The following is a 42,738-nucleotide window of genomic DNA, read 5'->3' as shown; positions in this document are numbered from 1 at the left end:
CGCCGCCGGGCCGCCTCCTCCGGGTGCTTGGGCGGTGAGCGGTGAGCGGTGAGCGGGCGAAGTGCTGCTGGATCCTGGTGTGCCGGAACTGGTAGACCGCGCCGACCTTCCGCAGCACGCCCCCCTCCAGGAAGGTCATCGCCGCCCTCGGCAGCCGCCCGGTCAACGGCAGCCACAGGCGCGCGAAGACCGCCCACTGCCCCCACGCGGTCAGGCTGAGCCCGGCGCCGATCCCGGCCCCGAAGGCGGCGAGGAGACCGAACCGGAGGGCGTCCGGGACGGTCCAGCCGAGCCGGACGCCCCACCGGTACCCGTCCAGCAACTCGACGGCGGGCCAGCCGGCCGCCCCGGTCGCGACCCCGAACAGCGGGGCGAACATGAACCACTGCAGGAACGCCGTCCGGCGGTTGCGGCCCAGCAGCTCCCGGGGGGGGCGGGGGCCGACACGATGTCGACCGAGGCCTCGCACCAGGCCATCAGGGCACCGCTGATGCCGCCCGCGAACGCGAACATCGCCCCGTAGATCACGCCGTCCACCAGCCCGACCCTGAGCGCGAGCGGATCTCCGGTGAGGAGCTTGCGGACGAGCCCCTGCACGAGGCCGATTCCGAACCCGCCCGCCAGCCCTCCGGCGATCCCCAGCCCGGCCCGCGCGAGGATCTCGGGCCCCGACCTGGCCCGTGACCGCCCGGCCCGGCCACCGAGGCGGATCCGCACCCGGGACGGCTCCGGGGCGCCGCCCCTCAACAGCACTCCCGCCCCGTGCACCAGGGCGAAGGCCACGGCCGCCGGGACACCGTTGATCAGGACGTCGGCGGCCCCGAGCAGGACGCCCTGCACGAGTCCGGGCCAGAGCCCCGGGTCCGGCCCGGTGTGGCCGAGGACGGCCGCCACCCCGTCCAGCGGGCCGACGACGACGCCGAGGCAGAGCGCGCACACCAGCCCGGTCACGATCATGCGCGGCACGAGCCGCACGGCGGTGCCCAGCTCCCACCAGGCGAGGTCGGCCGTCCCGCGTTGTTGCAGGTGCCGCGCGAGGAAGCCCAGCCAGCGGGCCACCCGCTCCGGGTCCCGCTGCCGGCCCTGCCACGGCGCCTCCCGGGAGGCCCTCCGCCCGGGCTGGGCAGGTGGCAGGGGCCCCGCGGGACAGACCGCCGGGACCAGCGAGTCCAGCAGGTGGTCCTCGATCGCCACGGCGCTGGGAAAGAGCGACCGGTCGGCGAGGTCCCCCGGGAGCCGGCCCGCGATCGGACGCCGGTAGGCGGTGCGGCAGAGCCAGAGCATCAGCGGCACCCTCAGCACCTCGGCCGCGGGGCAGGACGGGTCCTCGCCGAGCGCGTCCGTGAGCGGACGCCAGCGCTCCCGGTGCTGCGGCGTGGCACTCGCGAGCAGGTACCGCACGGCCTCCTCGACGGTCAGCGGCTCGGCCCGGACGACGGCGGCCTCCTGGAGCACGGAGGCCGAGCCGGCCGCCGCCTCGTAGTCCTCGGTCCGGCTGGTCAGGATCAGCGGGCCGCCCTCCGCGAGGGCGGTGTTGAGCGCCTCCAGGGCCTCCGGTCGCTCCGGCGCGGGCAGTTCGTCCAGTCCGTCGAGCACCGGCAGGACGCGCTGATCGCGCAGGAGCACCCGGACGGTGTCCAGGTCCAGATAGGGGTACTCGCGCAGGAGCTGCCGCTCCAGCCAACGGGCGAAGTGCTCCTCGCCCGGCCGCCAGGAGGCGAGCGACAGGAGGACCGGGACCGGATCGCCCTCGTCCATCCGCTGCAGCAGTTCGATCACCAGCAGGACGGCCAGGCTGGTCTTGCCGCTGCCGGCCCCGCCCAGCACCACCAGCCGGCGCCGCTCCGAGTCCGAGAACGCGTCGGCGAAGGCGGCCAGGTCCGCCGCGCTCTCCTCGCCCTGGCCCTCGCCCTGGTCCCCGCCCTGGCCCTCGCCCTGGCCCTCGCCCTGGCCCTCGCCCTGGTCCCCGCCCGGTCCGGGGTGGTCACCGGCCTCCCCGCCGCTCGTCACGCGCCAGCGCACCGGGATCGGCCGCGACCCCAACAGGCCGCGCAGGGCGGCCTCCTGCCGCCACTGCCCCAGCACCACGCGCCCCAGCCGCTGCGCCCCCACCTCGACCGGATCGGGGAAGACCAGGGTGAAGTAGTTGTTCTGGACACTGTGGTCGCCGTACTGCAGCGCGACCGATCCGCGGAGGGCGGTGCGGCGGCCGCCCCGCTCCGCGCCGGTCACGGGGATCCGAGGTGATCGCCCCGGCGGCGGTGCCCGGTCACGCCCGTGCCCGGCCCGTGCAGCAGGGCCGGCCCGTTCGCCGGGCACCCGCCGCGGCCCGCACCGGCCACCCGCCCGGCCGCCCGGGCCGGTCCGGGCGCCCCTCCCGGGCCGGCTCCCCACCCACCATGCTCGCTCCCCCGCAGGACGCGCTCGTCAGTACCGCGACCCTAGCCCCGCAGGGCCTGGCCCGTGACGCGAACCCCGAAGACCGGACCGGGGGCTCAGCGAGGAAAACCCCTCACCAGTAACAGGTATGACGATGCCTCAGAACGCGACGTGCGGGCTTCGACCGGGCACCCCGCCCCGGCCGCGTCGTCAGGCCCGGCCGCCCGGCCGCAGTTCCCGTTCGAGGGCGGACAGGGCGAACGAGTGCGCGGAGGCGTGCTGCCAGCGCGACCGTCCGAACATCACGTCGCCGGAGAGCCCGTTGAGCATGGCGACGGCCCTGATGACGAACTCGGAAGGGTCCACGGCGGCGAACCGCCCCAGGGCCTGACCCTCCCGGAGGATGGCCTCCAGCCGCTCCTCCCAGGCGTCGGACAGTGCGGTGAGGAGGTGCCGGCCGGCGTCGTCGTGACGCTGGGCCAGCACCTGCGTCCACAGGGCGTAGCGTTCGTCGCCCTGGTGGCGGGGCAGGTAGTAGCGGACGAACAGCGCCAGCTTCTCGGCGGGGGACGCGGCCTCGTCCGCGGCCTGCTGGAACCGGGCGCCGAGGTCCGCCTCGCTCCAGGCGAGGACTTCGAGCAGGAGGCGGTCCTTCTTGCCGAAGTGGTACAGGATGTGCCCGGTGCTCATGCCGGCCCGCGCGGCGATGTCCGACATCCGCACGGCCGCGGTGCCCTTCTCCGCGATGGCGCTGATGGCGGCCCGCATCGCCCGCCCCCGTGCCTCGTCGCCGCTGGGCTGACGCTTCCGGTCGGCCAGGGCCCGGACGGGCTGCGCGGCACCGCCGGGACCGGTGCCCGGCACAGGCCCGGTGACGCCCTCCGCCGCGGGGAGGCGGTGCGGCCGTGCGGGCTCGGACTCTGGCGTCGGCATGGCTCGTCTCGATTCTGGTGACCTAGATCTGTAGTCTAGACTGAAAATCTAGTCAGTGCAGTGGAAGCACGGCGGCCGCGGGCGATCGGTTCGACGCCCGGCGGCTCGGCCGGCCCGACCCGACCTCCCAGGAGACACCCCTATGACGCGCCGATTCGACGTTGTGGAGACCGGTATCGCCGACCTGCGCGCGGCGCTGGAGAAAGGCGAGACCACCGCGGTCGGCCTGCTCGACGCCTACCTCGCGCGGATCGACGCGTACGACCGGCCCGGCACCGGCACCGCCCTCAACGCGCTGGTGGTGCTGAACCCGGAGGCCCGCGCCGAGGCGGAGGCCTCCGACGCCCGACGCGCGCGCGGCGAGACGCTCGGCCCGCTGGACGGCATCCCGTACACCGCGAAGGACAGCTACCTCGCGAAGGGACTGACGGCCGCGGCCGGCTCGCCCGCCTTCGAGCACCTCGTCGCCCAGCGCGACGCCTTCGCCGTCGAGCGGCTGCGCGCCGGCGGGGCGGTCCTGATCGGGCTGACCAACATGCCGCCGATGGCGAACGGCGGCATGCAGCGCGGCGTGTACGGCCGCGCGGAGAGCCCGTACAGCGCCGACTGGCTCACCAGCGCCTACGGCTCCGGCTCCTCCAACGGCTCCGGCACCGCGACGGCGGCGTCGTTCGGCGCCTTCGGCCTCGGCGAGGAGACCTGGTCCTCCGGCCGGGCGCCCGCCTCGAACAACGCGCTGTGCGCCTATACGCCCAGCCGCGGGGTGATCTCGGTGCGCGGCAACTGGCCGCTGGTGCCGACCATGGACGTCGTGGTCCCGCACACCCGGACCATGGCCGACCTGCTCGAACTGCTCGACGTCATCGTGGCCGACGACCCGGAGACGCGCGGCGACCTGTGGCGCGCGCAGCCGTGGGTGCCGCTGCCCGCACCGTCGCAGGTGCGCCCCGCCTCGTACCCGGCCCTCGCGCCGGCCGACGCCCCGACGGCGCACGCCGCACTCGCCGGCAGGCGCGTCGGCGTCCCCAGGATGTACATCAACGCCGACCCCGGCGCCGGCACCAACCCCGACGGCGGCATCGGCGGCCCGACCGGCCGGCGGATCGACACCCGCGCCTCGGTGATCGCCCTGTGGGAGGCGGCCCGCCGCGACCTGGAGGCCGCCGGCGCCGAGGTGGTCGAGGTCGACTTCCCCGTCGTGTCGAACTACGAGTCCGACCGCCCCGGGGCGCCCTCGCTGCACACCCGCGGCCTGGTCGGCCGCGACTTCCTCACCGTCGAGATCGAGGACCTGTCCGCCTGGGCGTGGGACGACTTCCTCCGGGCCAACGGCGACCCGGCGCTCGCCACCCTGGCCGAGGTCGACCCCGACCGTATCTGGCCCAAGCAGCAGGGCGAACTCCCCGACCGCTACACCGGCTTCGACGACACGATCGGCGACTACCCGCGCCTGGTGCGCGAGCGCCCGTACGCGTCCTTCACCGACATGCCGCACCTCGAGGCGGGGCTGCGCGGGCTTGAGGAGACCCGCCGGGTCGACCTGGAGCTGTGGATGGACGACCTGCGGCTGGACGCGGTGGTGTTCCCCGCCGTCGCCGACGTGGGGCCCGCCGACATGGACGTCTCCGAGGCGTCCGCCGAACTCGGCTGGCGCAACGGCGTCTGGGTCGCGAACGGCAACCTGGTGCCCCGTCACCTGGGCATACCGACGGTCACCGTGCCCATGGGCACCATGGCGGACACCGGCATGCCCGTCGGGCTGACCTTCGCCGGCCGCGCCTACGACGACAACGCCCTGCTGGCCCTCGGTGCGGCCTTCGAGGCGACCGGCAGCCGGCGCACCGTGCCGCCGCGCACGCCGCGCCTGCCGGCGGAGTGACCTGACGGCGGAATGACCTGACGGAGGCGACCTGACGGGTCGCGGCGCGGGGGGCACGGCCGGACGGGTTGACGTCCGGCGGCCCGCCGCGCGGTCAGGGGGTGGGTGGCGGCGGGCGGAGCACGGCCCGCCGCCCCCACCCGGACGGTGCCGGGCAAGCGCGCCCCTGCCCCCACCCGGAGGTTCCGGCGGGCCCCGGCGACCGGCCGACGGCTCAGGAGACGTCGTGCCGGGTGCCGCCGGTGACGGCGTGCAGCTTGTCCGGGTTGGCCACGTTGTGGATGGCCGCGATGCGCCCCTCCGGGTCGAAGTCGAAGGTCATCGTGGCGACCACGCGGTCCGGGCCGCGGAAGACCACACCCGGGCCGCCGTTGATCCCGGTCAGCTCCGCCCGCATCTCCCCCGGCCCGATGCCCTGGTAGGTCGCGCTGCCGAGCGCGGCGAACCAGCCGGCCACCGTCTCCAGGCCGATCACCGGCTTGAGGGCCTGGCGGACCTTGCCGCCGCCGTCGGTCCACAGCGTGACGTCCGGCGAGAGCAGCTCCATCAGGGTGTTGATGTCGCCGCCCGTGGCCGCCGCGAGGAACCGCTCGGTGACGTCGCGTCGGTGGGCGCGGTCCGCGGTGAAGCGGGGCCGGCGGGCCTGGACGTGCTCGCGGGCGCGGTGCGCGGCCTGCCGGACCGCCGCCTCGGAGCGTTCCACCGCCTCCGCGATCTCCGCGTGACTGAAGGCGAAGACCTCCTTCAGGACGAACACCGCCCGCTCCAGGGGGCTCAGCGTCTCCAGCACGACGAGCAGGGCCATCGAGACCGAGTCCGCCGTGGCGACGCCGTCGGCGGTGTCCGGGCCGGTGAGGATCGGCTCGGGGAGCCACGGCCCCACGTAGGTCTCGCGCTGGTGGCGGGTCGACCGGAGCCGCTCCATCGCCAGGTTGGAGATGATCCTGGTCAGATAGGACTTGGGGTCGGCGACCCGGGACCGCTCGGCCGCCGACCACTTGAGCCAGGCGTCCTGCACCACGTCCTCGGCGTCGGCGGCGGTGCCCAGGATGCGGTAGGCGACGGAGAAGAGCAGGGTGCGGTACTGCTGGAAGGCGAGCTGGTCGGCGTCGGTCTGCTGGGGCTGGGTCACTTGGCGCTCCTGATCCGGGTGTAACGGCCGCCGTGCGGCCAGAGGGCGCCCGAGGCGGGCATCCGCTTCATGCGGGCGAAGGTCGGCCACGGCGCCGCGCTGACCGTCTCCTTGTACTTCGCGGCCCGCCCGCCGGTCAGCACGATCCGGCGCGGGCTGTCGTCGGGGTGGGTGAACTGCACGACGGCGTCCTTCCGGCCTAGGCTGACCGGTGTGTGGTAGTAGCCGAAGCGGAAGGGCTTGGGCTCCTTGCCGGCCAGCACCCGCAGGATCGACAGGGCCGCGTGCACTCCGCTGGGCATGCCGCCCTGGCAGGTCCCGTGCATCACGCCGTAGCCCTGCCGGATCGCCGCCGCGTCGCCCACGGCGTAGACCTCCGGGTGGGAGACCGAGCGCAGCGCGCCGTCGGTGACCACCCGGCCGCGCTCGTCGACGGTCAGGCCCGCGGCGGCGGCCAGCGGCGGGACGCGGGTGCCGCTGGTCCACAGCACCGCGTCGGCCCGGATGCCGGAGCCGTCCGCGAGTTCGACGCCGTCCGGCAGCACCTCGGCCACCTCGACGCCGCTGCGCACCTGCACGCCGAGGCGGGCGAGCGCCGCGTCCAGGTAGGCCTTGGCCTTCGGGTGCATGCTCGCGCCCGGCTCCTGCCGGCCCACCAGCACCACCCGGAGTCCCGGGTGCCGCTCGGCGATCTCCGCGGCGGCCTCGATGCCGGTCAGGCCGTTGCCGCCGACCACGACGGTCCCGCCGTCGAGCCGGGCCAGCCGATCGGCGAGGAGGGCTGCGTCCTCCGGGCCGTTGAGGGTGTAGGCGTGGTCGTCCGCGCCGGGGACGGCGTCGGTGTCGGCGATGCTGCCCAGGCCGTAGACCAGGGTGTCGTAGCGCAGGACCTGGTCGTCGTCGATCCGGACGGTCCTCGCCGCGGTGTCGACGGCGGTGACCCAGCCCCGGACGAAGGCGGCCCCGGTGCCGTCCAGCAGGTCCGGGATGTTCAGCACGGGCGTCCGCCGGCCGGTGGCGGTCATGTGCAGCCGGAGCCGCTCGGTGAAGGTGTCGTAGGGGTTGACCAGCGTCACCCGCAGGTTCCCGCGCCTCCTGGTGCGGGCCGCGAGCTGGATCGCGGTGGCGAGCCCGGCGTAGCCGGCTCCCAGGACCAGGACCTCGTGCCGCTGCTCCGCTGTCGCCTTCATCACTGTGCTCTCGCTCTCGTGCCGGTCGTTCCCGCCGTGCGGACGACCACCAGACGCAAGCTGCCGCTCCGTTCGTGACATCGGGCCCCTGTGACCCGCGTCACGCCTCTCGGCGGGGGTCCGGGGCGTGGCACCGGCCCCCGGGAGGCGCCGCGACGCGCAGCATTCAACCATGATCGACTCTGCGCCCGCACGGGAACTGACGGAACAGAGGAATGCGCAGGCCGGCGACCGGCCCGGCGCCTCCACGCCGGGCCGGAACCACGCCGTCGAGGTCAGCCGGTGCGGCGGGTGCGGCGCATCAGACCGGTCACCACGTCCAGGACGACGAAGGCGGCGAGGGTGACGCCGAGGACGGGCAACGCCCAGCCGAGCGCCACCAGCACGGGGAGGCCGGCGGCCAGCAGCGGCCGGGGGACGGTGCGCCAGGCACCGCGGGCGGGCGGGGTGCCGAACCTGGAGCTGCGGTCGGCCCGGGTGGGGCGGCGCTGCCACCACATGCGGTAGCCCCAGGCGGTGACGAGGATCAGGCCCACCGCGATCACGGCGAGCAGGATCTGGTTGACGAGGCCGAAGAGCACGCCCATGTGGCCCTGGACGCCGAGCTTGCTGAGCTTGGACAGCAGCGGGTAATCGGCCCAGCGGGTACGGGCGGTGACCTCCCCGGCGCCGGCGTCGACGGCGACCTGGTCGTAGTGGACGGGCCAGGTGTTGTCCTTCTGGGCCACCGTCCAGGCGGCGGCCGGGCCCTGGGGCGGGGTGATCTGCACGGTGCCGCCGAGGCCGGCGCCGCGGGCGACGGCGAGGGCCTTCTCGAAGTCGGCCGGGCCCGGGCCGGCCGTCGCGGCCCCGCCCTGGTGGCCGGCGTGTTCCGCGTGCTCCCCGCCGTCGGCGGCCGCGCCCTGCCCGGCGCCGGGCAGCGCCGTGTCCAGCTCGGGCGCGTGGCCGCGGGTGGCGTCCAGCAGCCGGCCGAAGCGGTCACCGGCGTAGTGGGACCAGGTCATGCCGGTGGCGCTGAGGAAGAGCAGGCCGAGCGCCAGCCACACGCCGGTCGCCGCGTGCCAGGAGCGGGTGCGGCGCACGCCGCGGGCGGTGCGGTCGGGCAGCAGGACACCGCGGACGGACGCGGCGCGACGGCCTCGGGCGCGGCCGAGCCACAGCACCAGCCCGCCCGCGACGATCACCCACAGCCAGGACGCGGCGACCTCCGAGTAGAGGCGGCCGCCCTCCCCGAGATGCAGGTTGCGGTGCAGGTCGTCCAGCCAGGTGGCCAGCGGCGTCGACCCCCACCAGGTGGTCAGGTGCCCCTTCACCTGGGCGGTGTACGGGTCGACGAAGACGGTGCGCTGCTTCTCGCCGAGCTCGGGCAGCGACAGCACCACCCGGGTGGTGTCCTCCGGGCCGGGCGGGGTGACGACCGCGGCGAGCGTGCCCTCCGGGTACGCCTGACGGGCGGCGGCGATCTGCTCGGCCAGCGGGCGCACCGGGCCGCCGGGGTGCCCGACCGTCAGCCACTTCTCGTAGACGAGCCGGTCGAGTTGCGGGGTGAACGTGTAGGCGAGGCCGGTCACGGCCACGACCAGCAGGAACGGGGCGACGAACACCCCGGCGTAGAAGTGCAGGCGCACCAGCAGCGCCCGGGCACCCGCCCAGGACCTTTCGGGGCCGGGCGGTGCCTGGTCGGGCGGCAGGACGGGGGTTACGGGTTCCGTGGTGGAGGACATGTCTGCTCCAGGGGATTCCGCGCACACGGACATGGCCCGGCGGCGCGGCAAGGGGGGCCGATGGGGACGCCTCACCCGGTCGGGGCGAGGACGGCAGGCCGAAGCGCACCCGCAGGCAGGGGTGTCGCTGTCAGGCCCGGGCCACCGCCGGCGGTCCTCTCCTGGGCTCGCACCGGGCCAGCAGCACGGCGTGCGGACGGACGGACGGCGCGTCACGGACCGGGACGCTCGGCCGCCGCGGGGCGGGGCTCCGCAGCAGCGGCAGGATGAGCCGGCGCACCACCAGGGCGGCGAGCCGCCGCAGCACCCGGTCGCCGTGCAGCAGGAACACCGCGGTGCCGAAGGTGGCCAGCGCGTGCGCGGCCGTCATCGCCCACCCCATGCCGTGCGGCATCGGTCCGGCCATGGCGGCCGCGTCCACCGCCCCGCCGGCCGGGTCCGGCAGCACGCCGGGGCCCAGGCCCATGTCCATGTCCGCCGGCATCTGCAGGCTGTCGGGGACGACGGACAGGCCGTCGCTCGTACAGAGGAACGTCACGGTCCCGGCGGCGTGGCCGGGCCCGGAGGCACCGGCAGGGGCGGCCGGGGCGGCCGGCATCGACAGCCGGTCGAGGGCGAGGTGGAGCGCGAACTGGGCGGCGGCCAGCGCGGTGACGGTGCTCCGGAACGACCGGCCGTCCCGTGCTCCGGGCAGCAGCACGCCGACGGCCAGCAGGGCGGCGAACAGGCCGCACAGCACGCCCGGGCCGGGCAGGTCGCCGCCCGCCGTCACGTGCGCCACCATGCCGAGCAGCAGGGACGCCGAAGCGCCGAGCAGCCCCGTACGGGCCCGCTCCCGACGGCTCTCCGGTGTGCGCACCGGCCCAACCTACCGGCACCCGGGCCCGCCGTCACCGCCCTGACCAGTAACGACGTGCACGAACGGCAGGAGCCGCGCGCTCCCGGAGCACCTTCTTTCCCGGGTCTGCGACCGGGTACGTCAGCCTTCCGGGTCGGCGCGGACGGCGTACGGGACGAAGGTGCTGCTGTGCTCGTCGACGGCCAGCGTCCGGCCGATCGCCGGGGCGGAGCGCTGGGGGCAGGCGGGACGCTCGCAGACCTTGCAGCCGAGGCCGATCGGTGTGGCGGCGGCTTCGTCGCCGAGGTCCAGGCCGGCCGCGTACACCAGCCGGCCGGCGTGCCGGATCTCGCAGCCCAGGCCGATCGCGAAGGTCTTGCCGGGGCGGCCCCAGCCGCCGGGCGAGCGGGTGACGTCGCGGGCGGTCCACAAGTAGCGGCGGCCGTCCGGCATGCCAGCGACCTGGACGTGGACCCGGCCGGGTGCGGCGAAGGCGTCGTAGACGTTCCAGAGCGGGCAGGTGCCGCCGGTGCGGGAGAAGTGGAAGGCGGTGGCGGACTGCCGCTTCGAGACGTTGCCCGCGCGGTCGACCCGTACGAAGGAGAACGGCACTCCTCGCCGCCCGGGGCGCTGAAGGGTACTGAGCCGGTGGCAGACGGTCTCGTAGCCGACCCCGAAGTGGTCGGCGAGGTGCTCGATGTCGTAGCGGGCGGCCTCCGCCGCGTCGTGGAAGACCCGGTAGGGCAGGACGAGGGCGGCGGCGAAGTGGTTCGCCAGGCCGATCCGGGTGAGCGAGAAGGCGGCGGAGCCCTCGGGGCCTTCCTGGGCGGCGAGTTCGGACAGCAGCGAGTCGTGTTCCAGGTAGGCCAGCTGGGTGGCCATCCGGAAGGCCTGCTGGCCGGGCCGCAGCCGGTCGGACAGGTGCAGGACCCGGGTCCGGTCGTCGTACCGGTGCAGGTTCCCGCCGCCGGCGACGATCCGGACCTGGTGACCGGTGGCCAGCCGCCCGGCCAGGGCCTCCCGTACCCCGCCGCGCCTCAGCTTGACGGCTCCGGCCAACTCCTCCGCCGCGACGTCGAGTTCGTGGACGTAGTTCTGGCGGCGGTAGAAGAACTCGCGGACCTGCTCGTGCGGGGTGCGGGCGCCGGCCCCGGGGCCGCGGTCCCCGGCGAGGACGGCCAGTTGCTCGGCCGCGTCCCGGCGGCCGCGGGCCAGGTCGGTGAGCAGCCGGGCCACGGCGGGAGTGCGGGTGGCGACCTCGTCCAGGTCGCCCGGGGTGATCCGGCCCGCCGCGAGCTCCTCGCCGAGGGAGTCGCGCAGCTCGGCCGTGAGCCGGGCGCTGCCGGAGGGCGCGAAGTAGCCGGCCTCGACGCCGAACGCCTCGGTGAGCCGGAGCAGCACCGGCACGGTGAGCGGGCGGGCGTCGTGCTCCAGCTGGTTGAGGTAGCTGGGCGAGAGTTCGAGCAGTCGTGCCAGGGCGGCCTGGCTGAGACCGCGGTCCTCACGGAGGCGGCGCAGCCGGGCGCCCGCGAAGGTCTTGGCCATGCTGTCGCTCCCCGGTCCGTTCCAGCCCGTCCGGTGGGGCAGCTTAGCCGGACGACCGCCGGCCCGGTCTTCGCAGTCTTCGCAGGACCGGTGACGGCGCTTCACAGAACTTGGCACGGATCCATCGGTGACGGCGGGCATCGCCGCCTGGCAGAGTCGGCGATGCGGCCGGAAGGCACCCCAGGAAGCCGGGAAGTGCCAGGTCGGTCACCCTGGTTCGGCTTCCCGGGCGACGGCCTCCGGCGGTCTCGTTGCGCCGCCCGGCGCCGGCCGGCCGCCCACGCACCCGCCCGGTGAGGTGCGTCACATCCTTGGCAACAAGCACTCTCAGGAGCAGACCCATGACGCAGTCGGTCCGGCAGCAGCAGGAGCAGCAGGCGGCGGAGCTGGCCGCCCGGTGGGCGTCCGACCCCCGCTGGGCGGGCATCGAGCGGAGCTACGGCGCCGCGGACGTGGTGCGGTTGTCCGGCACGGTGCGCGAGGAGCACACGCTGGCCCGGCGCGGCGCCGAGCGGCTCTGGTCGCAGCTGCACGAGCGGGACCACATCCACGCGCTGGGCGCGCTGACGGGCGGCCAGGCGGTGCAGATGGTGAGGGCCGGCCTGCAGGCGATCTACCTCTCGGGCTGGCAGGTCGCGGCCGACGCCAACCAGGCCGGCCAGACCTACCCCGACCAGAGCCTCTACCCCGCCAACTCCGTTCCGCAGGTGGTGCGCAGGATCAACAACGCGCTGCTGCGGGCGGACGGGATCGACGCGGCCGAGGGGACCGCGGGGCCGGACTGGCTGGTGCCGATCGTCGCCGACGCGGAGGCCGGCTTCGGCGGGCCGCTGAACGCCTTCGAGCTGACCAAGGGCATGATCGCGGCCGGCGCGGCGGGCATCCACTACGAGGACCAGCTGGCCTCCGAGAAGAAGTGCGGCCACCTGGGCGGCAAGGTGCTGGTGCCCACCGCGCAGCACGTCCGCACCCTCAACGCGGCCCGGCTGGCGGCGGACATCGCGGACGTGCCGACCCTGATCGTCGCCCGCACCGACGCCCTGGCCGCCAACCTGCTGACCACGGACGTGGACGAGCGCGACGCCCGGTTCTGCACCGGCGAGCGCACCGCCGAGGGCTTCCACCGGGTCGAGCCGGGCATGGCGCCGGTGATCTCCCGCGGCCTGGCCTTCGCCCCGTACGCCGACCTGCTCTGGATGGAGACCGGCACCCCGGACCTCGCGCAGGCCCGGGAGTTCGCCGAGGCCGTCAAGGCCGAGCACCCGGACAAGATGCTGGCCTACAACTGCTCGCCCTCGTTCAACTGGAAGGCGTCGCTGGACGACGACCAGATCGCCAAGTTCCAGCGGGAGTTGGCCGCCATGGGCTACCGCTTCCAGTTCATCACGCTGGCCGGCTTCCACGCGTTGAACCACTCGATGTTCCAGCTCGCCAAGGGCTACGCCGAGAGCGGCATGACGGCCTACGTGGACCTCCAGGAGGCCGAGTTCGCGGCCGTCCCGGACGGCTACACGGCCGTCAGGCACCAACGCGAGGTCGGCACCGGCTACTTCGACCAGGTCTCCGCCGCGCTGAACCCCAACGCCGAGACCCTGGCGCTGACCGGCTCCACCGAGGCCGAGCAGTTCCACTGACCGGGCCCGGCCGGCTGCCCCGTGGCCGGCCGGCCGACTCCGATCCACGCCGCGGGGCCCGTTGAGGGACGGGCTCCGCCGGCCGCCCGCGCCCGGGGCCGCGCCGACAACGCGGCCTCGGGCCCACCTTCCTGGAGAGCCGGATGACCCTGACCAGCCGTACCGAGATCCTCGGCGAGCCCGAGGAGCGATTCGAGGAGATCCTCACCGCCGAGGCCCTGCGCTTCGTGGCGGACCTGCACGACGCCTTCGCCGGCCGCCGCACCGAGTTGCTCGCCGAACGCGGCCGCCGGGCCGCCGTCCTGGCCCGTACCGGCACCCTCGGCTTCCTCCCGGAGACCCGCGCCGTCCGGGAGGACCGCAGCTGGCGGGTGGCCGGGGCCGGTCCCGGACTCGCCGACCGCCGGGTGGAGATCACCGGCCCGCCGGAGCGGCGGATGGCCGTCAACGCCCTCAACTCCGGGGCCAGGGTGTGGCTCGCCGACTTCGAGGACGCCACCGCCCCCACCTGGCACAACCTGATCTCCGGTCAGCTCAACCTGCTGGACGCGATCGGGCGCCGGATCGACGACACCACGCCCGACGGGAAGCGCTACCGGATCGGCGACTCCCCCGCCACCGTCGTGGTCCGCCCGCGCGGCTGGCACCTGGAGGAGGCCCACCTGCTGATCGGCGGCCGCCCGGCCGTCGGCGCCCTGGTCGACTTCGGCCTCTACCTCTTCCACTGCGGGCAGCGGCAGATCGAGAACGGCAGCGGTCCGTACTTCTACCTGCCGAAGCTGGAGAACCACCTAGAGGCCCGCCTGTGGAACGACGTCTTCACCTTCGCGCAGCGCCGGTTGGGCATCCCGCACGGCACGATCCGGGCCACCGTGCTGATCGAGACGATCACCGCCGCGTTCGAGATGGACGAGATCCTGTACGAGCTGCGCGAGCACGCGGCCGGCCTGAACGCCGGGCGCTGGGACTACCTCTTCAGCCTGATCAAGAACTTCGCCGGCCACGGCCCCCGCTTCGTGCTGCCCGACCGATCCTCGCTGACGATGACGCAGCCGTTCCTGCGGGCCTACACCGACCTGCTGGTGCGCACCTGCCACCGGCGCGGCGCCCACGCCATCGGCGGGATGGCCGCCGCCGTCCCCAGCCGGGACCCGGCCGCCAACGAGGCCGCCCTCGCCAAGGTCGGGCTCGACAAGGAGCGCGAGGCCGGCGACGGCTTCGACGGCTCCTGGGTGGCCCACCCCGGCCTCGTGGACACCTGCCGCACGGCCTTCGACGCTGTGCTCGGCGAGCGGCCGAACCAGCTCGACCAGGCCCGCGAGGACGTCGAGGTCACCGCCGCCGACCTGCTCGCCGTGCACCGGCTCACCGTCGGCCTGCCGACCGAGCAGGGCCTGCGCTCCAACGTCGCCGTCGCGCTGCGCTACCTCACCGCCTGGCTCGGCGGCGCCGGAGCCGTCGCCGTGTTCGGACTGATGGAGGACCTCGCCACCGCGGAGATCGCCCGCTGCCAGCTCTGGCAGTGGCAGCACCACTGCTCCCGGCTCGGCGGGGGCACGCTGGCCACGCCGGGCACCGTACGCCGGCTGATCGACGGCGAACGGGCCGCCCTGCTCGCCGAAGGCGCCGAACCGGCCCTGGTCGACGACGCGGTGCGGGTCCTGGAGGAGACCGCGCTCGGCGCGGACCTGCCCGCCTTCCTCACCACCGAGGCGTACGCCCGCCACCTGGTCCGTGTCCGCACCTCGGCCTGAACCGAACCCGCAAGGAGACAGCCCCATGAACGAGATCCGCCGGGTCGCCGTCGTCGGCGCCGGACAGATGGGATCCGGCATCGCCGAGGTCTTCGCCCGCGCCGGACTGGACACCGTCGTCTGCGAGCGGAGTCCGGACGCGCTGCGCGCGGCTCGCGCCCGGATCGACCGTTCGCTGCACCGCGCGGTCGACCGCGGCCGGCTGGACCCGAACGCGCGGGGGGAGGCCTGGGCGCGACTGCTGTTCGCCGACGACCTGGAGGCGCTCGCCGACCGCCAGCTGGTGGTCGAGGCCGTGGTCGAGGACGAGCGCGTGAAGACGGACCTGCTCGCCGGTCTGGACAAGGTGCTCGCCGACCAGCAGGCCGTCCTCGCCACCAACACCTCGGCCATCCCCGTCACCCGGCTCGGCATCGCCACCACCCGTGCCTCGCACGTGATCGGCCTGCACTTCTTCAACCCCGCGCCGGTCATGCCGCTGGTCGAGCTGGTCGCCTCGCTGCACACCGGGCCGGCCGTGCTCGACCGGGTCGAGGGCTTCGCCCGGGACACCCTCGGCAAGCACGTCGTCCGCTCCCGCGACCGGGCCGGATTCGTGGTCAACGCCCTGCTGGTCCCCTACCTGCTCGGCGCGATCCGGATGGCCGAGGCCGGCCACGCGACCCCCGCCGACATCGACGCCGGCATGGTGCACGGCTGCGCCCACCCCATGGGTCCGCTCCAACTCGCCGACCTGATCGGCCTGGACACCGTGCAGGCGATCGCCGAGTCGCTGTACGACGAGTACAAGGAGCCGCTCTACGCTCCCCCGCCGCTGCTGGCCCGGATGGTCGAGGCCGGACTGCTCGGCCGCAAGAGCGGGAGGGGGTTCCACCCCCACCGGCCGGTGTGACCACGGACGCGCACGGCGCGCAGCACCGCTCCTCCGGCCCTGCGTCCCGAGCGGGGCCACCGCCCGGCCGGGTGCCCCGGCCCGGCCCTCCACTATCCTTATTGCTTCAGTCATGCATTTGCACCTGATGAGCAATAAGGAGTCGAGGGATGGCGGGACCGCCGGTGGTGCTCGGGATCGAGTCGTCGTGCGACGAGACCGGGGCCGGTCTGGTGCGCGACGGCGTACTGCTCGGGCACGCCGTCGCCTCGTCCATGGAGGAGCACGCCCGCTACGGCGGTGTGGTCCCCGAGATCGCCGCCCGCGCCCACGTCCAGGCCATGGCCCCCGTCGTCCAGGAGGCCCTGGGACGGGCCGGACTCACCCTGGCCGACGTCGGCGCCGTCGCGGTGACGGCCGGTCCGGGGCTCTCCGGCGCGCTGCAGGTCGGCGTGGCCGCCGCCAAGGGCTACGCCTACTCGCTCGGCGTGCCGCTGTACGGCGTGCACCACCTCGCCGGGCACGTCGCCGCCGCGACCCTGGACGGCGGGCCGCTGCCGAACCCGTCCGTGGTGCTGATCGTCTCGGGCGGGCACACCTCCCTGCTGCTGGTGCGCGACCTGGCCCGCGATCCGATCGTCCACCTCGGCGACACCCTGGACGACGCGGCCGGGGAGTGCTTCGACAAGGTCGCCCGCATCCTCCACCTGCCCTACCCCGGCGGGCCCGCCGTCGACCGCGCCGCCCGCGACGGCGATCCGGCCGCCGTCCGCCTGCCCCGCCCGCTCAGCGGCCCGAACGACCCGCCGTACGCCTTCTCCTTCTCCGGCCTCAAGACCGCCGCCGCCCGCTGGGTCGAGGGCCGGCGTGCCGCCGGCACCGAACCGCACGTCCCGGACGCCGCCGCCGCGCTCCAGGAGGCCATCGCCGACACTCTCACCCGCAAGGCCGTCCGGGCCTGCACCGACCACGGCATCGACACCCTCGTCGTGGTCGGCGGCGTCGCCGCCAACTCCCGGGTCCGCGCCCTCACCGAGCAGCGCTGCGCCGCCGCCGGCATCACCCTGCGCGTGCCGGCCCTCGGCCTGTGCACCGACAACGGGGCCATGGTCGCCGCCATCGGCGACCTGCTGGTGCGCTCCGGCGCCGGCCCCGCGCCGATGGACCTCTCCGTCGACCCCTCGGCCCCGCTGGAGTACGCCGCCCTCACACCGCGCGCCACCGCCCGCGCCGCCTGACCACGGCGGCCGCTCCGGAACGCGGGCGGGCGTCCCGTCGGTCCGTCCTCCCGCCCCCGAGGTGGCACGCCGTCACCCGCGCCGCGCACGGGGCCTGCCGGGCCCGGACGGGCCGCGCCGGGCCGGGCCGGGGTCAGGGTGCGGGTCCGGAGGCAGGTCCGGGTGCGGGCCCGGACCGTTCGGCGGTCCGGACCCGCGCCCGGCGGCCGGGCTACTCCGGGCGTCGGCCGGGCGGCCGGGGTCGGCCGGGTCAGCCGGGTCAGCCGGCAGAACCCTTCGCCCGCCGGACGCGCCGCTCACGGGCGAGCCGCTCACGGCGCTGTTCGACGGCGCTCTGCGGGACCAGGGCCGGTACCCGGTGCGGCTGCCCGTCCGCGTCGACCGCGACGAAGACCAGCTGCGCCGTGGCCACCCGCGTCACCGGCCCGGTGAGGTTCCACCGTTCCGCCGTCACCAACACCGAGACGTCCATCGAACTGCGCCCGGCGTGATCGACACGGGCACGGACCGTCAGGAGGTCACCCGCCCGCACCGGCGCGAGGAAGGACATCTCCTCCACCGACACGGTGACCGCGGGCACGCCGGCGTGCCGGCCGGCCGCAGCGGCCGCGGCGTCGTCGATCAGTTTCATCACGACACCGCCGTGCACGGTCCCGTAGAGGTTGGTGTCGTGCTCGCTCATGATGTGGGCCAGGGTGACCGCCGAGTCCGTCGGGGTCCTGGAGACGGCAGGGGGCGTCGTCACCGGGCCGTCACCCCGCAGGCCGTCGCGGCCTCCGGCCGGATCCCGGCCGGGCCGGGGCCGACGGACCGCCTTGCCGTCGCCCTGCTGTCCACATATCGGCGGGTCACGGCCCTGGGGGCACCCGGCCGGTCGGTCTGCTGCACGGAACTCTCCTTCGCGAGTTCAGGAGACCCCGGGCGCGCGCAGGAGCGTGAGGTGCGCGTGCGCGTCCCTCGCCGCCGCCGACCCGCCCGCGAGGTCCGGTGGGACCACGGACCGTAGCGGTCCGCGGGCAGCGGCAGGTCTTCGGACTCGCGGGCGCGCCCACCCCTGTGAAGGGCGGACCCCTACTGGCCGTCGCTTCCCGGACCCGGCGGGCCCAGTGCGTATGACGGCGGTCGTTCCCGCTCACCGCTGCGGGGCAGTCCCGGATTCCCACCGGGTTCCCTCTTACGACGCGCCTGCCTGGCGGACAGGGCGAACCAGCTGCGCGGCCCACTCTACGGTCGTCGCCGCAGATCAGGAGCGCCGGGTCGGCGCCCCCGGGTCAGCGCCCCCGGGCCGGGGCCACTCGGGCCACGGCCGCCGGGCGACGGCCGCCGGCTCGAACCGGTCCCCGGACCGGATCAGGAGACGACCGGCTGTTCCGGCACCCGGGGAAGCTGGCGCCGGGAGGTGATCGCGAGCTTCTGGAACACCTTGCGCAGGTGGTACTCGACGGTGCTGGAGCTGATGAACAGCTGGGTGGCGATCTCCTGGTTGGTGGCACCGCGGGCGGCGAGCCCCGCGATGTGCCCTTCGCGCGGGGTGAGTTCACTGACGGTGGCGGGGGTGCGCCGGGGCGTCTTGTCACCGATGGCGCGCAGTTCGTGCAGGGTCCGGTCGGCGAAGGCCTGGGCCCCCATCCCGCTGAACAGGTGGAAGGCGCTGCGCAGTTGCTCCCGGGCCTCGCCGCGGTGCCGCCGCCGCCTGAGCCACTCGCCGTAGAGCAGGTGGGTGCGGGCGAGCTCGGTCCGGATGTCGCCGGCCCGGAGGTGACCGAGGGCCTGACGGTAGAGCCCGCCGGCCTCGGCGTCGTCGGCCAGCAGTGCCTGCGAGCGGGTGAGCAGCCCGAGCGCCCAGGGCGTGCCGGCGGCGCTCGCGCGCGGGCTGAGGCGCAGCAGCGCGGCCTGTGCGGCGTCGCGGTCGCCGCTGCGCACGCCCGCCTCCACCATCTCGACCAGCGCGGGGTTTCCGTAGTACACCGGGTCCTCGGCGTACCCCTGTCGCGCCACGGCGAGGGCGTTCGCGTAGTTGGACGATCCGTTCTCCAGGACGGCCAGGGCGGTCCGGGTGGTGTGCAGGCGCACGCCGCCCGACGCCCGCTCGGACCGTTCCACGTCCATCGCCGCCATGGCCGCGCGGGTGGCCTCCTCGTTGCCCCGCCAGCCCTGCAGGATGACGTCACTGCCCTCGGCGAGCCGGCCGGACCCGTCGATGGCCCCGACCAGCTCGCGGAAGGCGGCGAAGTTGCTCTCCGCCTCGGTGAACCGTCCGCACCAGGTCTCCACGCTGGCCACGGCGTGCAGGGAGACCCTGAGCATGTCCAGGGCGCCCAGGTCGCGGGAGGTTTCGACGGTGCGCGCGGCGATCGCGCGGAATGCCTCGCCGTCCCAGAGCTCGTGCGCGGCGATCAGGCCCAGCAGGAGCAGCCGGACGTCCGACGGCCCGGTGTCCGCCCCGGCGAGCGCGCCCACCGCCGCGCGGAGCAGCGGGGCCGCCGCCTGCGGTCCCTGAAGGACCTGGGTGGCGTGCGCCGTCAGCAGGAGGTCGGCCGGGTCCGGCGGCCCGGGGGCGGCGGGCAGGTCGAGTGCGGCCTGGGCCACGGTGGACGCGGTGACGTCCCCGCCGAGCCAGGAGGCGCCGAGGACCGCCTGGAAGGCTTCGAGCAGGGTGTCGCGTGCGGCGCGGCGGTCGCTCGGCCGGTAGGCCCGGGCGGCGGCGAGCAGGTCGGTGGCGGCCGGCGTCTCGCGGCCGTTCTGGATGTGGATCGCGCCCTGCAGTCGCAGGCGGCGTGCCAGGTGCGCGGTTCCGGCGTCGGAGGCGGCCTGGTGGAGGAGGGCCTCCGCGCGGTCGGGCAGGCCGGCGGCGAGGGCTGCCTCGCAGGCGGTGAGCAGGCGTTCGGCGCGCGGAGCGGCGCGCGGGGTGAGGTCGGCCGCGCGGGCGAGGAAGGCGCACGCCGCGCTGTAGCCGCCGCGCGCCTGGGCGCGGGCGGCCGCCTGTTCGAGTTCGGCCGCGGTCGTCTCGTCGCGGCCCTCGCAGGCCGCCGCGAGGTGCCAGGCTCGGCGGTCCGCGTCGGTGCGGGCGTCCGTGACGGCGGCCAGCGCCGCGTGCGCCCGGCGCCGGTCGGCCGGTGTCGATCCGTCGTAGACCGCCGACCGGATCAGCGGGTGGCGAAAGGCCGGCGCGGGTTGGAGCAGGAGCAGGCCGGCCGCGGTGGCGGGGGTGGCGAGATCGGCCAGTTCGCCGGTTCCGGCGGTGCCGTCCAGGCGGGTGACGGCGCGCCACACCAGCGCCCGGTCACCGGTCGGGTCCGCGGCTATGACCAGGAGCAGCGTCCGGGTGGGCTGCGGCAGGGCCTGCGACTGGCGCAGGTAGCGGGCCTGGAGCTGCCGGCCCAGGGGCAGGCGCTCGGACAGCGGGACCGGGTCGGCACCCGCCGGTGATTCGAGGTCGCCGGCGAGTTCGCGGAGCGCCAGCGGGTTTCCCGCGGCCTCGGTGACGATCCGTTCGGCGATGTCCTGCTCGATCCGCGTGGAGAGCGTCCGGGCCAGCAGGGCGTGCGAGTCGTACCGGGCCAGCTCCGGCAGGACGGCCTGCGGCAGGTCGTCCAGGAGCCGGACGCCCGCGTCCGGTTCGCGGACCGCGAAGAGCAGGGTGATGCGGTCGGCGTGCAGGCGGCGTGCGACGAACGCGAGGATCGTCAGGGACTCCTCGTCCAGCCATTGCGCGTCGTCGCAGACGCACAGCAGCGGCTGGCTCGCGGCGCTGTTCGCGAGCAGGGTGAGGGTCGCGAGCCCGATCAGCAGGCGGTCCGGATGGATGTCCGCGACCAGTCCGAACGCCGCTCTCAGCGCGTCCCGCTGCGGGGCGGGGAGCCGGTCGAGGTCGGACAGGAAGGGCAGCAGGAGGCGGTGCAGGCCGGCCAGGGCGAGGTCCTGCTCCGCCTCCTTTCCGCTGATCTGCGTGATCCGCATGCCGGTGGCCCGGGCCACCGCGTACGCCAGCAGCGTCGTCTTGCCGATGCCGGGCGGCCCCTTCAGGACCAGCACGCCGCTCAGTCCCTCGCGTGCGGCGTCGAGTTGCGCGTCGACAGTGCGCTTCAACCGGGAGCGACCGAAAAGGATCATGGTCGGAGTGTAGTGCGCACCCGGTCCGCCGCGGGGTGCATTAAGGGGTTCCAAGGATCCAACCGCCTTGGCCGGCGAGGAGGCTGGAGGAGATCGCCGAAGCGGCCCGCGACCGGGCCGGACAGGCGCTGACCTTCGCGCACCCCGTGCGCCCGCCCCCCAGACAGGAGACCCCGGATGGACAGCCCGACCCGGCCCAGCGAGACCCAGCACCAGGTCGTGTGCAACGACGAGGAACAGTACTCGGTCTGGCCGCTCGGCCGGCCCCTGCCGAACGGCTGGCGGAGCGCCGGGCCGCAGGGCACGAAGGCGGAGTGCCTGCGCCACATCGACCGGGTCTGGACCGACCTGCGCCCGCTCAGCGCCCGCTGACCGGCACGACGCAGCACGTCAGGGCCGCCGCGCAGGTCGCGGTGCCGCCCGCCCGGCCATCACCGGAGGACATCGTGTCACCTGCCAAGGGAGTGTCATGAACGGACCTGTTCTGCCGACCGGAGCCGAGTACGGGCAACTGCTCGGCGCACTGAGGCTGGAGACGCCGTGGGCCGCGGTCGCACTCGATCCCGTCGAGGACCCGGCGGACCGTCCCGCCGAACCGCCGTCGGCCGCGCCCGTACGCACCGACGCCTGGGTCCCGGCCGGCGAGGTGATCGACCGGATCGCCCGCGCGGACGGCGACCGGATCGCGCTCGGCGACGGGCGGAGGACCTGGACGTACCGTCAACTACTGGCCAGGACGGAGAGCTTGGCGGACCGGCTGCGCCGGGCCGGCGTGCGCCGGGGTGACGTGGTCCTGGTGACCATGGAGCGCGGGTCCGCCTTCGCCGAGGCGGCCCTGGCGGTGTGGAAGGCCGGCGGCGCCTTCCTCCCGCTCAAGCCGGGCGATCCGCCAGCCTGGCGCGAGCAGGCCGCCCGTGCGTCGGGGGCCCGGGTCGCCGTCGCGGCCTCGGCGGAGCCGGCGCTGCCCGGGGTGGCGCACCTGGTCTGGCCGGACCCGGACCCGGACCCCGACGCAGGCCCGAACCCGGCGTCGGCCCCGGCCCCAGGCTCGGACTCGGACCGGGAGGGGTGGGAGGAGCCCGCGGGGCGGGAGGGGGCCGCCCCCGGCGACCTCGCGTACCTGGTCGCCACCTCGGGCTCGACCGGGGAGCCGAAGCTGGTGATGCTGGAACACCGGGGCGTGGCCAACCTGGTCCGGGCCCAGGCCGAGACCCTGCCCGCCCTGGGGCCGGGCTCCCGGGTCCTCCAGTTCTCCCACCCCACCTTCGACGGCGCGGTCTTCGACCTCCTGCTGGCCCTGGCGCACGGCGGCCGGCTGGAGGCGATCACCGAGGCGGAGACCTCGGGCGAGCCGCTCGCCGCGGCCCTGCGGCGCCGGCGCGTCACCCACGCCGTGCTCCCGGCCGCCGTCCTGCGGACCCTGGGCTCCGAGCGGTTCGACGACCTGGACGTGGTCCTGAGCGTCGGCGACGTCTGCCTCCCCGAGACCGCCCGGCTCTGGAGCGGCCGCCACCGCTTCTTCAACGGCTACGGCCCGTCCGAGACGACCGTCTGCGCCACCCTGCACCGGGGCGGCGCCGATGCCGGCGCCGAGCGGGTCCCGGTGGGCCAAGCGGTCGGTGGCGTCCGGGTGGTCGTCCTGGACGACGACCTCCGGCCGGTGCCGGCCGGGGAGGTGGGCGAGCTCTGCATCGGCGGCGCCGGCGTGGGACGCGGCTACCTCGGCCGGCCCGGCCCGACCGCCGAGGCCTTCGTCCCGGACCCGTTCAGCGCCGTCCCCGGCGCCCGCCTCTACCGCACCGGCGACCTCGGCCGGCTGCTGCCCGGCGGAGGGACCGAGTTCCTGGGCCGCCGCGACAACGAACTGAAGATCCGCGGCGTCCGGATCCGGTTGGACGACATCCAGAACGCCCTGGCGGCGCTCCCGGGGGTGCGCGACGCCGTCGCGGTGGCCGCCGGGGCGGCCGGTGAGGGCGACCGCAACCTCGTCGGGTACGCGGTCGCGGAGCCCGGCCACCGGCCGACCGGCGCCGGCCTCCGGGCCGAACTCGCCCGTCGCCTCCCGGCCCACCTGCTGCCCGGCGCCGTCCTGGTGCTCGACGCCTGGCCGCTGACCGCGAGCGGCAAGGTGGACCGGGCCCGGCTCCCGGACCCCCACCCGGCCGCCGGCTACCGCGCCGCCCGGACACCGGCCGAGGAGGCCCTCACCTCGCTCGCCGCCGACCTGTTCGGACTCGGCCGGGTCGGCCGGGACGACAGCTTCCTGGCGCTCGGCGGCAACTCGCTGCTGGCCACCCGCTTCGCGGCGCGCGCCGAGGCCGTACTCGGCCGGCGGCTGCCGCTCGCGGCTCTCCTCTCCGGCGCCACCCTGGCCGAGCTGGCGGCGGCCGGGGACGGCGGACCACCGCCGCCGGCCGTGCCGGGGCCGGTGCGCGGGCGGCCGGACGGCTCCCGGCGGGTGCCGTCCTTCGCGCAGGAGCGGATCTGGCTCATGCAGGAGCTGCGCCCCGGCTCCCTCGCCTACCACGCCCAGGCGGCGCTGCGGATCGGCGGCCCGCTGGACCCGGACGCGTTGTCCGCCGTGCTCACCGACCTGGTGCGTCGTCACGAGGTGCTGCGCAGCCGCTTCCACAACGACGACGGCCGGCTGCGCTGCACCGTCGAGCCGCCCCGGCCGGTGGAGCTGCCGCTGCTCGACCTGAGCGGTCGACCGGCCGGCCTGCAGGGGAAGCTGCTCGGCGAGGCCGTCGAACGGTTCGTCGTGCGCCCCTTCGCGCTGGACTCCGAACCGCTGGTGCGCTGGCTGCTGATCCGGCTGGGCGGGCAGGAGCACGTCCTGGTCCACGCGGAGCACCATCTGGTGCACGACGGCTGGTCGTTCAACGTCTTCCTGCGGGAGCTGGTGGAGGGCTGCCTGGACCACCAGCGGTACGGCGAGGTCCGCAGGCCCGAACCGGAGATCCAGTACTACGACCACGCGCGGTGGCAGCGCGCATGGTGCCTCGGCCCGGAGGCGCAGCGCCAGCGCGACTTCTGGCGGCGGGAGCTGGCCGGTGCGTCGACCGTGCTGCCGCTCCCCCGGCGCGCGGCCGCGGCCGGCCGGCGGTTCGTCGGGGCCGCGCCGCGCGTCGAGATCGACGCCGAACTGGCCCGCGCGCTGGAGGCGCTGGGGCGGCGCCACGGCCACTCCCTGTACGCCGTGCTGCTGGCCGCGTTCTTCGCCCTGCTGTCCCGCAGCACCGGCGCCGAGGACGTCCTGGTCGGCTCCGGGGTGGCGAACCGCCGCTGGCAGAACACCGAGGACCTGATGGGCATGTTCGTGAACACCGTCGTCCTGCGCGGCAGGACGGCGGACGATCCCCCCTTCACCGCACTGCTGGACCAGGTCGGGCACACCGTACGGGCTGCCCTGGACCACCAGGACCTGCCCTTCGAGGAGATCCTCGCCCAGAGCCGGGCCGAGCACGTCCCCGGCGTGAACCCGCTGGTCCAGGCCTCGTTCAGTTTCCACGACGCCATGCCGGGGCGGCTCGGAGCCGCCCCGTTCTCGCTGGACGTCATCGAGGGCCTGGGCACCGGCTCGGCCAAGTTCGACCTGAACCTCATCGCCTTCCCGCGGTACCGCGCCGCCGGGTGCACCGGCCGCGGCCCGGGCAACGTCCTCCAGGTCCCCGCCTCGGACGGACCGGTGCCGCCGAGCCCGGCCGCCGCCCTGGACGGCGTCACCGTCTCCTGGGAGTTCGACTCCGACCAGCTGGGGGCGGGGTTCGTCACCGGGCTGATGCGCGCCTACCAGGAGATCCTGCGGGCGGTGGTGCGCGCCCCACGGACCGCGCTCTCCGAACTCGCGCTGGTCTCGGGCGCAGAGCGCGGACGGCTGCTGCGGCGGGCGCTCGGGCGCCAGGACGAGCCGTCGGCGGACCGGGTGCCCGAGGTGGTCGCCGAGTGGGTCGCCCGGACCCCGCAGGCGCCGGCGGTGTCCGCGGACGACGAGGAACTGACATACCGTCAGCTCTGGCTCAGGGCGGGCGAACTGGCGGCCGTCCTCGCCGAGTCCGGGGTCGGCCGGGGTGACGTGGTGGCGCTCCACCTGCCCCGCTCGGCCCGGCTGGTGGTGGCGATGCTGGCCACCCTGATGACCGGCGCCGGCTCCCTCACCCTGGACCCCACGCACCCGCCGGCCCGGCTGGCTGCGCTGCTGGAGGACAGCGGCACCCGCACGGTACTGGCCGACCCGGACGGAGCCGGCCGGCTCCCGGCAGGCCGGTGGCAGGTCCTGACCCCGCGTCCGGACCCGTCGTACACCGGGCCGCCCGGGGCGCCGGTGCCCGGCAGTCCCCGCGACCTCGCCCACGTCATCTACACCTCCGGATCCACCGGACGCCCCAAGGGGGTCCAGATCGAGCACCGGTCGCTGATCGCCCGCCTCCGCGCGTCCGACATGGCCGCCCCGGGCCCCGGCCGGCGCGTACTGGCCACCAACGCGACCGTCTTCGACGTCTTCGCCATGGAGGTCTGGTCCGCCCTGCTGAACGGCGCCGCGCTCCACCTCCTGCCGGCCGCCGCGGGCCCGCAGGAGATCGCCCGGCGCATCGTCCGCCACGACATCAGCCACATGACGCTGGTCACCCCGCTGCTGCGGGTCATGACGGAGACGTCGCCCGACGCCCTCGCCCGGCTCCAGGCACTCGTCGTCGGCGGCGACACCGCGCCCCCGGACGTGGTGCGGGCCGCACTCGCGCTCGGCGCCCGCCGCCTGGTCAACTCGTACGGACCCACCGAAGTCACCGTCTACGCAACGGCGTTCGAGGCCAACAGGGCCGGGCGGATCGGCTCCGAGGTGCCGGTCGGGCGCCCGGTCTCCAACGCCCACCTCGTCCTGCTGGACGACCGGCTGAACCTCGTCCCCGACGGCTTCGCGGGCGAGATCTGCGTCGGCGGCCCCGGGGTCGCCCGCGGCTACCTCGGGCGGCCCGCCGAGACGGCCGAGCGTTTCGTGCCCGACCCGTACTCCACCGAGCCCGGCGCCCGCCTCTACCGCACCGGGGACCGCGGCCAGTGGCTGCCGGACGGCAACCTGCGGTTCCTCGGCCGCCTCGACCACCAGGTGAAGATCCGCGGGTTCCGGATCGAGCCGGAGGAGGTACGGGCGGCGCTGGCCGCCCTGGCGGGCGTCCGTGAGGCGGAGGTGGTCGCCCACCGTGCCGGGGAGCCGCAGGCCCGGCTCGTGGGCTACGCCCAGGCCGGGCCCGGCGGTGTCCTGGAGCCGGCCGCCCTGCGGGCCGCCCTGGCCGAGCGCCTGCCCGGGCACCTGGTGCCCGAGAGCATCCTGATCGTGGAGGACTGGCCCCGGGGCGCGACCGGCAAGGTGGACCGCTCCCGGCTGCCCGTGCCGCCACCGCCCGCGGTCACCCCGCAGGGCCGGCCGGCGGACCACGGCCCCGCCGCCGAGGTGCTGGCCCGCGTCCTGGCCGAGCTCCTGGACCTGCCCGAGATCGGTGCCGAGGACGACTTCTTCCAGCTCGGCGGCCACTCGCTGCTGGCGATGCGGTACGCCGCCACGGCCGGCCGGGCGCTGGGCCTGGACATCGACCTGGCGACCGTGCTGGCCCACCCGACCGTCGCCCGGCTGTCCGCCGCCCTGGGCGCCAGCGCGGCGCCGCCCGCCCTCGCCGAGCCCCCGCGCAGGCTGCCGCGCAAGGTCCCCGGCCCAGCCGCCCGGGCGCAGCGTTGAACACCGCATCGTTGAACGCCGCAACGTTGAAGGGCGCATCGTTGAAGGGCGAGGCGTCGAAGGGCACGGCGTCGAACCCCGCAACGTCGAACCCCGCGGTCACGGCGGCCCCGGCCGACGGCACGCCGTTCCCGCTCTCGCACCTGCAACGCCGGCTCTGGCTCCTGCACACCCTCGACCCGACCGGGGCCCTCCAGAGCACCGCCCGATGCTTCCAGGTCGACGGCCGGCCGGACCTCGACGCCCTCCAACGGGCGCTGGACCACCTGGTCGAGCGGCACGAACCGCTGCGCACCGTCTTCCCGCTCTCCGCGACCGGCGAGCCCGTCCAGCTGGTACTGCCCGCGGCCACCCTCCCGCTCACCCCGCTGGCCGCCGAGGACGGCAGTGAACCACTCATCTCCGCACGGGAGTTCGCCGAGCAGCCGTTCGCCGCCGACCGCGGGCCGCTGGCCCGGGCCGGGCTGCTCCGCACCGGCCCCGACCGGCTGCTGCTGGTCGTCGCCGTCCACCTGCTGGTGGCGGACGGCTGGTCCTGGAACGTGCTGCTGCGCGAACTCGGCGCCTGCTACGCGGCCGCGCTCACCGGAACCGATCCGCGGCTGCCCGGCCTCCCCCTGCAGTACGCCGACTGGGCGCACTGGCAGCACGGGCAGCTGACCGGGGCCCGCCGCCACGAGCTGCGCCGTTGGTGGCAGCGGGAACTCGACGGCGCGGCCCCGGGCCTCGGCCCGCCGGCCGCCGGCACCGACGCCGACACGGCCGCGTCGGCCGCGACGGCCACCGGCGCCACCGCGCACGCCACGGACGTCACCACCACCACGGCGACACACGCCGGCGCCACGGTGGCGAGGCCCGGCCGGGCCGTCACCCGCTCGCTGGACGCCCGTACCGAGGAAGCCCTGCGCGCCCTCGCCCGGCGTGCAGGAGTCTCCCTGTTCGCCGTCCTCGCCGCGGCCTTCGGCGCGACGACCGGCCGGCGGATCCACCGGGAGGAGTTGGTGATCGGTACCCCGGTGGCCCACCGCGACCTCCCGGAGACCGAGCACCTGCTCGGCTTCCTGGTCGGCACCCTCCCCCTGCGCGTCGACCTCACCGGCGACCCGCCCTTCACCGAGCTGGCCCGCCGGCTGGCCACCACGGCCGGCCGGGCCTTCGCCCACAAGGACCTGCCCTGGGAGGAACTCCCCTGGCAGCAAACGCCGGGCGGTCGGCGCACCCTGCCGACCCTCGCCCACCACCCGGCCGGCAGCACCGGCTCGCTCGCCCTGCCGGGGTGCCGGGTGCGCGAGCTCGACCTGCCGTCCGACGCCTCCAGGTTCGACCTGACCCTGCGGATCTCCGAACACCCCGGCCCCCGGCGGAGCAGCGTCCGGGTGGAGCACGACACCCGCGTGGTGCCCCCCGTCGAGGCCGACGACCTCCTCACCGGCTACCTCGCGCTGCTGGACGCCGTCGCCCTGCGCCCGACCGCCCGGCTGTCCGAACTGCTGCCGCAGCGCCCCCGTCCCTCGACCGACTGAACCCCTGAGCCCCACATCCCCTGCCGCCCTTGATCCCTGAGCCCTACGGAGACACCATGACGGACCCGTCCACCACCGCACCCGCCGACTACTCCCTCCAGCGGGACGCCCGCTGCCCGATGGACCCGCCCCCGGCCTACCGGCCGCTCCGGGAGGCCGGCGGACTGGTCCGGGTCCGGGCCTGGGACGGCAGCGAGCCCTGGCTCGTCACCCGCCACGACGACGCCCGGGCCGCGCTGTCCGACAGCAGGCTCAGCTCGGACCCGCGCACACCGGGATTCCCGCACACCCAGCCCACCTCGGCCGCCCGCCAGGAGATCGACCTGCCGTTCGCCTTCGTCGAGGGGCCCGAGCACCTGATCGAACGACGGGTGCTGGTCAAGGAGTTCACCGCCCGCAAGGCCCGCGAGGCCCGCGCGGCCATCCAGCGGATCGTCGACGAGGCGATCGACGGCATGCTCGCCGGCACCAAGCCGTGCGACCTGTACGAATCCCTCTCCCTCCCGGTCGCCACCCACACCATCGGCGAACTGCTCGGCGTGCCGCCGGCCGACCGGCCCCTGCTCCAGGCCGGCAGCCGCCGGATCGGCTCCCGCCGGGTGTCCAAGGAGACCGGCAGCGAGGCGTTCCAGGACCTGAACGAGTACTTCGAGCACCTGGTGGACCTGCGGATGCGCGAGCCGGGCGACGACATGGTGAGCAGGCTGCTCGCCACCTACGCGGCCACCGACGGGCTGACCCGCGCCAAGGCGGTCTCCACCATCCAGGTGCTCTTCTTCGCGGGGTGGGGGCCCAGCTCGTACATGATCGAGTTCGGGGTGCTCGCCCTCCTCCTCCACCCGGAGCAACTCGCGCTGCTGAAGGCCGACCCGAGCCCCGGGCTGCTCGCCTCCACGGTCGAGGAGACCCTGCGCTACGCGACGGTCTCGGTGAACGGCCGCCAGCGCGCCGCGCTGGCGGACCTCACCCTCGGCGGTCAGCCGATCCGGCAGGGCGACGGCGTCCTGGTCCAGCTCGACTCCGCGAACCGGGACGCCGACGCGTTCCCCGACCCCGACACCTTCGACATCACCCGCCGGGCCGGACGGCACCTCGGCTTCGGCCACGGCCCGCACAAGTGCATCGGCGCCGAACTCTCCCGCGCCGAGATGAGCATCGCGTACGAGACCCTGTTCCGCCGCATCCCGGACCTGCAGCTGGTCCTTCCGCTGGAGCAGCTTCCGTTCAGCACCGAACTCACCCTCTACAGCCTCGACGAGTTGCTCGTCACCTGGTGACCCGGCGCCCGCCGCGGCCCTCCGGGCCTGTCCGGTCCCCGTCCACCCTCGTCCGCGAAGGGCCCGGTGGCCCGGATGAGACCGTTCGGGCCCGGCGGCCGCCGTCACGGTCGCGATCACGGCCGCCGGGGACGCCTCGCGGTCCGCAGCCCACCGGGAGCAACGGAGAACGGGGTGGACCCCGCCGCTGACGGGTCGGGCCGGGCACGGCACCCGGGCGTCCGGCCCGACCCGAACCGGCCGGGCCGGGCCGGACGCCCTACGACGGACCGGGCGGATGGTCCGCCCGGCGCTCGGCTTCGAGGAGGGTCTCGAAGTGGCCGGGGCCCGACCTGGGCAGCGTCCGCAGCGCGGTGCGGTAGCGCAGGGTCTCGGTCTGCCAGGTGTGGTAGCCCACCATCCAGCCGGCCATGACCTCGGCATAGGCATCGACGGCGCCGCACTGCCCGGGCGTCAGGGCGAGCCGGCGGCACATGGCCGGGACCTCGGCCGCGAGGTGCCGGAAACGAGCGACACGCTCGTGGACCTCGTCGCGGGCCGCCGTCACGGCCTCCTCGCGGGAGCAGCCTCGGGCGTGCTGGACGACCAGCACGAGGTTGTCCACGTCCCCGCGCGCCTCCTCCTTCTCAAGGGAGTAGACGTCGTTGGACATCAGCGTGACGTCCACGGCGATCTCGCGCATGATCCGCAGCTGCGGGCTGTGAAAGGCGGCCGCGGGGACGGTGATCGCCGCTGCGCGTTCCCCGAGCGAGAGCGGCAGTCCGGTGGCGGCGACGCCCCGGCGCACCTGAAGGTACTCCTCCATGCCGGCGGGCACCCCACGGCGGCGGTTGATCGCCTCGTGCGCGTGGGCGGCGAAGTAGTACTCCCATTCGTGGGCCGCCCGCGCCGCCCAGCCGGGCGGGGCTCCCTCGGCGGAGCGCCGCCACAGGTCCGCGAACGCGACCGAGCAGGGATCGGCCACGGCGCCAGGCCCGGCGCCGTGGACGATGTCCACCAGGCCCTGGCACAGGCGGGCGACCTGGCCGGGAGCCAGGCCCAGGGGGCCGTCGAACTGGTCGTCGAAGACGAAGAAGAACGCCATGGCGTCGGCGCACAGGTCCAGCCCGGAGCCCGTCGCGTGGGGAAAGCCGTAGGCGGCCAGGCGCGGGATGTCCCAGGAGCGGTACCAGTCCAGCGCCCGTTCGCTGACCACCAGTCGCTGGTCCTGGACCCATCGCAGGTTCCGCCGCCGGGCTCCCTCCAGGTCGGGGCTTGTCCGCAGCTCGAACGGAAGGTCGAACTCGATGTCCTGCGGCACAGCCCCTCCCTGCGCTGCTTCGTCCGGTGCGCGGTGCCGCTGCCGGCTCTCCACGGCCCAACGTACCGCCGGAGCGGGACCACGGAGGCAGCTTCCTGCACACGCACCGACGGCAACGCCGCCGCTTCCCGACCGGCCGGCCTCGGCCCGCGCATCCACAGACGGAATGAGCGGCTGCGGAGTGACCCATACGCCAGGGAGACCCTGCGGTCCCTGCTCGGGCCGGCCACCGTGCCGCGTCCCTCCCGCCGCGTGCGCCACCTCGATGAAACGCCCACCGGCGGCACCCTGCTGACCCTCCTCGCCGATCCCGGCGCGCGCAAGGACGCGAAGGTCCATGCCCTGCGCCTGCTCGCCTGCCGACCGTCCGAGCCCGGCCTCCTCGCCCTGGTGCCGTCGCTGAGCGACCAGGACGGACGGTTCCCGCTTCCGGGTCTGGCCCGGGCGGTCGCGCGGTGCGGACCTCTCGCGGTGCCGGACGCCCGCACGTGGGTGGAGGACGGCCGGGGCTGGCTCGTCCGGATCGGCTTGGAGATCCTGGCCGAGCACGGCGACGCCTCCGACGTCCCGGTTCTGACGGCGCACCTCACCGCCGATCTGGAGCAGGGCAGTTGGTGCGGCCCCAAGGTACTCGCGGCCAGCCTGGCCCGCTTCGGCCCGCAGGCCGCCGAGGCCCTTCCCCTGCTGCGCCGGTACTGGCTGCACACGCCGCACTCGTACGAACGGCCGGCTTACCTGGAGGCGCTGGCGGCGATCGACCCCGACGGGCTGGAGCACGCGTACACCGAGTCGCTGTGGGACTGCGAGGCGGACGCCCGCATGCTCGGCATCGCCGGGGCGCCCGACCTGCCGCAGGTACGGGACCGGCTGGCGCAACTGCGTGACGACCCGTTGGAGACACCGGAGGCCAGGCGCGCGGCGGCGGCCCGGCTCGGGCGGCCGCGCGGTGTGTGAACGGCACCGCCGGGGCCGACCCGGTCGGCCCCGGGGTCCACGGGTCCACGGGTCCACGGGCCCACGGGGGCGGCCGGATCTCCCCGCGCCGCCCCCGTGCCCCTGGCCTCACCCGTCAGGGCGGGTACCGCCCCGACGGTGCGTCAGGCGGTGGCCACCCCGTTCGAGTAGCCCTTCAGGAAGAAGGTGCCGAATCCGTTCTGCACCGGGTCGCCGCTGTTGTTGACGCAGTGCGTGATCCCCCCGCCGCCCGGACCGTTGAGGCAGACGGTCATCAGGTCGGTGAGGACGACGCCCGGCGTGTCGGGGACCTCGTAGGCCCGGTCCGTGTAGATGTCGGCCTGGAGGTTGAAGAAGCAGTAGCTGCCCAGCCCCCAGGCCCGGTGCTCGGTGACGGAGTCGGCGACCTTGTACGCGGCGTAGCCACGGGTGCCCTGGTGGCCCCAGGCGGCCTGGGTGGGGACGTCGTACGGGTGCTCGTTCTGGAAGAAGTAGGTCCGGCCCTGGTTGCCCTTCCAGAGCACCTCGTGCTTCTGGAAGTGCTCGACGAACAGGCCGTAGACGGTGACCCGGTCGCCGTTCACGAGGAAGCCGACGCCGGCCGGGTTGACCGACCAACCGACGCTGCCGTCGAGGCCGTGGTCGGCGCGCCAGATCCAGACGTGGTCGACGATCACGTCGTTGCTGTCGATCCGGATGCCGACCTCGGTGCCGCCGGGCACGAAACCGCCGACGCGGACGAAGACGTCGAAGAGCAGGGTGGGGCGGGCGGCGTGGTTCCGGCGGCTGCGGCCGTCCCCGACGCTGAGCAGGACGCGGGAGCCGGCGGAGGCGGTCTCCAGGAGCACGCCGGCGATGGTGACGTCGTCGACGTCGTCGACCTCGACCAGCGCGTTGCCCTTGACCGCCCGGAGGGTGGCCAGCCCCAGGCCGAGGACGACCGTCCCGGGGCGGGAGACCTCCAGCGGTGCGGAGAGCGGGTAGATGCCCGGGGTGAACAGCAGGTGCTGGCCCCGGGAGAGGGCGCGGTTGAGGGTCTCGGCGGAGTCGCCCGGCCGGGCCACGTGGAAGCGGGACAGCGGGATGCTGTGACCGGCGGCCTTGCCGGCGGACCAGGTCGTCCCGGTCGAGTTGCGGCGCAGGGCGGGGACGAAGACCTGGTACGAGCCGTGGGCGTCCACGGTCAGGAAGGGCTTCTCCCGGACGACGGGGGTGCGGTCCACCGTGGTGATCGGGGGCGTCGGGAAGCTCTGGGCGGGGGCGCCCTGGGTGCCGACGAAGACCATGTTCCAGTTGGCGCCGGTCCAGCTGCCGAAGGTGTCGTTGCGCGACAGCCACTGCTGCTGCGACCCCGACTCCACCTGGCCGTCCACCAGGCTGTCGGCGAGGAACCCGCCGCTGGACCAGCGGTTGCCGGGCGGGCTGGGCCACAGGGTCAGGTCGCCCTTGACGTGGGTGCGCCGCATCGGCGCCGCCTGGGACACCGCCCAGCGGTTCAGGCCGTCCGGCGGGACGATGCACAGGTTCTCGGCGGCCCGCCAGAAGTTCTGGGTGCCGTTGCCCTCGAACCACTGGGCGTCCGACGTGACATGACCGTGGATCACGACGTCGTCGGGGCTCTCGCCGAGGCCCAGCACGTGGGTGTAGAAGCCGACGTTGATGTCGACGTGGTACGTGCCCGGCTTGAAGGCCAGGGCGTACCGCTCGGAGCCGAACTGGTTGGACTCCTGGACCTTGAACACGGCGTCGACCTGGGCCTGGATCGCCGCGTCGCCCATGGACGGGTCGAAGACCAGGACGTTGGTGCCCAGGACGGGCGGCGTTCCGTGGCCGCCTGACGCGGCGGAGGCCGAGCCGGCCGAGAGATTGCCGACCATCGGCAGCGCGGCGGCGACCGCTGCACCGCGAAGGACGGTCCGGCGGGTCGGGACGAAGGACATGACTCTCCCTGGCATGGCGGGTGGGGAGGGGGACCGAGCAGGTTGTCAACGGCGTGAGAGCGCTCTCTCGCGGAGGGAAGTGAAACACCGGGGACATGTGACGTCAATAGGTTGAGTCAATAGAGTGGAGGCGATGGACGGCCCAGCTGCTGATTTGCCTTCACTTGATGAAAGAACGTTGCCCCGCGTTCGCCCGGGCCCTGCGCAGCGGGCTCGCACAGGGACATCACCCGGCCGACCGTGGCAGGCACACATCGGGCAAGCCTGCGGTGAGCAGGGTTTCCTGACGTGAAGTCTTGACGGCGGCGGCCCCCGCGGGCGACTGTGGGGACCGCCGGGTCGACCGCACGTCGTCCGGCCAGGGAGGGGTCGTCGGGTGGAGGGTGCACTGCTGCCCCGTCGTGCCGCCCGCGCTCCTCGGCCGTCCCGGCGCGGCCCCGCCGGCGCGGACAGCAAGGGCGTGGGAGCGGAAGCCGCCCGGCCACCGACCGGCGGGAGAATCGCCTTGACGCCGTCCCTAGGCTCGGAGCGATGACTGACGACGATCCGATGACCCAGGACGATCTGCCGAGCCGGCTGCTCGCGGCCTACGACGACCAGATGCGGGGCTTCTCCCCCGGGCCGGACACGGTGCTCGACCACGACGGAACGCTGGTGCGCCTGACCGGCGGCCACCGCGGGTTCGTCAGCACCCCGCGTGACGTAGGGGTGCGCGGCGCCGCTCTCGACGACCTGATCGCCCGCCAGAAGACCCACTTCGCCGCGCACGGCCAGGCCTTCGAGTGGAAGACCCGCGGCCATGACCTCCCCGCCGACCTGCCCGACCGGCTGCTGGCCGCGGGCTTCGTGCCCGAGCCGCGCGAGACGGTGCTGGTCGGCCGGGTCGCCGACCTGGACCTCGACGCGGCACCGCCGGCCGGGGTGACGGTCCGCCGCACCACCGACCCGGCCGACCTGCCGCGGATCGCGGCGATGGAGAGCGCGGTGTGGGGCGAGGACATGGGCTTCCTCGCCGGGCACCTGCTCGGCCTGCTCACCGCCCGTCCGGACGAGACCGCCCTGCTGGTCGCCGAGGCCGGCGGGGAGGTGGTGTCGGCCGCGTGGCTGATGCTGGACCGCGACCGGGACTTCGCCGGACTGCGGGGCGGCTCGACGCTGGAGGCCTGGCGCGGCCGCGGCGTCTACCGCGCCCTGGTGGCGCGGCGCGCCCGGATCGCCCTGGAGCACGGCCACCGCTACCTGCACGTCGACGCCTCCGACGACAGCGACCCGATCCTGCGACGCCTCGGCCTGACCGCGATCACCACCACCACTCCGTACGTCTGGACGCCACCGGCCTGATCCTCCCCAGGTCGCCCGCCGGATCGGAGGACGTGAGCCGACGGACCGTCGAACCCGCCCGCCGCCCAGGTGACCGGCCGGCCCTCCTGACCGGCCGTCACCGATCCCACCGGCGGGCGGCCCAAGGTCCTTGGCCGCCGGGGGGACGGCCGGGAAGGAATCGCCGGGCGAGGGGGCCGCGACGGTGGGGCGGACGGCGCCGCGGTGCCAGGTGCCCGTCGGCGCAGTAGGGTCCGTGCATGCTCTTGTGGATCAACGGCCCCTTCGGCGGTGGCAAGACGCAGACCGCGCACGAGATCCGGCGACGGCTCGCCGGCAGCGTCATCTGCGACCCCGAGCAGGTGGGTTTCGGCCTTCACCGGATGATGCCCCCGTCCTTGCGCGGGGACTTCCAGGACCTTCCCGCCTGGCGGCAGGGTGTCCACGAGGTGCTGGACCGCGTTCTCACCGCGCACGAGGGCGTGGTGATCGCGCCGATGACGGTCGTGGAGCCGCTGTACTTCCGCGAGATCGTCGGCCGGCTGCGGGAGGGCGGCCATGACGTCCGGCACTTCGCCTTGCTGGCGGAGCGCGGGACCGTGCTGCGACGGCTGCGCGAGCGTGGCTTCGGGCATGCCGCGCAGTTCGTCGCCGGGAAGGACGCCCCCCTGCGCCGGGAGAGCTTCGCCCTCTCGAAGCTCGACCTGTGCCTGGAGCGCCTGGGCGGGCCGGAGTTCGCCGAGCACCTGTGGACCGACCGCCTCACGGTCCCGCAGGTCGCCGACCGCCTTGCCGCCTCGTGCGGACTGACGCTCGCCCCGAACACCGACAGCGCACTGCGCGGGCGCCTTCGCCGGGCCTGGACGGGGGTCAGGCACATCCGGTTCGACTGACTCACCGCGGACGCCCGCTCGCCAGGATGCCTCGATGCCCACCGGCAGTGACCCACCGGTGGGCATCTCCACGCCCGGCCGGTCGGTTGCGGGTCGGGAGCGACCTCGGCCCGGATGAGTCCATCCACCCTCCGGGCCGGTCCGCCCGGCACCCGCCCGGACCGGTTCCCCCACGCCCGGGGCGTCACAATGCGGGCCGCCAGTGCAACATCTTGAGCTTTTCTGTTGACAATTGCTTGATACCGGGCTGGATACTGCATGTTATTGCAGACTCGCTTCCTCGGCGCGTCCGGACAGCCTCCACCACGCCGCAGCGGCCACACCCCGGAGCCGCGGCGGCCGCCCCGTGGGAACTCCACGCCGGGGCGCCCCGGGTGTCGCCCTGCCGGGTCCGCCCCGTCCTCGACGCCGAGGAACTCCCCGCACAGTCCGGCGACGGCCCCCGCGGGCCCGGCACGCGGTGCCCACCGCCCGTCCCGCACGCGATCCCGCTCCTCGACAAGGACCAGCCATGCGCAGACCCTCCGTCCCCCGCCGCGCGCTCGCGGCCTTCGCCGCGCTCGCCGCCTTCGCCGGTGTCGCGTCCTGCGGATCCGCGGGAGGCGGCGGGGCGCCGCCCACCACCCTGACGTTCTGGGGCTGGGCTCCCGGGTACCAGGAAGCAACAGCCCTGTTCAACAGCGCCCATCCCCGCGTCCACGTCGAGTTCCGGACGATCTCGCCAGGCAGTCAGGGCGGTTATGCCGCCCTGCAGACGGCCGTCAAGGACGGCACCGCCCCCTGCCTGGTCCAGATGGGCTACGAGTCCCTGCCGAGCTTCGTCGCCGAAGGGACCCTGCTGCCGATCAGCCAGGGCGTCGTCGGCGAGCGGGTCCAGTACAGCGAGTCCGCCTGGCAGCAGACCAGCGTCGCCGGGGAGGTCTACGGGTTCCCCGTCGACCTCGGCCCGATGGCCCTCTTCTACCGCCGGGACGTGTACGAGCGGTACGGCCTCAAGCCGGAGGCCACCTGGCAGGACTTCGCGGCGGACGCCGCGCGACTGCGGCAGGCGGCCCCGGAGCGGCACCTGACCGTCTTCACGCCCGACGACCCCTGGTGGTTCACCGCCCTCACCGCACAGGCGGGCGGCAGTTGGTTCGACGTCAAGGGGCACACCTGGAAGGTGAACACCACCGGCCCGAACGCCACCAAGGTCACCGCGTACTGGCAGTCCCTCCTCGACAAGGACCTGGTGAAGACCGAGAAGGCCTACAGCGACGACCTGTTCGCCGACCTGCAGAACGGAACGATCGCGGCCCTGCCGGCACCCGCCTGGTTCTCGGGCCTGCTCACCCGGAACGCGGCCGGGGCCGCGGGCCAGTGGGCGGTCGCGCCCATGCCCCGGTGGAGCGCGGGCGACGCGGCCAGCGGCTTCGACGGCGGATCCGCCACCGCGCTGGTCAAGGGCTGCCGAAACAGCGAGGCGGCGCTGGAGTTCGCCAACTGGTTCGGCCGCGACCGCAAGTCCCTGGAGATCCTGGTGGACAAGGCCGGCATCTATCCCGCCGCGATCACCGCCGACACCCTTCCCGCGCTCAACCGGCCGGACCCGTACTTCGGCGACCAGGTGATCTTCGACGTCTTCCGCACCGCCCGGAGCAGCACCGACTGGGCCTGGGGACCGGTGATGAACGAGACCTCCGCCGCCCTGAGCGCCGAGTTGACCAAGGCGGTGGCCAACCGGACACCGCTCCGGACCGCCCTCCAGACCGTACGCGACCGGACCGTCGAGGCTATGCGGAGCAAGGGCATCGAGATCGCCGCCAACTGACCCCGGCCGCGGGCCGCCACGATGCCGCCCCCGGGCGGCGGACGGAGCCGCCGCCCGATCCTGCCGGACGGCGCTCCGTGGGGCGAAGCCGCGCCGCCGGGAGGCCGCTTCGACGGAGCACCCCGCGCGGCTCACCCCGGCCGCCGCCGGCCGACGGACGGCCGTTCGGTGCCCGGGTGATCCCCCGGCGGCAGGTCGGCCAGGGCGAGGTGCGCCGCCTCGGCCGACCGCGCGACGCCAGGTACCGCCGAGCGAGGACGGGCCGAGGAGCACGCCTGCACCGGCGGGGCGTGCTCCTCGGCCAGGCGTGACCGCCGACCGTCCGCCGCTCTGCGGCGGCGGGGTGGGTGCGACCGTCCGTCCGGTGGCTCCGGGGCCGGCCCAGGCCGCAGCTGCGGCACCGCCTGGGTCACCCGGAACGGACGCGACCCGGTGGCTGCGTCCCCCCACGGACACGTGGGGGGACGCAGCCACCGGGTCGGGGCAGGCGGAACCGGCTCGCCGTCGCGGAGCCGCCGGACAGCCGGCCGGGCGGCGGGACGGCAGGACGACGACGGCGGACGACGACGGGCCGCCAGCATCCGGGTACCGGTGGTGGCGTCAGTGCGCGGAGCGGCCTGACGTGGGCCGTGTCGTGTGTCAGCCGCTCTGGTCCGCGGCGAGCATCCGGAAGTCGTAGGCGCGGGGCAGCGGGAGGCCGGGTGTGCTGGTGCCCGTCGCCTGCTGGTGGGCGTACCAGAGTTCGTGCAGGGAGCCTTCGCCTTCGCGGATGTCGGCGATGCGGATGCCTTCGTGGAGGAGGTGTCCGCAGCGGTCGGTGTCGCCGGCGTCGAGGGCGGCGCGGGCCTCGGTCCAGCGGACCCGTCCGAGGGCGCGCTGGGTGGCGTCGAGTGCTTCGAGGTGCTCCAGCGCCTCGTGCGGGTGGCCGGCCCGGAGGAGGAGCTGGGTGGCTTCCAGGACGAGGGGCAGCAGGGTGGGGGCGAGGTGGAGGGCGTGGCGGTAGGCCTGGGCGGCTTCCTGGAGGTCGCCGGTGTGGGCGGCGAGGGTGGCGAGGCTGCGCCAGGCCCAGGGGGTGGGGTGCAGTTCGACGGATCGTTGCCAGGCCTTGCGGGCGGCTTCGTGGTCGCCGGCGTGGGCGTGCAGGGCGCCGAGGTGCAGGTGGGCGGGCCAGCCGTCGGCGGCGCGGAGCGGGGCCTGCCAGGCGGGGTCGCTCTGGTAGGAGGCGGGGGGTTCGGCGGGGTCGGTGGCGGTGATGCGTCCGTGGTCGAGGAGTTCCAGCCACGGCTGCTGTTCGCGGCCGAGGGTGGAGGCGGGGAAGGGGGTGCCGGGGGTGCTCAGCGGTGCCTCGCCGGCCTTGGCGCGGCGGTGCTGTTCGAGGGCGCCCCAGCCGGAGCCGGTGTGCAGGACCTCGTCGGGCTGTTGGTCCACCCAGTGGGCGGCGGCTTCGAGTTCGGCGTCGAGGACGCTCTGCGGAAGGAGGGTGTCCAGGCTGTCGCGGGCGGCGTCGCGGGCGGTGGTCCAGTCGGGGCCGTGGACGGCGTCGGGGTCGGCCTCCAGCAGGCCGTAGGCCTCGGTCCAGGACCATTGGGCGCCGGCGGGCATCGGGAGGTGTTCGAGTTGGGTGCGGGCGAGGCCGGCCTGGATCTCCAGGTAGGCCTGGCCGGGTTCGGAGAGCCATTCCTGCCAGTGGCGGCCGCCGTCGCCCTGTCCCCAGAGGAAGAGTTTGCGGCCGCGCAGGCGGCGGGTGGAGGCCTGGACCAGGCCCCGGCCGGCGGCGTCGAGGGCGGTGATCCAGTGGCGCCGGCCGTCGGGGATGTCGAAGAAGTAGTCGGCGGCGTCGCGGGAGCGGGTGGTGCGGGTGAGGTCGGTGCCGTGCGGGGCGGGCAGGCCGAGGTGGCGGATGCGGCGGTCGTAGGTGAACTGCCAGGCGGCGTCGGCGGGGGCGAGGACGCGCACGTCCGGGGCCTCGGGGACGGCGATGTTGGACCACCAGTACATGGGGACGGTGGTGTCGCGGGGGTTGGTGATGCGGATGTGGACGAGCAGGACCTGGGAGTCGTCGGGCAGGTGGGCGTCGATCTGGTAGACGACGCCGCGGAGCCGTTCGTACTCCCACATCCGCAGGACGGGGGTGCCGTCGGGGCGGGTGAGGCGGGCGGTGTGCAGGGGTTCGCAGGTGGTGGGGGTGTGGCCGATGGTGGCGATGTTCCACTCGACGCCGCCGGCCAGCCAGGCGCCGCGCAGGGCGAGGTTGGCGGGCTGGAAGACCGGGTTGCGGAAGAGGAGTTCGCGTCCGGTGGGCTTGTGGATCAGGGACCAGAGGCGGCCGCCGGCGCCGGGCAGGAAGGTGGCCTTCAGGGTGGCGTTCTCCAGGACGGCCGCGGGGTGCTCGGCGGGTGCGCGTTCGCGGGTGTAGCCGTCCTGCATGAGGTAGGGCATGACGGAGGGGACGCGGCCGTAGCCGATGTTGTGGCGCATCTCCTCGTCGGCCTGGGTGGTGTCCTCGACCTGGTGCAGGTCGGCGCCGCCGAACAGCGGCGGGAGGGGGTTGACGGGGCCGACCGGTGCGGTCGGCAGGGTCAGGGTGGTCAGCCGCAGCTCACTCATCTGTTGCTCTGCCTCTTCGGAGAATTGTGTGGTGGGCCACGAGTCCCGGCGGTGCGCGGGCGGGCGGGCCCGGCCGGCGGGGCGGGAGGCCCTGCGGTGCGCGGGCGGCCCGGCCCCGCCGGCGGGCCACGACACCCGACGGACGGCGGGCGGGCGGGCTCGGCCGGCGGGGCGGGGGGCTTGGTTGGTGGGCTACTTGACGCTGCCGGAGGTGAGTCCGGCCTTCCAGTGGCGCTGGAGGAGGAGGAACATCACGACGATGGGGACGACCGAGAGCAGGGCGCCGGTGATGATCAGGTTGTAGGGGACGGTCTGGCCGCGTTGTTCCTTCCAGGCGACCAGGCCGACGGTGACGGGTTGCAGGCGGTCGTTGGCGAGCATCAGGGAGGGCAGCAGGTAGTTGGTCCAGATGGTGACGAACTGGAACAGGAAGATGGTGACCAGTGAGGGCTGGAGGACCCGCAGGGCGATGGAGCGGAAGATCCTGAACTCGCCGGCGCCGTCGATGCGTCCGGCTTCCAGCAGTTCGTCGGGGACGGCGGCCGCGGCGTAGATGCGGGAGAGGTAGACGCCGAAGGGGCTGACGATGCTGGGGATGAACACCGCCCAGAAGGTGTTCACGATGTGGGTGGCGGAGAACAGCAGGTAGAGCGGCAGGGCGAAGAGCGGGGCGGGCAGCAGGATCGCGCCGAGCACGGTGTTGAAGACCGCCTCGCGGCCGCGGAAGGTGTACTTGGCCAGGACGTAGCCGGCCATCGCGGACAGCAGGGTGGCGACGAGGGCGCCGCCGACCGCGTAGAGCAGGCTGTTGAGGAGCCAGCGTCCGTAGATGCCGTCCTGGACGCCGAGCAGGGTGGAGATGTTCTGCACGATCTCGATCCGGCCGGCGAACCAGAAGCCGTTGCTGGAGAAGAGGTCGCTGCTGTCCTTGGTCGCGGAGACGATCAGCCACCACACCGGCAGCAGGGAGTAGAGGGCGGCGAGCAGCAGGACGGCGAGCACCCCGATGCGGCCGGCCGGACGGGTGATGCGCGCCGGGCCGCCGGGTGCTTGCTTCACCGGGCCCCTGGGTGCCTTGTTCACAGTGCCGCTCCGCGCTTGTTGACGAACCGCATGAATCCGAACGAGAGGATGAAGATCACCAGCGCGAGGATCACCGAGCGGGTGGCGGCCGCGTTGTAGTTGTTCGCCGCGACCTCGTTCTGGGCCGCCATGATCGGTGTCCAGCTGCCCGAGAGGTTGGGCGCGACCGCCTTCATGACGACCGGTTCGTTGTAGAGCTGGGCGGTGCCGATGATCGAGAAGACGGTGGTCATCAGGAGGGCGGGCCGCACGAGGGGGATCTTGACGTGCCAGGCGAGGCGCCAGCCGGTGCAGCCGTCCAGTGCGGCGGCCTCGGTGAGTTCGCCGGGGATGGCCTTGAGGGCGGAGTGGATGACGATCATGTTGTAGCCGGTCCAGCCCCAGGTGAGGATGTTGCCGACCGACCAGGGCAGCCAGTTGTCCGAGGTGAGGTCGACGTGCAGGCCGATGCCGGCCAGCGCCTGGGCGATCGGGCTGACGTCGGGCTGGTAGAGGAAGGACCACATCAGGCCGCCGATGACGCCGGGGATGGCGTAGGGCAGGAAGAAGGCGAGCCGGAAGAGGCGCTTGGCGGGGGTGCGGCGGGCGTCGAGCAGCAGGGCCAGCAGCAGGGCCAGGCCGAGCATCAGCGGCACCTGGACGGCGCCGATCAGCAGCACCCGCACGACGGAGGAGGTGAACGCCTCGTCGGCCAGTGCGTCGGTGTAGTTGGACAGGCCGGTGAACACCGTGGTCGGCGGGGTGAGCCCGAGGCCGGAGCGCCGGAGCTTGAACAGGCTCTGGTGCAGGGCGTAGCAGATCGGCGCGATGAAGGTGATCAGGAACAGGGTGCCGAACGGGAGCAGGAAGCCGAGCGGCGTCCAGCGACGCCAGTCGACGACGCGACGGCGGGCGGCGGGCGGCGGGCCGGCCGGGCGGGCGGGCTTCGCGGTGGCCCCGGCGGGCCCGGTGTGCTCCTCGTGCGGGCGTTCCGGGGCCGGGGTGGTGGTGGGTGTGGTGGGTGTGGGGTGCATGATGGTCAGCCGGTTTCCATGCCCTGGGTCTTCATCTCGGCGAGGGTCTGGGCC

Annotated in this window: 27 protein-coding genes and 1 riboswitch; of the genes, 13 read left to right on the top strand and 14 right to left on the bottom strand. The window is 74.7% G+C overall.

What is annotated here, in order from left to right; genetic code table 11:
- Positions 1-210 precede the first annotated feature (210 nt).
- Both IE329_RS35400 and IE329_RS35395 read right to left on the bottom strand, forming a co-directional pair.
- Positions 211-2,232, bottom strand: a complete 2,022-nt coding sequence (locus tag IE329_RS35400; protein ID WP_190215145.1) for an NACHT domain-containing protein — start codon at positions 2,230-2,232, stop codon at positions 211-213.
- Positions 2,233-2,589: 357 nt separating this feature from the next.
- Entirely contained in the window at positions 2,590-3,312 is a 723-nt protein-coding gene (locus IE329_RS35395; RefSeq protein WP_190215144.1) for a TetR/AcrR family transcriptional regulator, read from the bottom strand.
- Positions 3,313-3,454: 142 nt separating this feature from the next.
- Between IE329_RS35395 and IE329_RS35390 the strand changes: the two genes are divergently transcribed.
- Positions 3,455-5,191 (top strand): amidase, encoded by a 1,737-nt coding sequence (locus IE329_RS35390; RefSeq protein ID WP_190215143.1) that lies wholly within the window; start codon positions 3,455-3,457, stop codon positions 5,189-5,191.
- A 214-nt stretch (positions 5,192-5,405) separates the two neighbouring features.
- Here IE329_RS35390 and IE329_RS35385 read toward each other — a convergent pair whose 3' ends face one another.
- The 5 genes from IE329_RS35385 to IE329_RS35365 all read right to left on the bottom strand — a co-directional run bounded on the left by IE329_RS35385 (position 5,406) and on the right by IE329_RS35365 (position 11,620).
- Positions 5,406-6,323, bottom strand: coding sequence for an RNA polymerase sigma-70 factor (locus IE329_RS35385; protein WP_190215142.1), 918 nt, complete (start codon positions 6,321-6,323; stop codon positions 5,406-5,408).
- Positions 6,320-7,513: an NAD(P)/FAD-dependent oxidoreductase gene (locus IE329_RS35380; RefSeq protein WP_190215141.1), complete on the bottom strand. Its 1,194-nt coding sequence runs from the start codon at positions 7,511-7,513 to the stop codon at positions 6,320-6,322. The genes IE329_RS35385 and IE329_RS35380 overlap by 4 nt, the downstream gene beginning before the upstream one ends.
- Positions 7,514-7,788: 275 nt before the next feature.
- On the bottom strand, positions 7,789-9,237 hold the full coding sequence (locus IE329_RS35375) for a PepSY-associated TM helix domain-containing protein (RefSeq protein WP_229928020.1): 1,449 nt from the start codon (positions 9,235-9,237) through the stop codon (positions 7,789-7,791).
- A gap of 130 nt (positions 9,238-9,367) precedes the next feature.
- Positions 9,368-10,096, bottom strand: a complete 729-nt coding sequence (locus tag IE329_RS35370; protein ID WP_190215139.1) for a hypothetical protein — start codon at positions 10,094-10,096, stop codon at positions 9,368-9,370.
- 120 nt (positions 10,097-10,216) lie between these two features.
- Complete coding sequence (locus tag IE329_RS35365) at positions 10,217-11,620, bottom strand: short-chain fatty acyl-CoA regulator family protein (protein ID WP_190215138.1); 1,404 nt, start codon at positions 11,618-11,620, stop codon at positions 10,217-10,219.
- A 341-nt stretch (positions 11,621-11,961) separates the two neighbouring features.
- Between IE329_RS35365 and aceA the strand changes: the two genes are divergently transcribed.
- The 4 genes from aceA (at position 11,962) to tsaD (ending at position 17,117) form a co-directional block, all read left to right on the top strand.
- A complete protein-coding gene (aceA, locus tag IE329_RS35360) occupies positions 11,962-13,254 on the top strand; it encodes an isocitrate lyase (RefSeq protein WP_190215137.1) in 1,293 nt (430 codons plus the stop codon).
- Positions 13,255-13,397: 143 nt separating this feature from the next.
- Complete coding sequence (gene aceB, locus IE329_RS35355) at positions 13,398-15,008, top strand: malate synthase A (protein WP_190215136.1); 1,611 nt, start codon at positions 13,398-13,400, stop codon at positions 15,006-15,008.
- A gap of 25 nt (positions 15,009-15,033) precedes the next feature.
- Positions 15,034-15,900: a 3-hydroxybutyryl-CoA dehydrogenase gene (locus IE329_RS35350; protein ID WP_190215135.1), complete on the top strand. Its 867-nt coding sequence runs from the start codon at positions 15,034-15,036 to the stop codon at positions 15,898-15,900.
- 149 nt (positions 15,901-16,049) lie between these two features.
- Positions 16,050-17,117 carry a tRNA (adenosine(37)-N6)-threonylcarbamoyltransferase complex transferase subunit TsaD gene (gene tsaD / locus IE329_RS35345; RefSeq protein ID WP_190215134.1) on the top strand — a complete coding sequence of 356 codons (1,068 nt, stop codon included), beginning with the start codon at positions 16,050-16,052 and terminating at the stop codon, positions 17,115-17,117.
- Between the two features lie 259 nt (positions 17,118-17,376).
- Here the strand turns inward: tsaD and IE329_RS35340 are convergent, their stop codons facing one another.
- Positions 17,377-17,862, bottom strand: coding sequence for an acyl-CoA thioesterase (locus tag IE329_RS35340; RefSeq protein ID WP_373311397.1), 486 nt, complete (start codon positions 17,860-17,862; stop codon positions 17,377-17,379).
- A 259-nt stretch (positions 17,863-18,121) separates the two neighbouring features.
- A riboswitch (cobalamin riboswitch) is annotated at positions 18,122-18,344 on the bottom strand.
- 123 nt (positions 18,345-18,467) lie between these two features.
- Positions 18,468-21,230, bottom strand: coding sequence for an AAA family ATPase (locus tag IE329_RS35335; RefSeq protein ID WP_190215133.1), 2,763 nt, complete (start codon positions 21,228-21,230; stop codon positions 18,468-18,470).
- Positions 21,231-21,407: 177 nt separating this feature from the next.
- Here IE329_RS35335 and IE329_RS35330 point away from each other — a divergent pair, with 177 nt between their 5' ends.
- From IE329_RS35330 to IE329_RS35315, 4 genes are all read left to right on the top strand, one after another.
- Positions 21,408-21,602: an MbtH family protein gene (locus tag IE329_RS35330; RefSeq protein WP_190215132.1), complete on the top strand. Its 195-nt coding sequence runs from the start codon at positions 21,408-21,410 to the stop codon at positions 21,600-21,602.
- 97 nt (positions 21,603-21,699) lie between these two features.
- A complete protein-coding gene (locus tag IE329_RS35325; protein ID WP_190215131.1) occupies positions 21,700-26,964 on the top strand; it encodes a non-ribosomal peptide synthetase in 5,265 nt (1,754 codons plus the stop codon).
- Positions 26,965-26,975: 11 nt separating this feature from the next.
- Complete coding sequence (locus tag IE329_RS35320) at positions 26,976-28,487, top strand: condensation domain-containing protein (RefSeq protein ID WP_190215130.1); 1,512 nt, start codon at positions 26,976-26,978, stop codon at positions 28,485-28,487.
- Between the two features lie 56 nt (positions 28,488-28,543).
- Entirely contained in the window at positions 28,544-29,764 is a 1,221-nt protein-coding gene (locus IE329_RS35315; protein WP_190215129.1) for a cytochrome P450, read from the top strand.
- Positions 29,765-30,023: 259 nt separating this feature from the next.
- Here IE329_RS35315 and IE329_RS35310 read toward each other — a convergent pair whose 3' ends face one another.
- A complete protein-coding gene (locus IE329_RS35310; RefSeq protein ID WP_190215128.1) occupies positions 30,024-31,064 on the bottom strand; it encodes a terpene synthase family protein in 1,041 nt (346 codons plus the stop codon).
- A gap of 252 nt (positions 31,065-31,316) precedes the next feature.
- Here IE329_RS35310 and IE329_RS35305 point away from each other — a divergent pair, with 252 nt between their 5' ends.
- Positions 31,317-32,018, top strand: a complete 702-nt coding sequence (locus IE329_RS35305; RefSeq protein WP_190215127.1) for a hypothetical protein — start codon at positions 31,317-31,319, stop codon at positions 32,016-32,018.
- A 143-nt stretch (positions 32,019-32,161) separates the two neighbouring features.
- On the opposite strand, the gene IE329_RS35300 is transcribed toward IE329_RS35305, so the two are convergent.
- Entirely contained in the window at positions 32,162-33,958 is a 1,797-nt protein-coding gene (locus tag IE329_RS35300) for an adenylyl cyclase (protein ID WP_229928019.1), read from the bottom strand.
- A 531-nt stretch (positions 33,959-34,489) separates the two neighbouring features.
- Between IE329_RS35300 and IE329_RS35295 the strand changes: the two genes are divergently transcribed.
- From IE329_RS35295 to IE329_RS35285, 3 genes are all read left to right on the top strand, one after another.
- The gene (locus IE329_RS35295; RefSeq protein WP_229928018.1) at positions 34,490-35,299 is read left to right on the top strand and encodes a GNAT family N-acetyltransferase; all 810 of its coding nucleotides are present in this window, start codon (positions 34,490-34,492) and stop codon (positions 35,297-35,299) included.
- Positions 35,300-35,538: 239 nt separating this feature from the next.
- Positions 35,539-36,171: an AAA family ATPase gene (locus tag IE329_RS35290; RefSeq protein WP_190215126.1), complete on the top strand. Its 633-nt coding sequence runs from the start codon at positions 35,539-35,541 to the stop codon at positions 36,169-36,171.
- A gap of 511 nt (positions 36,172-36,682) precedes the next feature.
- Entirely contained in the window at positions 36,683-37,981 is a 1,299-nt protein-coding gene (locus tag IE329_RS35285) for an ABC transporter substrate-binding protein (protein ID WP_190215125.1), read from the top strand.
- A 639-nt stretch (positions 37,982-38,620) separates the two neighbouring features.
- Here the strand turns inward: IE329_RS35285 and IE329_RS35280 are convergent.
- The 3 genes from IE329_RS35280 to IE329_RS35270 form a co-directional block, all read right to left on the bottom strand.
- The gene (locus IE329_RS35280; protein ID WP_190215124.1) at positions 38,621-40,588 is read right to left on the bottom strand and encodes a DUF5107 domain-containing protein; all 1,968 of its coding nucleotides are present in this window, start codon (positions 40,586-40,588) and stop codon (positions 38,621-38,623) included.
- A gap of 192 nt (positions 40,589-40,780) precedes the next feature.
- On the bottom strand, positions 40,781-41,647 hold the full coding sequence (locus tag IE329_RS35275; RefSeq protein ID WP_190215123.1) for a carbohydrate ABC transporter permease: 867 nt from the start codon (positions 41,645-41,647) through the stop codon (positions 40,781-40,783).
- Between the two features lie 20 nt (positions 41,648-41,667).
- Entirely contained in the window at positions 41,668-42,684 is a 1,017-nt protein-coding gene (locus IE329_RS35270; protein WP_190215122.1) for a carbohydrate ABC transporter permease, read from the bottom strand.
- Between the last annotated feature and the right edge of the window lie 54 nt (positions 42,685-42,738).

The sequence above is a fragment of the Kitasatospora indigofera genome (assembly GCF_014655955.1).
Classification (GTDB): domain Bacteria; phylum Actinomycetota; class Actinomycetes; order Streptomycetales; family Streptomycetaceae; genus Kitasatospora; species Kitasatospora indigofera.
Note: the sequence above shows the minus strand (reverse complement) of the source record. Positions and strands in the feature narration are given on the sequence as shown.

Bases quoted from the DNA above. Each gene is read 5' to 3' on its own strand.
- IE329_RS35395 (WP_190215144.1), bottom strand. From the start codon at position 3,312: ATGCCGACGCCAGAGTCCGAGCCCGCACGGCCGCACCGCCTCCCCGCG.
- IE329_RS35390 (WP_190215143.1), top strand. From the start codon at position 3,455: ATGACGCGCCGATTCGACGTTGTGGAGACCGGTATCGCCGACCTGCGC.
- IE329_RS35380 (WP_190215141.1), bottom strand. From the start codon at position 7,513: ATGAAGGCGACAGCGGAGCAGCGGCACGAGGTCCTGGTCCTGGGAGCC.
- IE329_RS35375 (WP_229928020.1), bottom strand. From the start codon at position 9,237: ATGTCCTCCACCACGGAACCCGTAACCCCCGTCCTGCCGCCCGACCAG.
- IE329_RS35365 (WP_190215138.1), bottom strand. From the start codon at position 11,620: ATGGCCAAGACCTTCGCGGGCGCCCGGCTGCGCCGCCTCCGTGAGGAC.
- aceA (WP_190215137.1), top strand. From the start codon at position 11,962: ATGACGCAGTCGGTCCGGCAGCAGCAGGAGCAGCAGGCGGCGGAGCTG.
- aceB (WP_190215136.1), top strand. From the start codon at position 13,398: ATGACCCTGACCAGCCGTACCGAGATCCTCGGCGAGCCCGAGGAGCGA.
- IE329_RS35350 (WP_190215135.1), top strand. From the start codon at position 15,034: ATGAACGAGATCCGCCGGGTCGCCGTCGTCGGCGCCGGACAGATGGGA.
- tsaD (WP_190215134.1), top strand. From the start codon at position 16,050: ATGGCGGGACCGCCGGTGGTGCTCGGGATCGAGTCGTCGTGCGACGAG.
- IE329_RS35335 (WP_190215133.1), bottom strand. From the start codon at position 21,230: ATGATCCTTTTCGGTCGCTCCCGGTTGAAGCGCACTGTCGACGCGCAA.
- IE329_RS35330 (WP_190215132.1), top strand. From the start codon at position 21,408: ATGGACAGCCCGACCCGGCCCAGCGAGACCCAGCACCAGGTCGTGTGC.
- IE329_RS35325 (WP_190215131.1), top strand. From the start codon at position 21,700: ATGAACGGACCTGTTCTGCCGACCGGAGCCGAGTACGGGCAACTGCTC.
- IE329_RS35315 (WP_190215129.1), top strand. From the start codon at position 28,544: ATGACGGACCCGTCCACCACCGCACCCGCCGACTACTCCCTCCAGCGG.
- IE329_RS35300 (WP_229928019.1), bottom strand. From the start codon at position 33,958: ATGTCCTTCGTCCCGACCCGCCGGACCGTCCTTCGCGGTGCAGCGGTC.
- IE329_RS35295 (WP_229928018.1), top strand. From the start codon at position 34,490: ATGACTGACGACGATCCGATGACCCAGGACGATCTGCCGAGCCGGCTG.
- IE329_RS35290 (WP_190215126.1), top strand. From the start codon at position 35,539: ATGCTCTTGTGGATCAACGGCCCCTTCGGCGGTGGCAAGACGCAGACC.
- IE329_RS35285 (WP_190215125.1), top strand. From the start codon at position 36,683: ATGCGCAGACCCTCCGTCCCCCGCCGCGCGCTCGCGGCCTTCGCCGCG.
- IE329_RS35280 (WP_190215124.1), bottom strand. From the start codon at position 40,588: ATGAGTGAGCTGCGGCTGACCACCCTGACCCTGCCGACCGCACCGGTC.
- IE329_RS35270 (WP_190215122.1), bottom strand. From the start codon at position 42,684: ATGCACCCCACACCCACCACACCCACCACCACCCCGGCCCCGGAACGC.